Origin of the sequence: Shewanella algae (genome assembly GCF_009183365.2) — a bacterium.
GTDB classification, from domain to species: Bacteria; Pseudomonadota; Gammaproteobacteria; order Enterobacterales; family Shewanellaceae; genus Shewanella; species Shewanella algae.
In genome coordinates this window covers 1,374,448-1,431,720 of record NZ_CP068230.1, presented here as the reverse complement: position 1 = coordinate 1,431,720, position 57,273 = coordinate 1,374,448, and the positions used below count along the sequence as shown (strand labels likewise).

Below are 57,273 nucleotides of genomic sequence, written 5' to 3'. Positions count from 1 at the left end.
GCCGGCTGGATCCTGGAACTGGACCGGGGTGAAGGTATCCCATGGCAGGGCAACTACTCCTCCTGGCTGGAACAGAAAGATGCCCGTCTGAAGCAGGAAGCCGCCAGCGAAAGCGCCCGCCAGAAGACGATTGCCAAGGAATTGGAGTGGGTGCGTCAGGGTGCCAAGGGACGTCAGTCCAAGGGCAAGGCCCGTATGGCCCGCTTCGAAGAGCTGAACAGCTCAGATTATCAGCGCCGCAACGAGACCAATGAGCTGTTTATTCCGCCCGGTCCTCGTCTGGGTGACAAGGTGATTGAGGTGCGTAATCTCACCAAGAGCTATGGTGACCGCATTCTGATAGACAACTTAAGCTTCAGCGTTCCCAAGGGCGCCATCGTCGGTATTATCGGTGCCAACGGTGCCGGTAAGTCGACCCTGTTCAGAATGCTCAGTGGCGCCGAGCAACCGGACAGCGGTGAAATCGAGATAGGTGATACAGTACAAATCGCCTCTGTGGAACAGTTCCGTGACTCGATGAACGACAAGAACACGGTTTGGGAAGAGATCTCCGGCGGTCAGGACATAATGCGGATCAACAATCTGGAGATCCCGAGCCGCGCCTATGTCGGTCGCTTCAACTTCCGTGGTGGCGATCAGCAGAAGATCATCGGCTCACTTTCCGGCGGTGAACGTAACCGGGTGCATCTGGCCAAGCTGCTGCAGGCCGGCGGCAACGTGTTGCTGCTCGACGAACCGACCAACGATCTGGACGTGGAAACTCTGCGGGCACTGGAAGAAGCGCTGTTGGAATTCCCCGGCTGCGCCATGGTGATCTCGCACGACCGTTGGTTCCTCGACCGTATCTGTACTCACATCCTCGACTACCGAGACGAGGGTCAGGTTAATTTCTACGAAGGTAACTACACAGAATACTCGGCCTGGCTGAAAAACCAATTCGGTGCCGATGTGATTGAGCCGCACAGACTCAAGTACAAGCGGATGACCAAGTAATAGAAAAACCGTACAAAAAACGGAGGCAAACGCCTCCGTTTTTTATTTCCTTTAACCCAGGCCCGCTTCAGAATCGTCCAACTGCCTGCCACTGTCCGAGCGAAACGCCTGCTCTCTGGGCACACACTCAAACACTTCACGCACATAATGGCGTTTGCCGCGGTTACCTATCCGCTCCAGCTTCATTCCCGGCATCTGCCGCTGGTAGAGCTCGGCCTTGGCCGGATCCCAGGAGACCCGAATAATCTCCTGCGCCGCTCTTGTTGTTTCCACTAGGCACTTATAGTCCTGACGTTGCCCCTTGGGCTGTGCGGCAGCCAGGGGCAGACTCAAGAGTATGGCCAAAGACAACATCAGCTTGTGCATCATCCGCTCCTCAGTTGGCCTGATAGTAATAAATCTTGTTGGTAGACGGGCCGCCGCCGACACACTTGTGATCGCCGGATGGGCAGCCTGGATCCGGCTTCACCTTCTCCATCTTTTCGCCGGCATTGCCAATGCCTATCAAATACATATAGCTATCGGCCACAGTGCCATCACTCCTGATATTGGGCGGCACAACCAACTGCGGTGTATCCGGGACACTCTCTCCCATCTCCAGATAGGTTTTTGTGTAACTGCGGGTGCCCTTGTGCAGATCAAAGCCATAGAGGTAGCCCTGCCCGGCAACCAAACACTGGTTGGTGGAGGTCTGCGAGCCGGGTACATAGGAGGTAAAGAAAACTCGCCCTTTGATGATACTGGCATCGGAAAGGCTTTTTTCACCATTGCGGGTAAAGTCGTAATACCAACCGCGCTTGCGGCCAAAAGCAATATGTTCTTTCTCTGAAGCCGGTGCCTTGGCAGTCACATCGTAAAGATCCGCTAATGTCAGTGCCTGAGGCACTGCCTTGCCTTTGAAACTCTGACTAAGGGTATTTCTGTCCTGCAGAACAAAGAACATGTCCGAGCGACTGGTGTTCGATGGAGATGGCCTGAGTCCGGAGCCGACCACCACGGCATCGTAAGGGATCTGCTGCGCCGAAATCACCGTCTTTGACTGGCCGTTGACCGTGACACGGTTCTCGCTCAGATTGCCAAACATGGTTTGCGCCACCACAGGGGCGGCAAAGAAGCGCCTGTCGGTATTCTCTGTGCTGCCGCCAAGAGAAGCAAACTTGAAGGCACTCCATTGTTTGGTGTCGGCACCAGCCATATCCAGCCGCCAAACATTGGCCCCGGTATCTGTGGCATAGATACGGTCAGTAACGCCATCACCATTGCTGTCAAGAATCGCGACCGAATTGGGAATGCTATCCCTCAGCCCCGGCATTGGAGTATCACCGCCGGGGCCAAATCTGTGCAGTAACTTGCCGGTTTCGGCATCCAGAATGAACACCCCTCGGCCCTGGCTATCGGCGCCACCGACCTCCAGAGTATCCTTGGCCGGAGAGTACCCTGCCCCAAAGATGAGCACCGGCTTATCACCCTGACCTGGAATGGTGGTCACCACAGGCTTGGCCCAGCTTTGCCCCAACTCACTCATGCCGGCCGAGTCTGCGCTGATATGCCACATCAAGCTAGGCTTATCCGGATTGGTCACATTCATGGCGTAGTAACCACGGCCACCACGCCGCAGCCCCATAAATACCCAAGCCTTCTCCATCTTGTTGCCGCTGCGCTTGATATAAGCCACGGGTGAGCCATCAAAACCATAAACCGAATGCACGCCGGAAGGTACGTTGGCTCTGAGCGTTGCCAGATTGGGCAAAAATTCCCAAGGCATAAAGGCCCAGCTCTCATTGACCGAGTCCCCTTTGTCCTGAAACATATGCAGCATGCCGTGGTTACTGCCCACCAGAATACGGATATCCGGGTTCTTTGCGGACGAACCGAAATCTATGGCCAAAGGTTTGGAATGCAAGGGGTCGCCCAGAAGGTCATGGCGCTTATCGCTGCGGCTGTTGTTTTGGTTGTCATCGTCAATATCCTTGCCGATAACCCAGTCGAACAGATCCTGCAGTTGGCTTTTGTCTACTCCCATATGCTGCGCCAGCTTGGCCTCGCCACCGGCGTAACTGCTGGCCGCGGCCTTGGTCAGGGGCGACAAACCGCCTTTGGAAGCAAAATTGCCGTAGAAAGTGCGCTGCTTTTGGTTATAGAGGGCCTCGGCCACCCCACCTTTGGTGACATCGTCGCCATCACCACCGGCGTTGCAAGCCGCCTGAGAGCTCCAGAAGGAGCAGGCCGAGGTATTGATATTGCCATTGTCGGCAATGGCCGGATTGCCGTTTTTGTCTACCACATCCCCTGTGCCTGTCACCCTGAATTTCTTGATATTGCCACGCCAACGGGGGCCCTTGTTGGGCAGAAACATGGAGTAGTACACAGAGTCAAAGGTCTGCACCTTGTTAAAGTTGTTGCTGGCCACTGAGGGCGAGGTGAAACTGGCATTCTTCTCCAGAATTTGATTGACCACCAACTGGATTGCCGACTGCAGCTTGCTGGCATTTTGGGCATCAAAGTAACGGCCGCCGCCTTTTTCAGCAGTCTTTCTCAGCAAGGCTTCCGCCCTGGCCGCCCCCTCACTGAAACCTATGGTAAAAGTATTGACCGTCTGTTTGCCGGCCATATTGGGGTTGACATCATTGCTGGCCATCCAGCTGCTCAGGGCACTGAGATAACTGTTGCCATTACGGCTCACATAGGCATCCTTGCCCCCGGTCATCCCCTGCACCAAGCCGTCAGCGGCGCTATCCAGCGTCGGCTCACCATCTGTGATATAGATTACATAGGCTTGGTTCTGACATTTTTTAAACGGTGAATCATAGATGCCATTCTTGATAATGCTCGGATCCGCTTGCGGCGTATTTTCCGTAAGGTAGGTGCGGGTGACTATGGGGCGGCCCCAACGATCAGTGACAACCCGCCCCCAATAGTCCCTCTTGTAGAAAGTGTAATCGCTGTCATCGTCTCCAAAATACACCCCTTGACCACTAAAGTAACGATAGGCCTCGTAGAGGGTTTCACACAAGGGTGTATTCTGGGCGTAAGCGATTTCCTTGACACTCTCGATAAGTGCTATCTTACTGGCAGCACTCTGCTGTTTTATCCCGGAGATGATCCGCCCGCCGTCACGCACTCCTTCCCTGTCATGGTTGAGGTTGAATATGGCCAGTCCCAAATCCACCCCGGGAGTCGTCACAATCACGTTCTGAATCGCTTCCTGGGCGAGTTGCAGGCGAGTCTTGGTGACCTTTTTCTTGTCGCTGTGGTACCAGCGTAGATAATCTTCTGTGTAGAGGGTCACCACACGACCTGTGCCAAAACCTGTGCGCTCGGCCGCGTCCTTAGCCGCCTTCTTCTGCGCCTCGGTCGAGCCATTGCTGACCTGGGTGTAGCTGATCACTTGATTGCGGTTACCGGCACTATCCAGCGGCAAACCATCGGGTATCCCTTCGGCATTGCCATAACGCTCATCCTGAATATCCTCGAAACAATCTACCAGGGTAACATTGGCACCATTGTTTTCGGGCAACTCTTTCCAGGTGCCATTTTGTCCGGAGAAACTGTATTCACGGACAAAACCGGTATAAATCCCATACTTGTTCAGATATTCCCAGGACGTTTGGCAGCCGTTATTGCTGCGCAAAAAACGCCAGGTCTTATCCTGCTTGCCCGGAACCGGCATATTGTCTGAATCAGGAGCACCTTTGGTGAAGTAAATAAATTCTTTCTTGGGCTCAAGAGCGCCACCACCTGCGCCGGGAGAATAACTCTCATCCACATCGTATACATAATTACCCATACTGGCTGAGTTATCGAAAATGATCAGCATTTGCGGCCGGGCACCGCTGCGCGATGAGGACTCATAAACATAGAGTTCAGTGTCATCGGCCAATAATGGGCTGGCCAATATAAAACTGCCAATACAGGAGAGCAACAAGGCCAGGAATCGCCTGCTGATTTGCCGCCAACAAGGGCCGATACATCCGTGATTTGTCATGGTAGTTACGTCGTGTTTTACCGGTGTTTATTCCACTGTTCTGATAGAGATAAACAAAACACCGGACTGTAAAATAAGGCTTTTATCTCTTCGAGCCTCTATTTACCACGACAGGAACACCCAAACAACAAATTAATCAAATTATTTACATTAATATCAAAATGTGTCGATTTGGCCTCAGGTTAATCAAACAGATTTGACCTTAGCCAAATATCTGACTCGACTTCAACATTTAACCGAACACCCGCACAATATCAGCCAGTTCATTTTAGAAGATCCGGTATTCACTACTATTATGGTGTTTTTAAAATGACCTTTATTCAAAACAGGAGTGGCACACCTCTTGGCTGCGCCGAATCAAATGTAAAATATATGTATCAAAACCTCAATTATAATTAACATGGCATTTGCTGATATCCTAAAAACTCGGAATAAGGCACCGAAGAAGAAAGTTATCAATAGGAGAGACTTGGCCACGAAAGAAACCTCTTGTTCGGGCATTTACCTATTTGATGCAAACAGAGCGATGAAGCCAACCCTGGGTTTCTCAGTCCAGATTTTTGCCGGCCTGGTCGATTTTTCTTCCTGTGGCAGAGTAAAATTCCTCATTCCTTGATACGCACTCAAACACTTCGCGTATGTAATGGCGCTGCCCACGATTGCCAATCCGCTCCAGCACCATTCCCGGCATCTGTCGCTGATAGAGTTCCGCCTTGGACGGATCCCAGGAGACCCGGATGATCTCATGCGACGCTCTTGTTGTTTCCACCAGGCACTTATAATCCTGTCGCGTTTGCCCCTCGCTCGCCATCAGGGGGAAACATACGCTCAAAGACAAGCTAAGGATCACCTTGTTCACTGTACACCTCTGCGCTTCAATCGGCCTGGAAGTAATAGAGTTTGTGAGTCGCCGGGCCTTCACCGACACACTGTTCGTCCCCAGCAGGGCAGCCCTTGTCATCAACCAGCTTGTCCATGAGTGCTGCGGCATTCCCAATACCAATCAGATAGAGATAGCTGTCCCCGGCGGTTCCGTCGGCATTGGTGCCTGGCTGCACCACCAACTGCGGGGTGTCGGGGAGACTTTCCCCCGTCTCCAGATACGTCTGGGTATAGCTGCGCGCCCCCTTATGCAGATCAAAGCCGTAGAGATACCCCTTGCCCGAGACCAGACATTGCTCCGCCGAGGCTTTACTGCCCGGGACATAGGAAGTGAAAAACACCCGCCCTTTGATAATACTGGCATCGGACAGACTCTTTTCACCACTGCGGGTAAAGTCATAATACCAGCCGAGTTTGCGGCCAAAATCGATATGTTCCTGGTCGGAATTCGGCGCCTTGGCCGTCACATCGTAGAGTTCGGCCAGGGTCAGTGGTTGTGGGGGATCTATTTCATTGAAATTTTGGCTGGCAGTGTTTCTGTCCTGCAGCACAAAAAACATATCCGAACGACTGGTATCCAAAGGCGATGGCCTGAGTCCAGAGCCAACCACTACGGCATCATAGGGGATCTCCATGGATGAATTGACTGTCTTTGACTCGCCGTTGGTCGTGACCCGGTTCTCGGTCTGATTACTTAACATGGTTTGCGCCACTACAGGCGCGGCAAAGAAGCGCCTGTCCGTACTCTCAGTGCTGCCGCCAAGAGAAGCAAACTTGAAGGCGCTCCAATTATTGCGGTCGGCATCGGGCAGGTCCAGACGCCAGATATTAGCCCCTGTGTCTGTAGCATAGATGCGGTCGCTGACACCATCACTATTGTCATCAAGCACGGCCACCGTATTGGGGATACTGTCTCTGAGTTCAGGCATTTCGGTATCACCGCCGGGGCCGAACCTGTGCAGCAACTTACCGGTTTCAGCATCCAGGATAAATACCCCGCGCCCCTGGCTGTCGGCGCTGCCCACCCTCAGAGTATCCTTGGCCGGAGAGTACCCTGCCCCAAAGATGAGTACCGGCTTATCCCCATAACCAGGAATACTGGTCACCACAGGTTTGGCCCAGCTTTGCCCCAACTCGCTCATGCCGGCCGTATCGGCATTAACATGCCACATCAGCTTGGGATTATCCGGGTTGGTGACATCCAGAGCATAGTAACCACGGCCGCCGCGCCGCAGACCGATAAACACCCAGGCTTTCTCAAGCCTGTTACCCACACGTTTGGTAAAGGCCACGGGTGAACCATCGAAACCATAAACCGAATGCACGCCCGACGGTGCATTGGCTTTAAGTTCAGCCAGATTGGGCAGAAATTCCCAAGGCATAAAGGCCCAACTCTCACTGACCGAAGCCCCCTTGTCCTGAAACATATGCAGCATGCCATGATTGCTGCCCACCAGGATACGGATATCCGGGTCGGTTGCGGACGAACCAAAATCTATCGCCAGAGGCTTGGAATGCAGGGGGTCACCCAAAAGATCGCGACGCTTATCGCTGCGATTGCCGTTGCGGTTGTCGTCATCGACATCCTCGCCGCGTGCCCAATCAAACAGCCCCTGCAACTGGCTGTTGTCTACCCCCATATGCTGCGCCAGCTTGGCTTCACCTCCGGCATAACCGCTGGCGGCATCCAAGGTCAGCGGTGACAAGTCGCCCCCGGCGGCAAAATTGCCATACAAAGTGCGCTGCTTTTGGTTATCGAGGGCTTCGGCCACCCCACCCTTGGTCACATCATCGCCGTCGCCTCCTTGACTGCAAGCCCCGCTGGAACTCCAAAAAGAACAGCTCTTGGCACTGATATTGCCATTCTCGGCAATGGCCGGCTCACCTTTGCTGTCGACCACTTTGCCTTTATCCGTCACTTGGAACTTCTTGATATTGCCACGCCAGCGAGGCCCCTTGTTGGGCAAAAACATCGAGTAATACACTGAATCCAAGGTTTGTAGCTTGTTGAAATTATTGCTGGCCACCGAAGGCGAGGTGAAGCTGGCGTTCTTCTCCAGAATTTGATTAACCACAGATTGAATTGCCGACTGCAACTTGCTGGCATCCTGGGCATCGAAGTAGCGGCCGCCCCCCTTTTCGGCGGTTTTTCTCAGTAAGGCTTCGGCCTTGGCCGCTCCCTCGCTGAAGCCTATGGTAAAAGTGGTCACTGTCTGTTTGCCTGCCAGATTGGAGTTAAGGTCATTCCGACTCATCCAACTGCTCAGGGCACTGAGATAACTCCGGCTTCTTTGGGTGATATAGGCATCATCATCCCCCGTCATCTCTTGGATAAGATCATCGGCAGAGGCATCCTGAGTGGGTTCACCATCGGTAATATAGACAACATAAACCTGGCTCTGACATGGCTTGAACGGCGAAACATAGCTGCCGCCCTTGATAATACCTATATCCCTTTGCGGGGTATCTTTAACCAGATACTGATCGACAACCTTGCCATCGCTGTTTGTAAAAAAATAATCACTGTCTTTATCGGCGAAGTGCACTCCCTTGCCGCTAAAATAGCGAAAAGCCTCATAAAAGGTCTCACACAGTGGCGTGGCCTGGGCGTAGGAAATATCATTAATCCTGTTAATGAGCTCTATCTTGCTGGCAGCGGTCATGGACTTGATCCCCGAGATGATCCGTCCACCATCACGCTCCCCTTCCAGCTTGAAGTTCAAGTTGAAGATTGCCAGCCCCAAATCAACCCCAGGAGTGGTCACTATCACATTTTGAATCGCGTCCTTGGCGACCTGCAACCGGGTCTTGGTTACTTTCTTTTTGTCGCTGTGATACCAGCGCAGATAATCTTCCGTGTAGAAAGTAACCGGCCGACCCGTGCCGAAACCGGTTCGCTCTGCGGCTTCCTTGGCAGCTTTTTTCTGCTCAGCGCTGGAGCCGTCATTCACCTCTGTGTAACCAACCACTTCTTTGCGATTGCCGGCGCCATCGAGCGGCAAGCCATCTACAATTCCTGAGGCGTTACCATAGCGTTCATCCTGAATATCTTCGAAACAATCAATCAAAGTAAGATTGGCACCGGCATTCTCAGGTAATTCTTTCCAGGTACCATTCTGCCCCGAGAAGCTATATTCCCGAATAAACCCGGTATAAGTTCCATACTTATTTAAATACTCCCAGGAAGTTTGACAACCGTTATTCTCCCTCTTGAACCGCCTGCTTCCTTTCTGTTCATCCAACACAGGAATATTAACTGAATCTGGAGTGCCCTTGGTAAAATACAGGAACCCGCTTTCGGTATTTTGACTGCCGGAGCCCTCTACTCCCGAGTAACTTTCATCGACATCATAGACGTACTCTTCCATGCTGCGGGAATTATCAAAAATGATCAGGATTTGCGGCCTATCGCCGGTTCGCGAGGAGGATTCGTAAACATAAAGCTCAGTATCATCGGCTGGTACCGGCCGCGCCATCATAAAGAAAATAGCCAGCAGAATTAAATTACGAGCTTGCTTTCCGCCATAACAATAACGTGAAAATTTTATACCCCTGTAAATATTCATTGTGTTTCACCATATTTATACAGGCACCAATACAGTATTCCATGAATAAACAGAACACCAAACCAAATAACAACACCAATATAAACAACTCAGTTAGCACATATAAAAACAGGCGCACAAGCGCCAAAGGAAATAATTTAATATGACTTATGAATATGATGACCAAGTCTCATTAAAACCAAAGTAAAATGACTCCTGACAAATATCTGACTCGGCAAGAATTTACAACTGCACATCTTACAACTCATTTTATTAAAAACTGTTGCAGGCAAGGAACAGTTTGAGAGAACAGATTCAGACATTCGCCATCGGTCACATTTTCACACTGGAATTTGCGCTTTTTTACACTCATTTACCAGCTTTATGCTTGAGGCTCCCGTAAAATAGGCAACCTTCAGATCCTAGCGGATCTCTACCGGCATCAGATGGGACACAATGAAAAAACCTTATATCGGACTCCTGGTCCTTGGCCTTTGTGTGGCCGCCTATCTCCTCTTGACTCCGACGGCAGATAAAGCCGGCAACAAACCTGGCTCAGGCATGGGGATGGGCAAAGCCGCCGTTCCCGTAATTACCGCCACAGTCACAGAGCAATCCCTGGCGCAATCCCTGACTCTGATAGGCAAGCTGGAAGCAGAACGCTCGGTCACTATAGCGCCTCAAGTCGCCGGCAAGATAGACGCTATCGCAGTGCGCTCCAACCAGGAGGTGAAGGCGGGGGAACTCTTGCTGGTTTTGGAAGAGTCCAAGGCCAAAGCGGCGGTGATGGAAGCTGAATCTTATCTGGCCGATGAGCGGCGTAAGTTGGGCGAGTATGAAAAACTGATCGGCCGCAACGCCATTACCCAGACAGAAATTGATGCCCAACGCGCCAGCGTCAGTATCGCCGAAGCCAGGCTGGCCTCGGCCAGGGCCGAACTTTCCTACCATCATCTGCGGGCTCCCTTTTCCGGTACAGTGGGCCTGGTGGATTTCAGCAAGGGTAAGCTGGTGAGCCAGGGAACCGAACTCTTGAGTCTCGATGATCTGAGCTTATTGCGGCTCGATCTGCAGGTGCCCGAGTCTTATCTGTCGCAACTGAGTGTCGGCATGCAGGTACAAGGCAGCAGCAGTGCCTGGAACGGCCAACTGTTTCAGGGCAAGGTGGTTGCCATAGATCCCAGAGTCAACCCGGATACTCTCAATGTCAGAGTGAGGGTGGGATTCAACAATAAAAACAAACACTTGAGACCTGGCATGATGTTATCGGCCACCCTGACCTTCCCACCAATTCATCAGGCGGTAGTACCTGTACAGGCGTTAGAGTATTCCGGCACCAAGCGTTATGTCTATCGCATAGATGAAAACAGCATAGCCCACCGCACCGAAGTGCATTTGGGCGCCCGGGTCGACAATCTGGTGCTTATCACAGATGGCGTCAGCCTGGGGGATCGCATTGTGGTGCAGGGGCTGGTGAATATTCGTGATGGCGCCAGCGTCAAGCCCTTGACCGCCGAAGCAGTACAGCAGACCGGGGAGCTTCACTGATGTTGTTATCCGATGTCTCGGTCAAACGGCCGATCAGCGCCATAGTGCTGAGCCTGCTTTTGTGTGTCTTTGGTCTGGTGTCTTTCAGCAAGCTGTCGGTGCGGGAAATGCCGGATGTGGAGAGCCCGGTCGTCACTGTGATGACCACCTATGAAGGGGCCAGCGCCTCTATCATGGAGAGTCAGGTCACCAAAAACCTTGAGGATGAGCTGACAGGCATCAGCGGTATCGATGAAATCACCTCGGTGAGCCGCAACGGCATGTCGCGGATCACTGTGACCTTCAAATTGGGCTGGAACCTCACCGAAGGGGTGAGCGATGTCCGTGATGCCGTGGCCCGGGCGCAGCGCAGGCTGCCGGAAGAAGCCAACGACCCGATAGTCTCCAAAGACAACGGCTCGGGCGAGCCCTCCATCTATGTCAACTTGAGCTCCAGCGAGATGGATCGTACCCAGCTCACTGACTATTCCCGCCGGGTGCTGGAAGATAAGTTCAACCTGATCACAGGGGTCAGCTCGGTGGATATCTCAGGTGGCCTCTACAAGGTGATGTATGTGCGTCTCAAGCCTGAGCAGATGGCCGGCCGCAATGTCACTGTGCAGGATATCCTTGCAGCTCTCAAGGCGGAGAATATGGAATCCCCCGGCGGTGAGCTGCGTAACGACACCACAGTGATGACAGTGCGCACCGCCCGCCTCTATCTGAGCCCTGAGCAATTCGACTATCTGCAGGTCAGCAGCGCAAATGGCTCGCCGGTTTATCTCAAGGATGTGGCCGAGGTGTTTGTCGGCGCCGAGAATGAGAACTCCACCTTCAAGAGCAACGGCATAGTCAACCTCAGCCTGGGGATAGTGCCGCAATCGGATGCCAACCCGCTGGATGTCGCCAAAGATGTCTACAAGCAGGTGGACGCGCTGCAAAAGTTTCTGCCGGCCGGTACCCAGCTATATGTGGACTACGACTCGACCGTGTTTATCGATCAGGCCATAGACGAGGTGTATTACACCCTCTATATCACGGCGGCGCTGGTACTGCTGGTGCTGTATATTTTCATCGGCCAGCTGCGGGCAACGCTTATTCCTGCTGTGACTGTGCCGGTATCGCTGATCTCGGCCTTTATGGCCGCCTACTTCTTGGGCTTTTCCATCAACCTGCTGACCCTGATGGCACTGATCCTGGCCATAGGCCTGGTGGTGGATGACGCCATTGTGGTGGTAGAGAATATCTTTCACCACATAGAGCGCGGGGAAGACCCGCTGCTGGCCGCCTACAAGGGCACCCGCGAGGTGGGCTTTGCCGTTATTGCCACCACGGCGGTATTGGTGATGGTATTTCTGCCCATCTCCTTTATGGAAGGCATGGTCGGCTTGCTGTTCACCGAGTTTTCCGTGCTGCTGGCGGTGTCTGTACTGTTCTCATCCCTGGTGGCGCTGACACTGACACCTGTGCTCAGCAGCCAGTTGCTCAAGGCCAATGTCAAACCCAACACCTTCAACCGCGCCTTGAATCGATTCTTTGCCGCGCTCGAGCTTAAGTATCGCGCCATGGTGGCCATTGCCATACGTCACAAGGTTGCGGCGCCCCTGGTGATCCTCGCCTGTATCGGCGGCAGTGCCTTGCTGGTAAACCATATCCCTGCACAGCTGGCACCGCAGGAAGACCGCGGGGTGATCTTCGCCTTTATCAAGGGCGCCGAAGGCACCAGCTACAACCGCATGACAGCCAACATGGACATAGTACAGGATAGGCTGATGCCGCTGCTGGGCCAGGGCGTGCTCAAGTCCTTCAGTGTGCAGGCGCCGGCCTTTGGTGGCCGCGCCGGTGATCAGACAGGTTTTGTGATCATGCAGCTCGAGGATTGGGAGGACAGGAATATCAACGCCGATCAGGCGCTGGTGATGATAGCCCAGGTATTGAAAGATATTCCCGATGTGATGGTGCGGCCCATGTTACCCGGCTTCCGTGGCCGCTCCAGTGAGCCGGTGCAGTTTGTTATCGGCGGATCCGACTATAAAGAACTGTTCAAATGGGCACAGCTGCTGCAACAGGAGGCCAACAGCAGTGGCCTGATGCGCGGCGCCGATCTGGATTATGCCGAAACCACCCCTGAGCTTCTGGTCACGGTTGACAGACAAAGGGCGGCAGAGCTTGGTGTCAGTGTTGCCGATGTTTCGGAAACCCTGGAAGTGATGCTCGGCGGCCGCAAGCAAACCACCTATGTGGACAGGGGTGAAGAGTATGATGTCTACGTGCGCGGGGATGAAAAGCAGTTCAGCAGCATGAGCGACCTTAGCCAGATCTATATGCGTACCACCAAGGGTGAGCTGGTTACCCTCGACAGCCTGGCGCATATTGAAGAAGTGGCCTCGCCGCAGCGACTGAGCCATACCAATAAGCAAAAATCCATCACCATCAAGGCTAACCTCATGGATGGCGCCACTCTGGGGGAAGCGCTGGATTTCCTCGACGCCAAGGCGATTGAATCCCTGCCCGGTGATATCAGTATCAGCTACACTGGTGAGTCGAAAGACTTCAAGGAAAACCAGAGCAGCATGCTGCTGGTATTCGGTTTGGCTCTCTTGGTGGTTTATCTGGTGCTGGCGGCTCAGTTCGAAAGCTTTATCAACCCACTGGTGGTGATGTTGACCGTCCCCATGGGGGTATTCGGCGGCTTCCTTGGCCTGTGGCTGACACAACAAGGGCTCAACCTCTACAGCCAGATAGGGATGATCATGTTGATAGGCATGGTGACCAAGAACGGTATTCTGATAGTCGAATTTGCCAACCAACTGCGAGACAAGGGGCTGGCCTTTGAACAGGCGGTTATCGATGCCTCGGCGCGGCGTTTGCGACCTATCCTGATGACCTCCTTCACCGCGATTGTCGGCGCGATTCCGCTGATCTTCTCAACCGGTGCCGGCTCAGAGAGCCGTATTGCCGTGGGAACCGTGGTGTTCTTCGGTATGGCGTTTGCGACCTTTGTCACCCTGTTGGTGATCCCGGCCATGTATCGACTCTTGTCCTATAACACCAAGTCGCCCGGCCATGTCAAAGACAGGCTCAATGCCGCTATCACCCGGCAGCAGGCGCAGATAAACATAGGCTCAGGTTCAGATTGATTCTGCCGGGCTCAATAGAAAGCCTCAATAAAACACGGGATGCCAAGCGGCATCCCGTGTTTTATTGGGGAGTCAAAGAAAGGCTACTCCTTGAGCAGCATCTCAAAGCCGCCCCAGATCATTCTCTTGCCATCGAACGGCATATCGCCGAGAGTCTCGGGAACAGAAGGATCTGTCATGATAAACTGCATACCTTTATCGCGCGTGGCCTTGTCCGGCCAAACGATCCAGGAAACCACCACAGTCTCGTCGTCCTGGCGCTTTATCGCCATAGGCATGGAAGTAAGCTTACCTTCCGGGACATCATCCCCCCAGCATTCTACCAGCTCCAAAGCCCCCTGAGACTTGAACAGACCCGCCGCCCGGCGTGCATGCTCAAGATACTGCTGTTTCTTGGCGGTGGGAACCGGAGCGACCATCACATCGACATACCTCATTTTCGCCTCCTTTGCTATGTTATCCCTAAACTTGCATCTTCCCTTGCAAGTGTAGGAGGCGAAACGGCATTTTGCCGTCTGATTCAATGGTTATCTGTCAGCCTGTCAGTATTCACAGCAGCAGGCCTGGTTCAGCGCTTTACTTTATTTAGCCCAGGTTTGGCAAGGGCTGACAGCGCTCAAGCCAAGAGCATTTGAAGCTTCAGGCATCAGATACTTTGATGCTCTACTCTGGAGGCGCTCAACAGGTTGTCATGCACGGGACAACGATGGCAGACAGTATCGAGAAACTGCTGCTTTTGTTCTAGAGTCATGTCGGCGTCAATATCGGCATCCAGGGTAATACGGCGAAACCCGACAGGATCCTCGCTGACTTTCCCCAGTAAACCGTCAGAATTCATCTCGCCACGCACCTTGATGTTCATCCCCCTGAGATCGATTTTCTGCTCTCTGGCCACCATTCTGGCAATGGCAGAAATACAGCCCCCCAGAGAAAACAGGAAGGTCTCAAGCGGATTGGCTCCTTCGTTACCGGCCGTCGGTTGGTCAATGACCAAGGTATGCTCACGCACCTGCGCTGTCACTTTCCAGCCTTTACCCATTTTGGTTTCAAGTTCAATAATCTTTTCTGGCATGGTACACCCCTATCCATTAGAAAAATTTCATTGAGAATAATCTAATGATATATAGAATGCAAACCACCACAATAATAAACGCCAACTGGTTCACAATCGAAAACCCGGGCTTAGCGGCACTCGCTATGAGGGGATGCAATTTAAGCAAAAACACACACCCTTTGCGGAAGGTGTGGCCCGGGTATTTGCTGATTTCAGAGGCCTGTGATTCGACTCAGGGCACAGATGGGACTTGCTCGCATCTTCCCTAAGACTCAGGTACTATTTTTAACCTTTCCAAACCAGGCGACTCAATCAAAGGATGAGAATGAGATCTGGAATAATAGCTGTATTAACTTGTTTTATTTACATGTTTTCTTCAACACTGGCTTGGGCCGAAGCAGAGACAAAAGTCTTACTCGCCGCCGAAGACAGCTGGCCACCTTTTGCCGACAGAACCGGGCAAGGCTTATCCCACCAACTGATAACCGCCGCTTTCTCTATTGAGCATATTCAAGTGGAAAGCTTGGTAGTGCCCTATTCCAGAGCCTTGATGATGGCCCGTAAGGGACAGGTGCAAGGGGTGTTCAATGTGACCCGTGAGCGCAGTACCGAGCCGGATTTTCTGTTTGGTGAAGAGCCGCTGTTTGTTGCCAATGCCTCCTTCTACTACAACAGAAATCGGCCACTGAATGCCCAAAACAAATGGCAGCTACCCAAGGGCAGCGTCGTTGGGATAATCAAGGGTTACGAATACGGCGATGAATTTGCCAAACTGAGCCAACAGTTACAGTTGGTACCGGTAGCCAGCCAGGAGCAATTACTCAACCTCTTGCTGCTTAACCGCATAGATGCAGCCATTATGTTCGACAAGGTGGCCGAAGGCTTTATCAAACGTATGGGGGTTGAAGAGGAGATCCTACCGGCATTTTCCAATCACCAGAGCCGAATATTTCTGGCATTTTCGCTGCAAAATGCCTCTTCTCCAAAGCTGGCCAAGGCACTGGATGAAGGACTGAGACAGATGAAACAAAGTGGTCAATACCAGCAGATCATCAGTAGCAGCCGCCTCTGAGCTGACCTTTGCCGACGCGAGTGCTAAACTGCCTGGCGCGACTCAATTACAGGTATTTGCATGCAACTCAGCTTCAGCCCTTGGTTTCATTTTCAATTGCAGATCTACTATGAAGATACGGACTTTTCCGGCGTGGTGTATCACCCCAATTTTCTGAAGTACTTCGAGCGCGCCCGTGAACAGGTTATAGGGGCCAACGAACTGAAACGCCTGTGGCATTCGGATGGAATAGGTTTTGCTGTCTATCGCTCCGAGCTCACCTGTCAGGAAGGGGTCGAGTTTGCCGATATCCTGGATGTCCGTACCCGTTTTGCCTTCGAAAGCAAATACCGCACAGTGTGGGAACAGGAGATCTGGCGCGAAAACGCCGCCAGGGCGGCAGTCAGTGGCCGGGTTGAAATGGTGTGCATGAATAGTCAGCGCCAGCTTTGCCCTATGCCGGCGACACTACTCGAACAGTTGGGGACACAGTTAAAGGCATAGCAGCAACAAGATTGGACCTATAGCCAATAGTTCAGCTCACCGTCTTGGTTTGCATGCTGTGCTTGGCGTACCAGTATTCAAGCTCAGGCGCCGTCTTGGGTTTGGCGACAATATCACCCTGCAGCTGATCGGCCCCCAGGGAGATCAGCATCTGTTTCAGCGCCATAGATTCGACCCCCTCGACAGTGACCTCAAAACCCAGTGACTTGGCCATCTGGATGCTGGCACGCATAATATGCTTGGCATTGCTGTTGCTGAGCAACTCTTCATTGAACGCCTTATCGATTTTGACTTCATCTACCGGCAGATTTTTCAAATAGGCCAGCGACGAGTGCCCGGTACCAAAATCATCTATCGCCAGACGAATGTCCAGTTGCCGCAGCCGCTCCAGGATTTTTATCGCCTGCTCAAGATCGGCCATCAGGCTGCTCTCGGTGATCTCTATCGCCAGTACCTCACCCGGCAACTGATACTCCTGCAGTTGGCGTTCAATCTCCTGCAGCATGCAGCCGTTGTTGAGATCCTGCGCCGAAAGGTTAAGCGCTATCCGCACCTTGAAGCCACCGCTGCGCCACTTGCGCTGCTGCATCATCACCTGCTCCAGCGCCCACTGACTCACCAGGCCTATCATGCCGGAATACTCGGCCAGTGGAATAAACTCGGCCGGAGAAATGGTGCCGAATTTGGGATGTTCCCAACGGATGAGCGCTTCAACCTGGCGACAAAGGCCGCTGCTCACCTCTTCTTTGGCCTGATAAACCAGATACAACTGCCCTGTCTTCAACGCCTTGGGCAGGCTGTTGATGATCTCCAGCTCGCGCATTTGGATACTGTCTTCACCCGTCTGATAACCGGCAAGCAGATCACGGCTATTGCGGGCTTTTTTCAACGCCAGATCCAGGCGGCGCAACATCAGGCTGAGATCGGTATGATGGGCATGCAAATCCAGATAGCCCATCTGAATGCGGATACTTACAGGCGTACCTTCAATATCAAAAGGCACCTGTAACCTGCCCCGCAGCCGATGCAGATCTTCTTCTGTCTGTTGCTGCTCAAAGTACAGCAGAAACTCATCTTCATTCATCCGCGCCAGTAACCTGGGCGCCTGCTGCAATCCCAGCAGGCGGTCTGCCATCTGCTTGAGCAGCTGATCGCCAAAGGCAAAGCCAAACAGGTCATTGACGTAACGGAAACGGTAGATGTCCAGCAGCACCATGGTGCCCTGTTGCAGCGGCATCAAGGCGGTAACGCTGCGCTTGAGCCCTACCCTATTGGCAAGACCTGTGAGTTTATCTTTCCCCACAGGTGGCGGAAGGGCCTGCAGCAATTTCTCCAGGCTATTGACCAGCTCAAAGAAGGCGACCGGCACCCAAGGCAGTTCAAGTGGTGCGCGCGCTTTTATCTGATTGTCGAGTTGTTTGCCGAGCAGCTTGATAAAGCGCCGCTCTTTTTGACGTTGGCGGCGCCACAAAAGGAGAATAAACACTGTGATTAACGCGATAGAAAGCAACCATGGGCCTATCATCAAAGCGGTATTCTCCCGTGAACGACAAAGATGGGTTAATTCAATACTTACTCATAGCTTTGCTTGATTGAATGGTACTTGTCCAGAAACTCATCACTGCCTAGCAGTTCGGCACTGACGGGCAAGCCCCTGTCGACAAAGACTTCCAGACGCTGTTCAAGCTCGGCGCCGGCTCGCAACTCCCCGGCATAGAAGGCCGCCGAGCGAATGAAGTCCAGGTAAGTCACATGATCCGGCAGATAGGGCAAATCAGCCCAGCGCTCGACCACTTCCATCACATCCGGGGCAAAGTCCCAGCTCTTGAGTACCGCCCGCCCTATGGGCCCTTGCATCTTGCGCACCAAGGCTCTTAGTTGATCTATGCTGCCAAAGAGCTCAGGGTGAGCCTCGGCCTCGGTCAGTACCGGTAAGGCACCGATATTATGCACCAGCCCCGCCAGGGTTAAAGTATCATAATTCAGGCCGCTGCCCGGGTGGGTCTTGTTATAGATAAGCAACATGGCGCCGGCCGCGGCGGTTACATCTATGGAAGTGCGCCACACTTCATCCATGACTTCCCACACCATCTCGTTGGTGGAGATGAACAACTGCTCCATGGCGATGGAGGTGGCGATGGATTTGATCTGCGCCAAGCCTATACGGGTTACGGCACTGTTGATGTTTTCCGCAGGAATACCCCGGCTGTAGAAAGCACTGTTGGCTACCTTGATCAAACGCGCCGATATGGCGGCATCCTGACCTATGATATCGGCAACTTCCCTCAGGCTTGAGTCGGGACGACTGACCACCTCCTGCACCCGCATGGCCACTTCCGGCAAGGTTGGCAGCACCAGGGTATCGTTCTTGAGTTTCCGCAACAAACCAACCAAGAGTTGATGTTCGGTAGACATGCACTCTCCAATGTAAAAAAACTGTTCAGATACTGTGACTCAGTATATCAGCAACCCCGGCAGCCGTGAGCGTAAAAAAACGCCAAGTGATATCAAGTTGCCGTAGTTGGCTACTGAAATCGACTGCCGGTCACTGTTTAATCGCCACCTTGTCCCAAATGGTACCAGAAGTCGCACCTTCCTTTGATAAGGCAAGGTTTCTTGTTGTTATGCCCGTTGTGATTGACAGCCAATGTTTGGGATATTTGCATACCCCTACTTTAATTAAGTAAAATGCCGCCCCTGCTGCCAAGTCGTGCAACCGCCGGACTGCCGTTAATTGAGAGTAAATTATGTTTAAACCAGAGCTTCTGTCTCCCGCCGGGACCCTGAAAAATATGCGTTATGCCTTTGCCTATGGTGCAGATGCCGTATATGCGGGCCAACCCAGATACAGCTTAAGGGTACGTAACAACGACTTTAAGATGGAAAACCTGGCTACGGGGATTCAGGAAGCCCATGCTCTGGGCAAGAAACTCTATGTGGTCAGCAATATCGCTCCCCATAATGCCAAGCTCAAGACCTATATCAAGGACATGGAGCCTGTGGTCGCCATGCAGCCGGATGCCCTTATCATGTCAGATCCCGGTCTCATCATGATGGTTCGTGAAGCCTTTCCCGAGCAGGTAGTGCACCTGTCGGTACAGGCCAACGCCATCAACTGGGCCTCGGTTAAATTCTGGCAGTCTCAGGGGATCAAGCGCGTGATCCTCTCCCGCGAGCTATCGCTGGATGAAATCGAAGAGATCCGCCAGCGTTGTCCGGACATAGAGCTGGAGGTGTTTGTTCACGGCGCACTGTGCATGGCCTATTCCGGCCGTTGCCTGTTGTCCGGCTATATCAATAAACGCGATCCCAACCAAGGCACCTGCACCAACGCCTGCCGCTGGAAATATGATGCTCACGAGGCCAAGGAAAATGAAACCGGCGACATAGTCGCAGTCAATCCGGTGCAGATAGAGCAGCCGACTCTGGGCCAGGGCCCAAGCAGCGATCAGATTTTCCTGCTGCAGGAAGCCAACCGTCCCGGCGAATATATGCCGGCCTTCGAAGACGAGCACGGCACCTACATAATGAACTCCAAAGATCTGCGCGCCATTCAGCACGTAGAGCGCCTGAGCCGTATCGGCGTGGATTCATTGAAGATTGAAGGCCGCACCAAGTCATTCTACTACGTGGCCCGCACGGCGCAGCTTTACCGTCAGGCCATAGATGATGCCGCAGCCGGAAAGGACTTCGACCGTAGCCTGATGAACCGCCTGGAAGGCTTGGCCCACAGAGGCTACACCGAAGGCTTCCTGCGCCGTCATGTTCACGATGAGTACCAGAACTATGAATACGGCCACTCTATCAGTGACAACCAGCAGTTTGTCGGTGAGTTTACCGGTCAGCGTAACGCCGAAGGCCTGGCCGAAATCGAAGTGAAGAACAAGTTTTTGCTGGGCGACAGCCTGGAGATGATGACGCCACAAGGCAACATCAACCTGACATTGGAAAGCCTGCAAAACCGTAAGGGTGAAGCCATTGAGGCCGGTTTAGGTTCGGGCCATACCGTCTATATGCCGGTACCGGCCGATTTGGAACTGGACTCAGCCATCTTGCTGCGTAACTTGCCGGAGGGGACGGACACCCGCAATCCCCATGCCGAAACAAAAGCCGAAACCAAAGCCGCAACAAAATAAACCAGGCTTGATTGAAAACAGAGAAAGGCTGCCTTGGCAGCCTTTTTTGTATGCTTTTTGCACACATTCACATTACCGAATACCACTGTGTTCTATATCGAATAGTCTCCTGCTACGGGGCGAGGCTTATCAGGAGATCTCGGCAGCTGGTATACGGGCATTTTCACGGCGATTGGTCGCTGTGATAAACAGCAGGCCAATCACGGGAACCAGAATGGCAGCGAATGGGATCATATCGGCACCCACTTGGCTATCGAGCACCATGCCGCCGAGAAATCCGCCGAAGGCATTGGCCAAATTAAATGCCGAGATATTGGCGGTCGCCGCAAGCTCCTGACCATCGCCACCGTGATTCATGACCCTTAGCTGCATGGCGGGCACGTTGGCAAAAGAGGCGATACCGAAGATGAAAGCCGTCACGATAAACATCAGTTTGCTCTCAACCGTCAGGCCAACCAGCAGCAGAGAAACGATCATCGCCAAGGTCCAGAACACAGACGCCTTCTGCAGATCCTTGTCAGAGGAGCGCCCACCCAAGGTATTGCCCACAATCAAGCCAACACCCACCACAACCAGGATCCAGGTCACCGCGCTTTCACCAAAACCGGTAACATGCATGGCAATGGGAGCCAGATAGCCGTAGAGGGTCATGAATCCGGACCAGGCAAAGACGGTTATCGCCAGGCTGAGCAGCAGCATGGGATTTTTAAAAGCCGCCAGTTGCGCCCTGACATCTTTGGCCTGACTGCTACCTGTGGACTGGATCACTGTCAGGATGAAAAACAAGGCAACCAGACCCAATGCGGCAACGGTCAGGAAAGTGGTATGCCAACCAAATTGTAAACCAATCCAGGTTCCTCCTGGGACGCCAAGCACATTGGCCAGGGTCAGGCCGGCGAACATCTGCCCCACGGCTCGGCCAGCCATTTTTTCGGATACCAGATTGGTGGCCACCACGGCCCCTATGCCGTAAAAAGGACCTTGCACCAGGCCGCTGACAATGCGGCTTATCATCAAGACTTGATAGTCAGGGGCAAACGCCGACAACAAGTTGCCGGCAATGAACAACACCATCAAACCGGCCAGAACTTTCTTTTTGTTGAAACGTGCCAGGTAGATGGTGAGTATCGGCCCACCAAATACTATGGCCAGGGCATAAGCACTGATGAGATAGCCCGCCTGCCCTTCGGTAATTGACAATGAGGCGGCCACTTGGGGAAGTATACCGGCGATAACAAACTCGGCTGTGCCTATGGCAAATGCTGCAAGTGTCAAGATCCAGACCTGCAGCGGCATTTTTTGCTTGTTCATAATGAAATTTCCTGAGCTTTGAACGATGTCGGCTTGGCGCAGACACCGCACTATTGTTGTTGGGAATCGCTTTGGTAAAAGACGCTTAGTTGAGCAGCGCCCCGCCGTCGACATCGATAACCACGCCCGTCATATAGGGGTTTTGCAGCAATAACAGGTAGGCCATGGCGATATCAGCAGTCTGGCCAATCCTCCTTACCGGCAAGGCCGCTTCGGCGCGCTGATACATGGTGTTTCTGGCTTCGTCTGACATGCCATGGTGCGCTTGTGTATCAGTTAACCCGGGACTGACGGCATTGACACGAATCGGAGCCAACTCCTTGGAAAGCACTCGGGTTACGGCTTCTAAAGCGGCATTGATTGCCGTTTTCACATAAGTCGCGGCAACCACTTTGCGTGCCAACATTCCGGAAGTCAGAGTGATGGATCCACCGTGTTTGATGTAACGTGCAGCCTGTTTGGCAGCATTTATTGCGCCCCAAAACTTGGTATCGAAGGCGGCTTTGGCCTGAGCCAGCTCAACATCAACCACTCTGCCTGCCGGAGCGAAGGAACCTGCGGTAATGATCAGGTGATCGAAGGCACCTACTGATTCAAAGAAGTGATAAACAGATTGCTCATCGCTGATATCCAGCCCGGTTCTACGACTCGCAACATGAACCTGTGCTCCTTCGGCCTTCAATAGCCCTGCGAGTTCGGCGCCTATGCCGGATGTTCCGCCTATAACCACATAAATTTGGTTGTCTGTTTGCATTGTGTCTGTCTCCAATTACTAAGATGGAGCCAGTATATTTATTGGATAAATTTTGATAATTGGTTATCATTTGAATTGATTATTCAGCTCAACCAAATAATAAGCGGGACAAGTGGACAAATTTGCAGACATGACCTTGTTTGTCAGTATCGTCAAGAATCAGGGCCTGGCCGCCGCCGGTCGGGAATTGGGCCTGTCGCCGGCGACAGTCACCGCCAGATTGCAATCCCTTGAGGAGCGCTATGGTGTCAAGCTGCTGAATCGCAGCACTCGTCATATCTCCCTCACAGATTCCGGCGCCCTCTATCACCAGGCCAGCCTTGAAATAATCAACAGTGTCAAAGAGACGGAAAACCTGTTGCAAACCGGTACCAAAGAAGTACGGGGACCATTGAAAATCTCGGCGCCGCGGGACATAGGCAAACAATATGTGTCGCCGATACTGACGGCCTTTACTGAGCTTTACCCGGATGTCATCCCCTACCTCTATCTGAACGACAATCTCACCAACCTGGCAGAATCCGGATTGGATATAGTGATACGTTATGGTGAACTGGCCGACAGCAATCTGATTTCCCGCAAGCTGGCTTCCAGCAGAAGGGTTTTGTGCGCCTCGCCCGACTATCTGGCCAAAAAAGGCACACCCATTACGCCGCAGGATTTGGTCGGCCATGATTGCCTGGCCATGATCCGCAGTAATGAAGAGCTGAAAACCTGGCATTTTCAGGATGATGAAGGCTACAAGGCCATCACGGTTGTGCCCAAACGCTTCTCGGACGATGGTGAAGTGATCCGCCAGTGGGCGCTGCAAGGTGCCGGCATTGCCCTGAAATCAATTCTCGATGTACAGCAAGACATCAAGCAGCAACGTCTGGTTACTGTGCTGAATGGCTATATGAAAAACTTCAGCGCTTCCTCCTCGGCAACTGGGGCTGATTTGAATGTTATTTACTTGAGTCGACAATACCAACCCAAGCGCATTCGCCTGTTTGTGGATTTTTTGATTGAAAGATTTCGCACCCAAACCCAAGAAAGTTCGCTGTCGAATTGAGACTTCAGGCAGGCAAAGCCTAACACCAATCTTTGCTGTGCCGCCCGGCTCACACTAATAGTGTTGCTCACAGGCACAGGCCCTGTGATAAAATCTGTGCTATGACTTAGTTTGGGCTGCACCTGCTACTGTTTTGTGCGCCAAGCGTTGACCGAAAACCTGCAAGACAGGATAAGTAATTCCGAGGTAATACAAGGCAATGGCCTTAATCATTGATGACAGCTGCATTAACTGCGACATGTGTGAGCCCGAGTGTCCCAACCAAGCCATCACTATGGGTGAAGAGATCTATGAAATAGATCCGACGCGCTGCACCGAATGTGTTGGCCACTACGACAACCCAACCTGTGTTTCTGTCTGCCCTATAGACTGTATCGACAAGGATCCCGAACATCAGGAAACCCAAGACGAATTGCTGGTTAAATACGCTCAACTGACCGGCAAGCTATAAGGATAAAATGATGAAAACATTACTGCTTCTTGCTGCATTACTCAGTCTTGGCGCCTGTGCCGAGCTCAAGGAAACCGGCCGTACCATAGGCCATACCACCAGAGACGTGACCAAGGAGATAGGCCACACCACCCGGGATGTGACCCGTGAAATCGGCCACGCCTCCCGTGATGCCGCCAAATCGGTCAAGGAAGAATTGAAAGACTGAGCGCGCCAGCCAACCGGGCAAAGCTCAGCCTGGTTGGCAAGCGCATTCAAACATCAGAGTTATCAGGCGGCATTGGCCCGCATACCGTGAGGCACGGGCAAGCCGGCTTCATTCACATTGACGAAGACCATCTTGTCAATGCTGACAATAGGCGCCAAATTCAGTTTATTGCGCACTTCGCAGCGAATGGTGATGGAAGTATGCCCCAGGCTGATAAGCTCAAGGCCAAATTCAATCACATCCCCAAGCTTGGCCGGGGTCATAAAGTTGATTTCCGAGATAAGCTTGGTCACATGGCTGACACTCTTCATCTGGCATGCGGCGAAGATGGCCGCTTCCTCATCGATCCAGCTCATCAACTGTCCACCGAACAAGGCTCCCGCCGGGTTGAGATGTTCGTGTTTAACCAAACGCCGACTGTAGTATTTCATGTTTGCGTCCTCGCATTCGCCTGTGATTGGAATTCTCACTTGAACTAAAGCAAATTGGACGCCAAACATTCAATCAATATAATTCAATAAGTTACACCACACTTGTGTTCATAAATGCCATTGCGATGCACCAGGATCACTCCTGCTGCACCGTAATGGACCGTGCTCAAACCTGGCTGAGCACCCGCTTGAAGGCCTGCAGAGTCTTATCGATATCGGCAGCGCTGATATCTTTGTGAGTCACCAGGCGTAGTTGCCGAGCGCCGCTGATACGCACTCCTTCCTGCAACAAGCCTTTGACCAGAGCTTCAATATCCACTTCATCGGCCAAAGTGGCAAACACCATATTGGTTTGTACCTGGCTCATATCCAGTGCCAGCTCATCCAACTGACTCAAACCTTCGGCCAAAGCCTTGGCATTGGCGTGATCTTCCGCCAAACGCGCCACCTGCTCAGTCAAGGCCAACTCAGCTGCAGCTGCCAGGATCCCGGCCTGGCGCATCCCGCCACCCAGCATCTTCCGCCAGCGACGCGCCTTATGAATAAGCCGTTCATCCCCAAGTAATAAAGAGCCAACCGGCGCCGCCAACCCCTTGGAGAGACAGATGGATACCGAGTCGAAATATTGGGTTATATCGGCTATCTCCAGTCCTTGCGCCACGGCGGCATTGGCCACCCGGGCACCATCGAGATGGATTTTCAAACCGTGATTGAAGGCCAGCTGCTGCGCCCTGGCCAGATATTCCTGCGGCAATATCTTTCCACCTATGGTGTTTTCCAGGCTTAATAGACGAGTGCGGGCAAAGTGAAAATCATCGGGTTTGATGGCAGCACGAATATCTTCGAGCGCTATGCTACCGTCGGCCTGATTATTCAGTGGTTGAGGCTGAATACTGCCTAACACGGCCGCGCCACCGCCTTCAAACTTGTAATTGTGGGCTTGTTGGCCACACAGGTATTCATCGCCCCGCTCGCAGTGGGACATGAGTGCCAACAGGTTGGCCTGAGTGCCCGAGCTGGTAAACAAGGCACTGTCAAAGCCGAACATCTCGGCGGCCATGGCTTCCAGGCGGTTAACCGTCGGGTCATCTCCGTAGACGTCATCGCCTACCTGCGCGGCCGCCATGGCCTGGCGCATCGCGGCAGTAGGTTGGGTCACGGTATCGCTTCTGAAATCTATCATCTCTCCCCCATATCACATCCAGTTGCCCCGCATTAAGATACATGGGGCCAAAACACTCTAGCGCCGCTCGGCTTGACTGTACAGCACCAGGAGAGCAAAGCTAAATAACTGGACTTTTTACCAAATTGACACCCCCAAACAGCCCAAACAAAACGAGAGAAAGACAAGTGTACACATTAATCAGTAATCCTCATACCAGATAAAAAATAAAACCATTTAAAATCATAAAAATACACAAACAATGAACAACAAACAATAATCAACCATAAATAAAACTAATCCAAAAATTTAAATAAAATCACTGTTAAACTGCGGTATTTTCCGGCAGAATTCTGATCCTTTGTTATTTTGATGCGAATATTATGCAAGAAGCTCAGTTTATCGCCATACTTTGGCTGATTGGTGTACTGGCCGAAGCAATGACCGGCGCATTGGCGGCGGGTAAAAAACAGATGGATCTCTTTGGCGTGGTAATTGTGGGGTGCGCTACCGCCATAGGCGGCGGCACGCTCAGAGACATGCTATTGGGTAACTACCCGCTGATCTGGGTAGAAAACTGGCATTATCTGGTGGCTATCGGCTTTGCTTCACTGTTGACTGTGATAATTGCCCCTGTAATGCGTTACCTGTCAAAGCTGTTTCTGGCAATCGATGCCCTTGGCCTGGCTGTGTTTTCCATTGTCGGAGCCCAAAAGACCCTGCTGCTGGGTTTCAGTCCCGTAGTGGCTGTGGTAATGGGGGTGGTTACCGGGGTTTTCGGCGGTATTATTCGCGACATTCTCTGTAATCAGATGCCGCTGATCTTTCGCAAGGAGCTGTACGCAATGATCTCCATCATCACTGCCGGGCTCTATGTATTTTTGTCACAGTGGCAACTGGCCGAATGGATCAATCTCAGCCTGTGTCTCACTCTGGGTTTCAGTTTGCGGATGCTGGCCATCAAGTATCATTGGGCCATGCCAACCTTCGACTACCAAACCGGTTCAGATCCACATCTGGACTAAGTGAGCAGAGTCGCCCTCTAAAACTGAAAACGCCGGCACACAAGCCGGCGTTTTTACATTCAGCCCTTGCTGATTTCGCTCAAGGCCTTAAGCGCCGCATCGTAATCAGGATGGTGAGACACATCTGCCACCAGCTCACGGTACTTGAGCTGGCCATTGGCATCTATAATAAATATCGCTCTGGCCAGCAAGCCTCGGTTAGGGATCAACAAACCATATTTATTACCAAAATCACGCCAGACTGAGTCTGACAATACCTTGATTTTATCGACATTCTCCACCTTGCAGAAACGTTTCTGGGCAAAGGGTAAGTCCTCACTGACAGTCAACATGACCACAGAATCATCAAACTTGCTGAACTCCTTATTGAATCTCTTGGTCTGCAGGGCACAGACGCCGGTATCCAGACTGGGAACTGCGCTGATAAGTACTGTCTTACCCTTGAAGTCACTTAAAGTCACTGGGGCAAACTTGTCATCCACCACCTTAAACCCTGGTGCAAGCTGGTTAAGCTCGGGCAACTTACCCATCAAGGTGACACTCTGGCCACCCATTTTGACTTCGGCTGCCACTTTCCCTTCAGTCGCCATAGCCGAGGCGCTCGCCAAGGCCAATACACACACGGCGCTCCACTTTGTCAGTTTCAACATAGTTTTCTCCCTCAATCCCGGTTCAAATTCATCCTGGCTAATATAATCCATTGTCAGAATACAGGTAAAAAAAGACCGGCATCTGCCGGTCTTTGTCCAAAGCTGAACTTACTTGGAAGGCAGCTCTTTGACATGCAGATCCATCTGAGGATATGGAATGCCAATGCCATTTTCGTCCAGAGACTGTTTAATCTGCTCCATCAGTTCGAAGTAGACCCCCCAGTAATCAGCTGACTTCACCCAAGGGCGAACCACATAGTTAACCGAAGAGTCAGCCAGTGTGTGCAGACCCACAGTATAGCCAGGCTCTTTCAGCACTTTCTCGTGGTTATCGAGAATGCTTGTCAGTATTTGCTTGGTATGACGAATATCGGCATCGTAAGAAACCCCAATCACCAGATCGATACGGCGCTTGTCCATAGCAGAGTAGTTGGTGATGCTACCATTCATGATAGTGGAGTTGGGCACTATGATGACCTTATTGTCCGGCGTTTTCAGACGGGTAGAGAAGATGGTAATTTCATCTACAGTACCGGCAACACCTGCGGCTTCAACATAGTCACCCACACGACAAGGGCGGAACAGTACCATCAAGACACCGGCGGCAAAGTTGGACAGTGAGCCCTGCAGCGCTAAGCCCACAGCCAAACCGGCGGCACCGAGAACTGCAACCAGAGAAGCAGTCTGAATGCCTAGCTGCCCCAAGGTAGCAATAACGGTAAATACAAACACCACGGCCCAAGCCATGTTGGCGACGAAGGAAACCACTGTCTGATCTATCTTGCGCTTGCCCAACATTTTAGCCGTGACTTTCTTGGCCACATTGGACAGATACTTACCGACAAAGAAAATGACAATGGCAAGCAGTATCTTGATGCCATAGGCCGCGATTAACTCGGGCGCTTGTTTGAACAGCCCTTCGAGATTTTCCATTGAAATACTCCCTTAAAAACCTTATTTAACTTACTTTTTTAAATCGACCACAAACTCAACCCTACGGTTAAGGCTGCGACCCGAGACACTGGTATTATCGGCGGCAGGCTGCTTACTGCCATATCCGCGGGTACTGAATTGCGCCCCCGGAAAACCATAATCTTCAATCAGTACCATTTGGGCACTTTCGGCCCTGGCTTCAGACAAAGGTTGATTTATGGCATCTGAACCGCTGATGTCGGCATGTCCTTCAATGCACAAGTTTACCTTATATTGATGAAGAAAAGCTTTCATTCTGGCAAGTTGCGGCCACTGAGCCAGGGGGATCTGCGCCGAACCCAAGTCAAAATACAGCCTTACTGGATTGGCTGTACCGCATTTTGGGGGATAGACACCACCTGACGTTGTCGGTAAACAGATATCCGTCATGGAGACGGCCTTGTCCAAGACACAACCATTGGCGCTCACAGCTACCTGTGCCGGGGTATCGGGACAGGCATCTTTAGCGTCAGGGACACCATCACTGTCAGAATCTTCCCAGGCAAGTACAGCGCTGCTCAGCAACAGCAGAGGAACAAACCCCGCCAAGCCCAAATAACGGTTCACTCAGGCCTCCCTAACTATCAATCCTTCATCTGTATAGATGAGTTCCAGGCAGAACACAATCCGCCGCCGGTTCACTTGGCTTTAGTGCGCCAAGTCACAGGTCACTTGCTAACGCATTGTATAATCGTCTGTAATTTTAGCCAAGATAAACCAGTATCTGCGGTAAAGAGTCACTACGACAGCAGAAACCTCCTACAGATAGTTGTCTTTTTATTAAACACCTTGCTGATATGGGCCGACATACTTGAGCCGCAAACTGTCATAGAACCAGTTAAACAAGGGGTTGTAGCAAAAGAAGAACACCAGAATACCGGCCTCGATAAAGAAAGCGTTGAGCAAGCTGGTTTCCAGCGCCCAAGCAATAGCGGGAACCGTCACCAGAATGAGTCCGCCTTCAAACCCCAGGGTATGCAATAACCTGAGCCCAATACCACGGGCATCACGGTTATTGCCATAAAGCCGGTCAAACCCCAGGTTGTACAAGTAGTTCCACACAATGGCACACAAACTTAAGAAAACACTCACGCCTGCCATGGTGCCCACTGCGCTGCCTGTGGCCCAGGAGGCAACCGGGATTAATAGAATAAGGGCTATGGCTTCGAATAGCAGTGCCTGAAAAATACGTTCTTGAGTAGTCATGCTTATTTCCATTCTGATTAACAGGCCGCGGATTATCATCTATCATCAAGATACCTAAAAGTTAGATACCATCACCAATAGTGATATGTTAACCACAGAACAATTGGAAGCTTTTGTCGCCAGTGTCGAGACGGGCTCCTTTTCAGCCGCCGCCAGACAACTGGGTAAAGTGCAATCCGGTATTAGCCAGCAGATAATGAATCTGGAGCTGGATACCGGGCTGCAACTCTTTGACCGCAGCGGTCGTTATCCCCAACTGACCGCGGCTGGGCATCACCTGTTGCCCTACGCCAAAGCCGTGTTGGCTCAGCACCGCAGATTGGCTCAACAGGTATCCGGTTTAGGCAGTGACACATCAATGGAAGTGATTCTGGCGGTTGATGAAGGGATCCCCTACAACCGCCTCGGCGATCTGCTCAGACAATTGGAACTAGAGTTTCCGCAAATTTGCCTGAGTTTGCTGTGCGCCTCGAGCAAAGATGTGATTGCTCTGGTCAAGGAAGGCAAAGCCACTGTGGGCCTGCTGTTCAGTGAACCGGTTTACCCCGAAACCCTGGACTTTGAAACCATAGGCACTGTGACTTTTGAGTTACTGGTCAGCCCCAAACACCCCTTGGCCGAGATACGTGCCATGCATACGGATATTCTCAAACTGCACAGACAACTGGTCATAGGCAGCAAATACTCGAGTAATTTCTGGTTCGATCAGGTGCACTCGCCGGATGTTTGGTTTGCCGACAACTATTACGTCCTGTTGGAGCTGGCCAAACAAGGGTTTGGTTGGGCACTGCTGCCAAGGCCTTTGGCTCAGGAAGCAATGAGTAAGGGGGAACTACAGGCCGTAAAGCTGGATTTTGAAGTAGGTGGCTGGCAAGCCAATGTGGATGTACTCCAGTCATCGGCCAGTCAGGTGTCCAGAGTCAATGTCAGAATGCGGCAACTACTGCGTGAACTGCTTAAAAAACAATAAAGCGGCTTTATGCCGCTTTATTCCAATGTTGAATTCCCACATTGTGCCCGTGTGGATCAGAGGTTATTTTTCCACCTTGGGCGGGAAGTTGCTCATTACACTGGCTACCGCCTCGTTAACCTTGGCAATTCGCTTTTGCGGAGTATCGCTATCACGAATGGTGTCAGCCACTGAGCCACGCCAGATGAGCTTGCCGGACTTGGCGTCGACCAGATCCACAATCAAGGTACCGACTTCATATTCGCGTACTGTGGTTTGGGTCTGCATATTGCCGCCCCAGCCCCAACCCGGCCCCCAATATGGGTTGTAACCATAGTTGGTGTTGAAAGTGTCGACATTGATTTTCTTGTCTACCTTGGTCAGATAGTTAACCAGGATATCGGCGTTTTCCTTGGTAGCAATCTGCAGGCCCTTTTGTGCCAACTGCCGATCCAAGGCATCACGTACTCGCTGATCCATCAAACCATCCAGATGATAGCTGGTGTCTTCGGATTGCTTTTCCACCCAGGCATAACTCTTGTACTGGCTAAAGTTCACACCCGGGTCATAATCCCAGCCAGTATTCAGTGTACTACAAGCACTTAGCATCAGTGCCATTGCGGCTGTTATCAGATACTTCATCGAAATTTCCTCGTTTACCCAGGCCAGGAAACGGCCATAAAAACCCATGAAATCAGCTTACATTTCAATCTTCTGCTCTACAACCGAATTTAACAAAATTTAGTTTACCGATTCAGCTTGACTTCAGTATAGTACCAAATGATAATGATTATCATGTAGATTAGATAGTGAATGACTCATGCTTTGGTATCTCGCATTCTTTATTATTGCCAGTGGCGTTTTGCTGACTCGAAATTCTCTGCTGCAACAGGCGCAGGAACTGGCCGGAATAGGCAGCATCAATCAAGCCAGGCGTTTGCTTATCCTGCCGCTGCTCATTCTCGGTTGGCTCGGTGCCAGATTGGTCGAGCAACAGATTTCACCTTTTGATCTGGCCGCTTTCGGCTTCGTCCTGACGACACTGACACTACTGGTGCCCAAGCTAAGAATACTGATGCTGCCCTGCGCCTTTTTATCTGTGGTGGCAGTGCTTGGCGGAATACTGCTTTCCTGACATCTTCTTGTGATTGCCGGCGTCCAAGCCGGTGGCTGATATTGTTCCCTGCACAATTTCAGTTTTTTACCAGCCACCTCAATGGTGGCTTTTTTTTGATTTCAGCGGCTTGGAGCAAGCCATTGGGCGCTTAGGCTAAATCTGCTAGACTGCGCCCATAAGCCATAGATCAGCATCAACAATGAAAACAGATCCCAATGTCAGTTTGGTATACAGTACCGACAAAGGCCGTATTAGCCAGCCCAAGGAACAAGCCACCATCCCGACATCCGATGGTATCGTCCGGATCCACAAGGACAGCAAGGGCCGCAAAGGCAAAGGTGTTTCAGTAATCAAGGGGCTGGGACTGGACGCCAAGGCGCTGAAAGATCTGGCGCAAAAACTCAAGAAGCAGTGCGGTTGCGGCGGCACAGTAAAAGCGTTCGACATCGAGATCCAGACCGACAATCGTGAGCAACTCCAGGGCCTGTTGGAGAAGCTGGGCTACAAGGTGAAGCTGGCCGGCGGCTGACAGGCAACAAGTACCAGGAGCAGTATGATGGACAGTTTGCAAAATCATTTTCTTATCGCCATGCCTTCGCTCGATGATACTTTCTTCGAGCGTTCGCTCATCTATGTGTGCGAGCACGACAGCAAGGGCGCCATGGGACTCATGGTCAATCGTCCCATAGGCATTGAGGTTGATGAGTTACTGCTGCAGATGGAGCTGGCAGAAGAGGTATCTCTCAAGCCTTCAATAGACAACAGCGTACTGGTAGGCGGTCCGGTGAACCCGGAGCGGGGCTTTGTACTGCACAGCAGTCAACCCTATTGGGCCAACAGCACTGCCATCAATGACGAGATAATGTTGACCAGCTCACGGGATATTCTCACCTCTCTTGGCACCTCAAAGGCGCCGGAGCATTTTCTGGTGGCGCTGGGATACGCGGGTTGGAGCCGCCACCAGCTGGAGCAGGAACTGGCGGAAAACAGCTGGCTGACCATTCCCGCCACACCCGAGATACTGTTCAATACTCCCCATGAGCATCGTTGGCTCAAGGCCACCCAATCACTGGGATTCGATATCTGGCAAATGTCCAGCCAGATGGGACACGCTTGATTACAGAGGCAAAATGACTGCAAAAACCGTACTGGGCTTCGATTTCGGCACCAAGAGCATAGGCATAGCCATAGGTCAGCAGTTGACCGGCAGTGCCAGCCCACTGACATCCATCAAGGCAGTGGATGGTATTCCCGATTGGCAGCAGATAGCGGCTTTAATCGAAGAATGGCAACCGGATCTCGTGGTGGTGGGACTGCCACTCAATATGGATGGCACAGAGCAGGAGATGACCCAAAGAGCCCGTAAGTTTGCCAACCGTATTGCCGGGCGTTTCGGTGTCAAGGTGGCCACCCAGGATGAACGCCTGACCACGGCCGATGCCAAGGCCAGATTATTTGAACTCGGTGGCTTCAAGGCGCTGACCAAGGGCCAGATCGATGCCGTCTCTGCTGTGCTGATCATCGAAAGCTATTTCGAGAACCAGTACTGAAACCTCTGCGGCTTAAAGACCCCCGGGGAGTTCAAGCCGCAGCTGGTCCAATCTTATTTCGGCTTCCTCAGGAATGAGTCTCATCTGGAACGGCCCCAGATCCTGCCCCCAAGCTATCAGGGCCTTTTGCCGGCCAACTGTCTGAGCCCCTGCAGCAAAACCTCCATATCCTCACCATCGGTATAGATATGCGGCGAAAAGCGAAAGCCAAATCTTGGGCGCAAGTCTGTCTTGATCCCCAATCTGTTGAACACTTGCTGCGCCGCCTGCCTATCGGCGAAATCGACTACCACAGTGCCACTGCGCTCGCCGCTGATATTGGGCGTCACCACCTTGAGTTCATGACTCAGGGCACAATCCAGGATCCCCTGCCCCAGGCGCTGATTGTGTTGATAAATTTGACTATCGCCGAAAGCGCGCAGCTGCTGCAGTGACGCCGCTGCCAGCATGTAAGGCAATACGGAAGGCGTGCCCCCCCAAAACCTTTTTGCTCCCTTGGCATAGCGGAAGTCATGGATATCGAACTCAAACGGCGCCTCATGGGAGAACCATCCCAGATCCACAGGCTCCAGCGTCTGGGCCAACCTATCGCTGAGCCATAAAAAGGCCGCCCCCGGGCCAGCGCAACACCATTTAACGCAGGAACCCAAGACAGCATCAGCCTGCCACTGCCCCAAATCTATCGGTATAACTCCGAGAGACTGGGCAATGTCCACCACAGTCATTACTCCTAAGCTTCGGGCCAGAGCGCAAATTTCACTCACAGACTGTAACTGACCGGTTTCAGAAATGGCATGGGTGATAAAGGCCAGCGCCACATCCTCTCCCAAGGCCTGTTGCCACTGACTCAAAGACACCAGCCCGGCTTGCGGCTCAAGCAGCTGCAGGCGGTAGCCCTTCTTCTCGGCCTGTTGCAGTACAAACCCCATGGAGGGGAAATCCAGTTCGGTGGCCAAGATCCGCTGACCGGGCTTGGCATTCGGCAGGGCGCCGACCAGCTTGGATAAAGCCGAAGAGAGATTCAGCTGCGGGCAAAAGCCACTGGCGGGAACTCGGGTCAAAGCCGCAAGTTGCTGCAAAAACAGCTCAACCCCCTCGAGCCACACAGGCCAGGCGTCACCGCCTTGATGTTTCCAGGCGCCGAGAAACTCGCTGACCGCAACTTCGCATCCCTTTGGCATGGCGCCCACAGAGTGGGACAAAAAATAGTGCCCTTCGGGCAGATGAAAACGCGATTTCAACGACATTCCAGGCTCCTCAGTCGGCAATCGAGTCGCGTTTGACACCTTAAACACCGCCCCAGATATCTGTCATCTGACCGCGAATTTGCCATAGTTTAGGGAAAAACTGCATCTTCATACCTGAGTTGAGGATTTCAGTGCTGCGCCCCTTCAGTGACATGCTGTCTATGCCTATGCTTCTGTGGATGAGTTTGATGTGATGGTAACGGAAGTGCTGAAACAGCTGGTCGTACTCTATCATGGCCTCGGCCACCATATAGCTTTCATCGTGACGGTATTCACTGTTGTATATCTGCTCGACCGTCAGCCCCTTTTGCTCAAGGTAGACTCGCTCAAAGGTGAGCCACAGCGGCTTATAAAGCTGCAACAGGGTTTTGAATCCCGGTGATTCCTGACCGCTGCCGTTGCCCAGTTGCAGCCGAATGGCCTGATAATCCTTGATAGACATAGTGTCGAGAATACTCAGTTGCTCGATAAGAAACCCCATCGCCTTATGTACCCTGGAAAACAGGGTCAACACCTTGAAGGTCTCCCCTGCGGCCATACGCTCATCAATCTCCAGCAGGGTGTAACAGATGAGCTTCATCCACAACTCCTCCGACTGATGCACTATTTGAAACTGCAACTCATCGGCGTTACACAGTTGCTCATAGGGCTTCTGGCAGCTGAGCAATTTGGGAGTATTGAGGTACTTTTCATAATCCAGTCGACCCTCTCCGGCCATGCTGGCATATATCTGCTCGCGATCCATGATGCCTTATCCTTATTCTTGTATTGTTAACCATAAATTAACATTCAACTTGCCAAGCTAAGGCATAGCGTGGCAGGCAACAAGGGCAGCGAAGCGATCCGCAAACAGCGGCAGTGTCAAATATTGTTGGCAGGGCTGCCGGACTGCAGCCCTGGATAGGGGGACGAGCGCTTACAGATAGGGACGAACCAACTCCGCCATCATCTCTATATGGCGCGGTCTGTCGTTGAGCGCCGCTATATAGCGGAATGACTTACCACCGGCCTGTTCGAAAAACTCACGGTTCTGCCCGGCAATCTCCTCCAGAGTTTCCAGGCAGTCGGCGCTGAATGCAGGACAGGCAACGGCTACATCTGTGATCCCCTGCTTTGGCAGAGCCATCATGGTTTCATCCGTGTAAGGGCCCAGCCATTTGGCCTTGCCGAAACGGGACTGGAAGCTACTGATCACATCATCCTCTGCCAGCCCAAGACGCTCGACCAACAATCTTGAGGTCTTGATACAGAAGCAGTAGTAAGGGTCGCCCAGCTTGAGATTCCGCTCCGGCATACCATGGTACGACAGCACCAATTTCTGCGGTTTGCCGTGTTGGGCAAAGTCTACTTCGATGGACTCGGCCAGCGCCTCGATAAACAGCGGATTATCGTGGTAGGTATGGATAAAGTGCAGCGACGGCAGGTAACGCCATTGAGTCAACTCTTTGGCTATGGCATCAAATGCAGAGCCCGTGGTAGGGCCGGCATATTGAGGATAGAGCGGCAGCACAACCAGTTTATCGACCCCTTGATTGTGCAGGCGTTTGAGCACATCGCCCACCGCCGGGTTGCCGTAACGCATCGCCAAGGCAACTTCGGCTTCAACGCCTTCGGCCTTGAGTTTTTCTGCCAAGGCCTGGGTCTGGCGCTCACTGATATCCATCAGTGGCGAGCCCTTATCAGTCCACACCTCACGGTAAAGGGCCGCCGATTTGGCCGGCCTGACCCTGAGAATAATGCCATGGAGAATAAGCTTCCACAGCGCCTTGGGGATCTCCACCACCCTGGGATCGGAGAGAAATTCGGCCAGATAACGCCGCACCGCCGCGGGTGTCGGTGCGTCCGGCGTCCCCAGATTCAACAGCAATATCCCGGTTTTACCACGCCCGGCGTGGCCCTTGTCTTTATCAAGACCGATAAACTTAGCCAAAATCACCTCAGATAGAAAACGAATAAGTCAGATATTAAAGCACAGATTCAATCGCTTTGATCAATTCATCACTATCGGGTTTGACTCTGGAGTTAAAGCTCTGCACCTGTTTACCGTCGCCACTGACCAGGTACTTGTAGAAGTTCCACTTGGGCGCGCCGGCCTGCTGCCCCAGATAGGCAAATACCGGGTTCACATCACTGCCACGAACCGCAGAGGTAGCCACCATGGTAAAGGTCACGCCATAGTTGATGTAGCACACCTTGGCGGTATCTTTCTCTTCGTTTTCTTCCTGGAAGAAGTCATCGGATGGGAAACCTATCACCACCAGCCCGCGCTCGCGGTAGTCCTTATGCAGGGCTTCAAGCGCTTTGAATTGAGGCGTAAAACCACAATTGCTGGCGGTATTGACCAGAAGCACAGGTTTACCTTGGGTGAGTTCACATAGGTCGACAGACTCCTGGGAATGGAGCTTTCTCAACTTGATATTGAGGTAATCGGGGCACTGACCGGCAACAGCCGCCGTGGGCGCTAAAGCCAATGCTGTAAAAGCCAGCCTCTTCAATGCAGGCCCGGTTAAATTCAATCTTGCCAAGGGCTTGAACACCTTCACCATAACACCTCCATTTGTTTTTATTCTTACCAGCTTCAGCCGTTAAAAGTAGAAGCCAACATTGATATTCAGCCTTGAATGCCAGCTGCTGTCGCCTTCGGCAATACCTATGCCGGGGCCGTTGACAAACCACATGTTTTTACCGGCGATCCAGTCCACGTAGGAGTAAAACTTACCGGCGCTGATGGCGCATCCTGTGACATTCTGCACCGAATCATCCAACCCGGTACCCGAGGCAAATACCTGGCTGTAGTCGTTATAACAGTTGAGCTGAGTGATAGGGCCCCAATCAACATCTATGGTGCGCGAAAGGTTAAATGTGAGCACATCGGCCTCGGCCGCTATCTCAAACGGGTAGGCAAAGGCCGACAGTGCCAAACGCTCGCCTGGCATGTCATAGTCATAATGCAGATACTGCACCTGAGTCTGCCAGGCGTGCCAATCCATTTGCCAATGGGCTGCTACCGCCAAGCCATCTGTGTCTTCACCGGCAACGGCGCCGGCCATTGGCTTGTAGTCCAAACGGCTATATTGCACAGAAGCGCCCAGTTTATGGGCAAACTCGCCATACTTCAGGCTGCGCTCGACTCTGGCGTTAAACTGCCCTGCCTCTTCATAGGGGGCGTTTTCTGTGGTGGCGACATCGAAGGAATAGCGCTTGAAGCGGCTACCGTCGCCATATTCATCATTGGCAAACCAGGCGAGATCGTAGCGCCAGCCGTCCTTGTTGTACTGCCAGTGAATACCAGCATCATAGTCGTCTTCAAAGCCGAGATAATAAGTCGCGCCGAACCAGAAGGAATGAGCCGCATAGGGCAGCAAACCGAAAGGCACCTGGGTGACCCCGAGGCGAATGTCCGAGTTTTCTGAAAAGCGATAGCCAAAGAAGGCATGCTGGATCACATCCTGATCCTGATACCAGCGGTACTGAGCCGACGCGAACAGTTCTCCGTTATCGTATTTGACATCGGCGCGAAACAGCTCGAACTCCAACTTGGCATCGTCATCATAGTCTTTCCAGCCATAGTTGACTCGTACCGCCCCGCCGATATCCAGCTCGTCGGAAACCGGCACGGCCGCGGCCGGCAGAGTGAAACAACCGGCCAGAGCCAGACCCAAAGCTGAAAATAAAGTGGTTTGCTGCAATTGCATTCCCCTTCCATCCTTTTCACAAAACAGGCGCAACACAATAACAAAAAGATAGCTCTTTTTCGAACAATCCACTCAATACAAACAAAAAAGGCGTCATTCCGACGCCTTTTGCAGTGCTTTCCCACTAATCCATATCCAGGGTAACTCCCTCCATGAAACCTGAGTTGCCGGTGTCATTGCTGTGGAGTTTAATCATGAGTCGCAGGTCGTTTGGCGAGTCGGCATGATGCAGTGCATCGGCGTAGCTGATCTCCCCTTCACAGTAGAGCTTGAACAACGCCTGGTCGAAGGTTTGCATCCCCTGCTCGTTGGACTTGGCCATGGTATCCTTGAGCACGTGCAGTTCGTTCTTTTGAATAAGACTGGCCACCCTGGGGGTGTTGATCAGCACTTCGATGGCGGCGCGCCGGCCGCTGCCGTCCACCTTGGGCACCAACTGCTGGGCCACAATACCGCGCAAGTTAAGCGACAGGTCAAATAGCAGTTGTTGGTGCTTACTCTCTGGCACCAGGTGCATGATGCGATCCAGCGCCTGGTTGGCGTTGTTGGCGTGCAGGGTTGCCATACACAAGTGGCCGGTTTCGGCGAACGACAGGGCAAACTCCATGGTTTCCTGGGTACGGATCTCACCGATAAGGATAACGTCCGGCGCCTGGCGCAATGAGCTCTTGAGCGCCGCATCAAACGACTCGGTATCTATACCCACTTCCCGCTGGGTGATAATGCTCTTGCCGTGTTGGTGAACAAATTCCACCGGATCTTCGATGGTGAGTATGTGTCCCCTAGCATTAGCATTACGGTAACCGATAAGTGCCGCCAGCGAGGTGGACTTACCCGTACCGGTTCCCCCGACCATGATCACCAATCCGCGCTTGCTCATTACCAAGTCTTTGAGAATGGGCGGCAGGTACAGCTGCTCCACAGTAGGGATCTTGGTTTCGATACGCCGCATCACGCAGCCCGCCGACTCCCGTTGCCAGAAGGCACTGACCCGGAAACGCCCCAGCTCTTTGGCGCCCACGGCAAAGTTACATTCGCGGGTCTCGTGAAACTCCTTTTTCTGCTCCGGCGTCATCAAAGACTCAACAAACTCCAGCGACTGCGCCGGGGTAAAGGCGTTTTCCGCCAAGGGCCTGAGTTCACCGTCCACCTTGGCACTGGGAGGAAAGGCAGCGGTAATAAAGAGATCCGAGGCCTTGCGCTCCACCATAGCCTTGAGAAAAGGTCTGACGTCCATGGGGACTCCTTAGAAATTCGCTTGTTTGTTGGAGCTCTTGGCCATGGCATCTTCCCGACTGATCAAGCCGCGATTCACCAGGTTCTGCAGGCTCTGCTCCAAGGTTTGCATGCCATGGGCCATACCGGTTTGAATAGCAGAATACATCTGTGCCACCTTGTCCTCACGGATAAGGTTTCGGATAGCCGGGGTTCCCATCATGATCTCATGGGCCGCCACCCGGCCGCCGCCAACTTTCTTGATCAGAGTCTGGGAGATAACCGCCTGCAACGACTCAGACAACATGGTACGCACCATGTCTTTCTCGCCTGCGGGAAATACGTCAACCACACGGTCAATGGTCTTGGCCGCCGAGGTGGTGTGCAAGGTACCGAACACCAGGTGGCCGGTTTCTGCCGCGGTCATCGCCAGGCGTATGGTTTCCAAATCCCGCATCTCACCGACCAGGATGACATCCGGATCTTCACGCAGGGCGCTTCTGAGGGCGGCGTTAAAGCTGTGGGTATGGCGGTGCACTTCCCGCTGGTTGATAAGGCATTGCTTGTTTTGGTGCACGAATTCAATAGGGTCTTCAATGGTGAGAATATGATCGTGGCGGTTCTCATTGACGTAATCTATCATCGCCGCCAGGGTAGTACTCTTACCCGAACCTGTGGGGCCGGTTACCAACACCAGGCCGCGAGGATATGAAGCGATTTTCTTGAAGATTTCCGGCGCGCCCAGTTGTTCCAAAGTCAAAATGTCGCTGGGAATTGTACGAAAAACCGCGGCGGCGCCGCGGGACTGATTGAAGGCATTGACACGAAAACGCGCCAGATTGGGAACTTCAAAGGAAAAGTCGATTTCCAGAAACTCTTCATAATCCTTACGCTGCTTGTCATTCATTATGTCGTAGACAAGTCTGTGAACCCCTTGGTGATCAAGCGCAGGGACATTAATCTTTCTGACCTCGCCGTCGACGCGTATCATGGGAGGCACACCGGCCGACAGGTGCAGATCCGAAGCGTTATGCTTTACACTAAAGGCCAATAATTCAGTGATTTCCATAGTTTGGGATATCCGTTCAACCAAAAAGTTTACATCATGACAACAATAGCAGACAGACTGGCGCTAGCCCAGCGCAGGATAGCTCAAGCGGCGCAAATTTCGTCCCGAAATGCAAGCGAGATCAAGCTGCTGGCTGTCAGCAAGACCAAGCCGATCGCCGACATTGAACAAGCTTATGCCGCCGGGCAACGTTGCTTTGGCGAAAACTATGTCCAGGAGGGGCAACAGAAAGCCATGGAATTGACGCAGCGTTGCCCCGATATAGAATGGCACTTTATCGGCCCGCTGCAATCCAATAAATCAAGAATTGTCGCCGAGCACTTCCATTGGATGCACACCCTGGAGCGGGAAAAGATCGCCCGCCGCCTGTCGGAGCAGCGCCCAGAAGGCATGCCACCACTGGAAATCTGTATCCAAATCAATGTTTCGGGTGAGAGTTCCAAAGCAGGAATAGCAACACAGAGCGAAATGTTTGAACTGGCAAGCCTGGTGGACTCATTGCCCAACCTCAGACTCAGGGGACTGATGACAATTCCCAGTGCCGGTGAAGGCCCAAGGCTTGAGGCGGAGCTGTCGCACATGCAGCAACTATTTGCCGAACTGAAGCTCAAGTTTCCACAGGTGGATACCCTGTCCATGGGTATGAGTCAGGATCTTGAGCTCGCCATCGCCAAAGGCTCTACCATGGTCAGAGTCGGCAGCGCTATTTTCGGCGAGCGGAACTACGGCTGATAAACCAGCCAATAAGATCTGAGATTGGCCGCTGAGACCTTGTTTTTGATAGTATTGGCCCAAATACTAATATCTCCCGCACGGTCAAACCCGATGCGGGATACACTCCAATCACAAGTGACAGGGGACAGCATGGCTCAAAAGAAAATCTGTTTTATCGGCGCCGGCAATATGAGCCGCAGTATCATCAGCGGGCTGGTGGGCAGCGGTTATCCGGCTGAATTGATCCAGGCCAGTAACCCAAGCACAGGTAAACTCGATGCCCTCAAGCGCGATTTCGGCATCCTCACCACCACAGACAACCAAGCCGCCTGTGACTGGGCCGATATCATAATGCTGTCGGTCAAACCGCAACTGATGCAGCAGGTGTGTGAGCAACTGGCAACACTGCCGCTGGCCGACAAGCTGTTTATTACCATAGCGGCAGGGATCCCGGCCGCCAGATACAATGACTATTTCGGCCAGCAGATTAAGCTTATCCGCACCATGCCCAACACCCCAACCCAACTTGGCTATGGCATGACAGGCCTTTATGCCGCAAGTGGGGTTGAGCAGGCGGATAAAGATCTTTGTCAGCAGATTATGGCCAGTGGCGGCGAGACCCTGTGGGTAGACAAAGAAGCGGATCTCAATTTGGTGATCGCCTTGGCAGGCAGCTCTCCGGCCTATTTTTTCCTGTTTATGGAAGGCATGATGGATGCGGCCAAAGAGCTGGGGCTGGATGAATCCAAGGCCAGGTTACTGGTGCAGCAGGCGGCTCTGGGGGCCTCACAGATGGTGATTCAAAATCCTCAGCTGAGCGCCGGCCAACTGCGGCAGAATGTCACCTCCAAGGGCGGTACCACCCATGAGGCGGTGGAAACCTTCCAGCGAAGTGATCTCAAGGGACTGATCAAGCAAGCAATGAACAACTGTATTGCCAGGGCTGAAGCCATGGCCAAAGAATTCTAAACGACCCAAGGGCGAAACTTTTCATGAATGACGCATTGATTTACCTGATTACAGTCGTATTCGACCTCTATTTTATGGTAGTCATACTAAGGATCTGGCTGCAGTTGGTGCGGGCAGATTTTTATAACCCCTTCAGCCAGTTTATCGTCAAGGCCACCCATCCTATTGTGGCGCCCATGCGGCGGATACTGCCCTCCATAGGCAGTCTGGATACCGCCTCTGTGGTGCTGGCACTGCTGGTGGTGGTGGTCAAAATACTCTTGCTGACCCTGATGGCGGGCCAGGAGTTCAACCTGGTTGCCACCTTGATGTTTGCCCTGGTGTCCTTGTTTAAAAAGGCTGGGGTATTGCTGTTCTGGATCCTGATCATCCGCGCCATCCTCAGTTGGGTTAGCCAGGGGCGCAATCCGATTGAATATGTGATGATGCAGTTGACCGAGCCATTGCTGGCGCCCATTCGCCGCTTTCTGCCCCCCATGGGCGGGCTGGACTTGTCGCTGCTGGTGCTGATGGTATTGATGAATTTCGTCAACATACTGTTGGCCAAGACGATTCCTTTCTGGGCCATCGCCTGATGAAAGCTGTTAGCTGGGAGCAGCAGGATCTGCTGCTCAATCTCTATATCCAGCCCAAGGCCAGCCGGGATCAACTGGTTGGCCTGCATGGTGAAGAGTTCAAGGTGGCCATTACCGCGCCACCTGTGGACGGCAAGGCCAACGCCCACCTGACCAAGTATCTGTCCAAAGCCTTCAAGGTGCCCAAGGGGCAGATAGCCATAGTCAAGGGAGAGCTGGGCCGCCACAAGCAGGTGCGTATTGAGTCGCCCAAGATACTGCCCGCAGAAATCGAGGCCTTGCTCTGATGCCATGGCAGCAGACAAGGGACTATAATCAATTCAACACACTTAACCTCAGGTAAAGCATTATGTTGCGCAAATTTTTGACCCTGCTTTTGTGTCTCGGCTCTCTGGCCGGTGTCGCCCAGGCCGAACAGAAGCAGACCGTCGGCCAGTTCGATATCCACTATATGGCGCTGGGCAGCACCTTTTTGACGCCATCCATCGCCAAGAACTATGGCATAGAACGCAGCCGTTACACGGGTATCATCAATATCGCCGTACTGGATACCAGCGAAGAGGGCAATCCGGCAGTACCGGTCGAGATATCCGGCCTGGCCAACAATCTTATCGATGCCAGAATACAGTTGAAATTCCGCGAAATTCGCGAGGGTGATGCCATCTACTATATTGCCGAGGTGCCCTATCGCGACGATCAGGAGATCAACTTTCAAATCCTGATAAAACACGGTAACGAGCTCAACACCACTCTGGCCTTCAAACAGAAATTCTACGTCGATTGAGCTGTACATTCCGTCAATAGAGCGCCGCCGAATAAGCGGCGTTTTTTTATGGCCGCCCCGAGTGGCTATTGACCGCGGGCTTAAAGAAGCGACTTCGGCCATTCAGGCTCACACCAGATTGGCCTAGACCAATGTCGATTGCTACCGATAAACCTTCCACGGCTCTACTTGTTTTCGCACCTTTTCATTGTTGCTGAGTGAGTAAACTCTTTTGCAAAATGGTACTATTGTCGGCATTGCGAAATAAGGAAAATCCAAGATGAAACAGATAGTGCTTGCCAGTGGCAACAAGGGAAAACTCAAAGAATTCGCCGAGATGTTCAACGCCTTCAATATTGAGGTGTTGCCACAAAACCAATTCGATGTGCCTGAAGTGGCGGAAACCGGCACCACTTTTGTTGAAAATGCCATTATCAAGGCGCGCCATGCCGCCGAAATCACCGGCCTGCCCGCTATTGCCGATGACTCAGGCCTCGAAGTTGATGCTCTGGACGGCGCTCCCGGCATCTACTCCGCCCGTTACAGTGGCGCCAACGCCACGGCCGAAGGCAACTACAACAAGCTGCTTGGCGCCATAGAGGCAACGCCAGCCCCCCGTACTGCCCGTTTCCAGTGCGTACTTGTGTATATGCGTCATGCCAAGGATCCGACTCCCATCATCTGCCAGGCCGCCTGGGAAGGGGAAATAGGTTTTGAACCCAAGGGCGACAATGGCCATGGTTATGATCCCGTATTCATTCCCTGTGGTTACCAGCAAACTGCCGCCGAGCTCAGCAGTGATGAAAAGAACCATCTCAGCCACAGAGGCAAGGCGCTGAAATTGCTGCTTGAAGCCTTCAAACAACAGGGGATCCTCGGCTGATGCTGACGCTGCCACCGCTGAGTCTCTATATTCATATTCCCTGGTGTGTGCAGAAATGCCCTTACTGTGATTTCAACTCTCACGGAAAACAGGGTGAGCTGCCACAGCAGGAGTATGTCGATGCCCTGCTTGGCGATCTCGACGCCGACCTGCACTATGTTCAAGGCCGGCAACTGCACAGCATCTTTATCGGTGGTGGCACCCCCTCCCTGTTCGATGCTGCCCAGATAGGCAGGCTGCTGCATTGCGTGAACCGGCGCATTCCCTTTGCCGATGACATAGAGATCACCATGGAGGCCAACCCAGGCACCCTGGAACATGATGACTTCAGCGCTTACCGCGCCGCAGGTGTCACTCGCCTCTCCATCGGTGTGCAGAGCTTTGCCAAAGACAAGCTCAACCTGCTGGGGCGAATTCACGGCAAGGATGAAGCAGTCAACGCCGCCAAAGGCGTTGCTGCAGCCGGATACCAGAGCTTTAACCTGGATCTGATGCACGGTCTGCCGAACCAGAGCTTTGAAGAGGCCATGGCCGATATCGACACGGCGGCGGCGCTCAATCCTCCGCACCTGTCCTGGTATCAGCTCACCATAGAGCCCAATACCCTGTTTCATTCACGCCCGCCGCAACTGCCGGACGATGAAGCGCTTTGGCACATCTATGAACAGGGCCAGCAAAGACTTGCGGCCCTTGGCTACCAGCAGTATGAAATATCCGCCTACGCCAAACCCGGTTTTCAGTGCCGCCATAACCTCAACTATTGGGAGTTCGGTGATTATCTGGGGATTGGGTGCGGCGCCCACGGTAAGCTGACGCTACCGGAGCAGGACCGCATAGTACGCACGGTAAAGATAAAACATCCAAAGGGATACTTGGCCACAGAGGATTATCTGTTTGAGGAGAGCTATGTACTGCCAGAAGACAGGGCGCTGGAGTACCTGATGAACAGGCTGCGACTGATGAGCCCCATCCCCTGGAGCGAATTTGAAGCGCGCACCGGCGTTGCGGCCAACACCCTGGATAAAGGCATGCAGCAGGCCGCCGAGCGCGGGCTGGTGGAGATCACTCCCGGTTACTGGAAGCTCACCAACAAGGGGCATATGTTCGTCAACGATCTGCTGTCGCAGTTTTGTTAACTCCATCTCTTATTAGCCTCCTCTTGCTGCTGCCAAAGCAAAAGCAAAAGCAGCAAGAGGAAATATTTTCTAACATTTACGCCAAAGGAAGGTGTATATAAGCCCTCGTGGCACTCTGGCTTCCACAGCAATTGGCGTTCAAGGCATCTGACTGAAGGCATGCCGGGGCCTGCCAAAGTCGGATAACGCCGAAAGCCTGTTGCTGTGGAAGCCCCAAAGGGCGTGTCTTACAGACCTGTCTGCTGTGTTGTGACTCTTGCAAAGGGCTTGCCATTCGCTGCGAATCACGCCTTGCATCCAAGCCTGTAAGCCAACGCAGAGCACACATGGGGCTTGTACACACCTTCCTTACGTTACCGTATTTCATTAGGATTAACTTCTTTAGACACAAATGAGCCATAGCAGTCGCGGTTTCTGTGCGTCTTTCCTGACTCGGGCCATCGTCATCCGGCCTGCCATTGCCAAGCAAAAAGGAAGTTGTCCATGCCTATAACCATAAGAAAAAGTCTGTTGACGCTGGCCCTTGGCGCCGTTTTAAGCAGCAGTTATCCCCTTCTCGCCCAAGCCTCCGTCTCCGGGCAGAGTAACCAAGCATCAAACCTGGCTCCTGAGGTCATCAAGGCCGAATCCGCCAAAGCCAACGCCCTGTTTGAAGCCATCTTCAACGAAGATGTCGCCGCCAGCCCGGTGCGGCAGACCTTTCTAGGTATCAAGACAGATTACGGCAAATGGGACTCACTGGGAGATGCGGCCGATGATGCCGCGCTTGCTCGCGCCAAGCAGCAGCTTGAGCGTCTGTCACTACTGGATCCGACAAAGTTGGACTCACAGAGCAAGTTGAGCCTGGAGCTGTTGACCGCCAAGCTGCAACGTCAGATCCGCGATGATAAGTTCCGCCACTACAACTACCCGGTCAACCAGATGTACGGCATTCACTCGCTGGTGCCTTCATTGTTGATAAACCAACACTCGATAGCCGACGAAGCCGATGCCCGCGCCTATATCAGCCGTTTAGCCGGGGTTCCTGAGCTGTTCGAGCAACTGATCACCGCCCTCAAGGTTCGCGCCGAGGAAGGCATAATCGCCCCCAAGTTCGTATTCCCCCACGTACTTTCAGACAGTCGCAATATTATTCATGGCGCGCCGTTTGATAGTGAGCCGGACAGCGCCATCTGGGCCGACTTCAAGGGCAAGTTGGCAAAACTCAAGCTGGATGAAGACACCCGAGACAAACTGCTGGATCAAGCCACCATCGCCCTCAAAGAACAATTGAGGCCAGCTTACCAAAAGCTGATTGCCTATCTCGAAACCCTGGAAAAACGGGCCGACAGTAGAGATGGAGTCTGGAAATTCCCGAGCGGCAGCGCCTTCTATAACAATGCCCTGGCCAATACCACCACCACAGAGATGAGCGCCGATACCATTCATCAATTAGGACTGGACGAGGTCGCCAGGATCCACGGCGAAATGCGCGCCATCATGGACAAAGTTGGCTTCAAGGGCGATCTCAAAGCCTTCTTCGAGTTTATGCGCCAGGATGAAGGTTTCTACTTCCCGGACAATGACGCTGGCCGCCGGGCCTATCTGAGAGAGGCCACCGCCCTTATCGATAACATGAACTCGCGCCTGGATGAAGTATTCAAGGTAAAGCCCAAAGCGCCTTTGATAGTCAAGCAAGTGGAAGCCTTCAGGGAGAAGTCTGCTGGCAAGGCTTTCTACAACCAGCCCTCGGCCGATGGCAGTCGTCCGGGAACTTACTATGCCAACCTCTATGACATAATGGCTATGCCCAAATACCAGATGGAGGCACTGGCCTACCATGAAGGGATCCCCGGGCATCACATGCAGATAGCCATAGCCCAGGAACTGGAAGGACTTCCCAGCTTCCGTCGCTTCGGCTCTTACACGGCTTATATCGAGGGCTGGGGACTTTACAGTGAGTACTTCCCCAAGGAGATGGGGCTTTACAGCGATCCCTACTCAGACTTTGGCAGATTGGCGATGGAGCTATGGCGCTCCTGCCGTTTGGTGGTGGATACCGGGATCCATGCCAAGAAATGGACTCGAGAGCAAGCCATAGCCTATTACATGGACAACACTCCCAATGCCGAATCTGACGCAGTAAAAATGGTTGAGCGGCACATAGTTATGCCCTCGCAGGCAACCGCTTACAAGGTGGGGATGAACAAGATACTTGCGCTTAGAGCCTACGCCAAGGAGGCGCTGGGTGAGCGTTTCGACATTCGCGCCTTCCACACCCTGGTATTGCAAAACGGCCCCTTGCCGCTGGATGTACTTGAGCAGGAAGTAAAAGACTGGGTGGCCGCGCAAAGCCAGGCTTGAAACTGAATCAACTGCCGCTCCCGTGAGCGGCTTTTTTATACGCTTGATTCCGTTCTGAAAACAGGCATAAAAATACCCCGGCCACCTGGGCCGGGGTAAACCAAAATCAGGATGATGGTTTTAAGGCCGACATTGTTTTAGTTCGAAAACCTGGGTCGGCATTGATAAGGGCTTAACACTCTGTGTTGAACCAAGCAGTCTACAGCAGGAGGGGTCAGTCCCACGGCACACCCATATGTTGGTTCCACCCGAATCAACTGCAACCATTGTATTTATTTCAGAACAGACTGCAACAAGATTATTAAAAACCTTTAGGATTCACTAAACAATAAAGCGATAAAAAAACCAACAAAACCTCAATATCTACATGATATAAAAACAAAAAACACCCAAGCGGAACTTGAGTGTTTTTCATTGTTCTATTATAAGAACGATATTTCTTTATTTTTCCTGACGCAGGGCAAACAGATCTGCGTATTTTTTGTCCCAATAGGGTGGTGTACCTATGTGATCCTTAATGAACTCGATAAAGGCACTCACCTTGGGAGCCAAGTGTTTACGTCTTGGATAAACCGCCTGCAGCGGCAGATGATGGGTCAGTTGCCAATCGGGAAGTAGAGGAACCAGAGTGCCTTTTTCTATTTCATCTTCCAGCAGATAACTGGCGAGATAAACCACCCCAAGCCCACTGACAGCGGCAGACTTGAGCGCCGGCGCATTGTCGACTCTGAAATTACCCGAAACCCCTATCTCACAGTAGTCATCGCCCTTCTTGAATTGCCAGACGCTGTGCTCATGCCATTCACCGTGGTAAACCAAACAGTTGTGCTCCACCAGCTGCTCCGGCCGGGCCGGCATACCGTGGGCCGCAACATACCCGGGGGATGCCACCAGCAGGAACTGACACTTCATCAGCGGGCGGGCCACCATACCCAGAGGCAGTTGCTCTGACATGGTCAGCAGCAGATCCAGGCCTTCACTGACCACATCAACCTTATGGTCCAACAGGCTCACCTGCAGCTCGAGATCCGGGTGACGGGTCATAAACTCGGGCAGTGCCGGAATAATATGCATGGTGCCGAACGACTGGGAGATCCCTACCTTGAGCACGCCTCGGGTGGCATCATTGAGGTTGTGCACACTGGCCACCGCCTGATCCGCATCCCTGAGCAGTTCTTCCCCCTGCACATACAGCAGATTACCGGCTTCGGTGAGGCTTAAGCTACGGGTCGTTCGCTGGATCAACTGGATCCCGAGTTTATGTTCAAGATCGGCAACCTGGGTACTGACCTTGGATTTGGATATTCCAAGCCTGCGCGCCGCGGCACTGAAGCTGCCGGCACGGGCGACATGAGTGAAAATAGCGATAGGTTCTAACAGTTCTAACATGAAAGTCGCCTTAAGCCGTTTACAACACTGGTAAAAGCTTTCCTGGAAAAGCGACGGGCCTCACCGTCAAGACCCCATAATGGGGTGTGGGCTGCCGGGTTTTGGAAAGCGCACTGGGTAGAGTCACTGAGTCCTGACTTGGGTGTCAGTTTGATTATTTTTGCGAAGTATACCAATTCTTTGTTATTGACTCTAACCCAAGGACAGCCTTGAGCCAAAAAAACCGCCGCAGTGATGACATAATCGACAGACAACCAATAAAAAACCCCTGTATCAAGGGAGGGGAAGATACAGGGGGAATCACCAGCTTAAATCTTATTGCTGCAGTTCAACCTTGCCGGACAGTACCTGGAATTCGCCCAGCTCAGGGATCTGCTTGCGTAACTTGTCTTCCAGCACCACCAAACGTTGGAAGTTGTCGCAAAGCGCATCGGCTCTCTGCTCCATCTCCTGGGCGCGGGACTCCATTTGCACTTCAATATCCTTGCCCATCTTTTCCATCTTCTGACTGAAGGCATTGATCTTCTCATCAAAGGTTTCGCCCTCACCTGACATCATGGCGCTGCCCATGGCCATCATCAAACTGCCTAGCGACTGCTGTACCAGTTGCTCTATTTCTTTGGAAAACTCATCACCAAAGGCATTTTCCAGCGACTCTTCAGTGGCCCCGAGGAAGTACTGGTCACCATTGCGATGAGCCACTTCATAGACTCGTTGTTGCAGACTACCCATGGTTTCATCCAACTTGGCACCGGCGGCATCACCCAAGAGTGGTGTCAGGGCCATGCTCACGGCCTCGCTCGCCATGATGACGGCATCTTCCACCAAAGAGATGACTTCGGGTAACTGCTGAGCCATGGCATCCGAGTAATCGTTGACAAGCTTGCTCTGCTCGGCATTCAAGGCCACTTCTTCACCTTCCACATAGAGGCGGCCCGGCTCAATTCGATAGTGTTCTTTCCCTTGATTACTGACACTCAGCTTCTTGGGTTCCAGTGAGATGTCGTAGTTGAGTGACATCTCGCATTGCTCATCTCTTGGCTCAAAGTTGATCGCCATAGCAGGCGCCGCCGCAAACAGTGCACACACCAAAGATATTCCACCAATCGCTTGTTTCATTCTGTCTTCCCTCTCGTTTTAATCTGCCGAGTAAACTTGGTTACCGCTTATGGCTCAGAATAAAGCAGACTTTGTGCCAAAGTTATAATCAACTGATACTAAAAGAATTAATATCAAGTAAGGCAGCAGAATATGAAAATCCACCATCTAGGAGTGGCAAATTTTACCAACTTGTAGCCGTTATGATGAATAAGACACAAGAAACCAAAGAAAGGTTTAACAGGGAATACTCTGGATGGCCAAGACTGTTCCTTTTCTTCACTGCATTCGGGATTAAAAGCCATAATAGCCGCTGTGCCAGCAGCCTAAAGTCGTGGTGTTCCACACCACACCGGGCAAGAGGCTTTGCTTGTCCAAAGCCCCTTGCATCCCCAAGGACCCCCCGACGTAGCCGAAATCCCCGCTGGCTTATGAAACAAATTGGCTACACTCAGGACTCGCCAAACGCATCCATGCATAAGGGCCAGCTCGCCTTCCTTGGCTCGCGCTCATGAACTTGTCGCTTCGCAACATTCGCCTTGCTCGACCTTCGAGCCTCGACATCCCTGTCTCGGCTACGCCAATTTGCAACAACGCCAGCGGCGGCTCCGAAGGGGAGTCGGTGCAATTCTGTAAGAGCTAACTTGTTTGAAGCGACCTATATGCCCGCAGACATACACCTCATTTTCAGGCACAGGCGGAACTGTGACCTTCCGAGCCAGGGATGGCGAGGCAGAGCTTACAGGGACGTACTTGCAGCGAGTCACAGGATCGCCTGTGCATAAGCCTGCGGCAGGCAATGAGAAACATCCGTCGCCGGAGGCCCTGCCAATACTAATTAGTAACTTTTAGCTAAAAGCTATGATAGCCGCTGTGCCAGCAGCCTAAAGTCGTGGAGCTTCGCCCCACACCCGACCAAGAAGGGATCAACAGCAATCCCCTCTTGGATCTCCCTTGCCGCCCCACACGGTGTCGAAAGCCCCTCGGCCTAATGGCGCAAATAACTACCGCTTCAGACGCTCATCCCTGATTCGACTGGCGCTGCTTCGGCATCCATGCCTCAGCCACGTTATTTGCGCCAACGGCTTTCGGCGACACCGAGGGGAATTTGGTGCAATTCCTCATCCCAAAGTGTCGTATTCAGCTGCAGATATACGCCTAATTCCAGGTACAGGCGGGACTGTGACCGTCGAAAACAGGGACTTTTTCGTCGAGCGCCCAAGGATGGGTTAACAGCGTGTCATAGGATCGCCTGTGCATAAGCCTGCGGCAGGCAATGAGAAACATCCGTCGCCGGAGGCCTTGCCAATACTAATTAGTAACTTTTAGCTGGCAGCCATGATAGCCGCTGTACCAGCGGCCTAAAGTCGTGGAGCTTCACCCCACACCCGAGGAAAGGGGGCTGTATCGACTCGCCCCCTTTCCAACCCCCCTGCGACCCGCGACGCAGCGGAAAACCCCTTGTGCTTATGATGCCAATTCGCTATCGCGCCAGACGCTCATCCCTGATTCGACTGGCGCTGCTTCGGCATCCATGCCTCGCTACGCGATTATCATCAACGCCCTGCGGCCGCTTCGAGCGGGAGTTGGTGCAATTCTGCAATCATAGCGTTGCTTGAAATTGCTTATATACCCACTAACATACGCCTATTTCCCTGGCACAGGCGGAACTGTGACCGTCGAAAACAGGGCCGAATTTTGTTCCAGACAAATTCGGCATTTCCTACGTCCCTGTAGGTCAGATGTTTTCGTCGAGGCTACAAGGACGTATTAACGCCGAGTCACAGGATCGCCTGTGCATAAGCCTGCGGCAGGCAATGAGAAACATCCGTCGCCGGAAACTCGGCAAGCGCCTAATGTGCAACTTTAGGCTAAAAGCTATGGTATGGCGTAAAAAACAAAGGCAGCGGAATGCTGCCTTTGGGATCAGAAGATTGAGCGGCCAACGGCCAGCCTGAGTTGCTCCAGCGCTGCCGTTCCGGCGAGTGAGTTGCCGCTGCGGTCAAGCTCCGGCGACCAGACACAGATGGACATGTCACCGGGGATCACAGCGATTATGCCACCACCGACTCCACTCTTGCCCGGCATGCCGACCCGGTAGGCAAACTCACCGGCGCCGTCATAAAGCCCGGATGTAGCCAGGAGCGCATTGAGTCTGCGGCTCTGCAGCGGTGATATCAGCTCTTTGCCATCCAATGCCTTACCGCCTTGGACCAGATACATCATGGCCCGGGAAAGATCGGCGCAGCTCATTTTCAAGGCGCAGTAATGGAAATAGCTTCGCAGCACAGTATCCACATCATTGTTGAAGTTACCGAAGGACTTCATCAGATAGGCAATCGCTGCATTGCGGGCGCTGTGCTGATACTCGGAATCGGCCACCACCTTGTCGTAGCAGATATGCGGATTACCCGCCAAACGGCGAACCACTTCCAGCATTCTGTGCTTGGGCGCTCCGAGGCGGCTCTGCAGCAAGTCGGCTATGACCAGCGCACCGGCATTGATAAAGGGATTACGGGGAATGCCGCGCTCCAACTCCACCTGCACCAGAGAATTAAATGAGTGACCCGACGGCTCTTTGCCTACCCGGCTCCAGATTTCGCTTTCTTCATAGAGTGTCAGCGCCAGTGTCAGGCTGAACACTTTGGAAATACTTTGAATGGAAAAAGGCTCTAAATAATCCCCTGCCCCCACTGTGGTGCCGTCGGCCATGGTGACGGCAATCCCCAGCTTGTTGGCATTGACCCGGGCAAGGGCCGGAATATAATCCGCCACCTTACCCTGGCCAATCAGAGGGCGAACCCTGTCGAGCACCTGCTCAAGCAAGGCCTCGTCCGGGATTAACTCCACCAAATGTCGTACAGCTCAGTAACTTCCAACTCGCTGATTGGCTGAGCTTCCCAGAATGCCTTGACTGCACTTCTGTCATCTTCGGTGCACTTGCCAATTCTTTGGGTGGCAATAATGCCTTCCCATTCTCTGTGGCCGCCACCGTGGAAGCCCAAGCCTCTAGGTTCTATGACTTCATCAATAAAACGGTCGACCAGGGGATCTATCTGTTCCTCCGACACAGAGTCGGCAAAACGCCAACTTACGTCAAATCCCAACTCCTGGAATTCATCAACACGCAATTTCTTGCGCAAACGACGACTGCGAATAGCCATACTGCTTCTCCCTCAGGTGTAATTACTCTGTACGTTCGAACATCAGATCCCAAACACCGTGACCCAGGCGCTGGCCGCGGGCCTCGAACTTGGTCAACGGACGGTAATCCGGCCGTGGCACTACAGTGCCATCGCTGGAAAGGTTGCGATAGCCGGGGGCGGCATTCATCACTTCCAGCATATGCTCGCTGTAGTTTTCCCAATCGGTAGCCATGTGGAACACACCACCGATTTTCAGTTTACGGCGCACCAACTCGGCAAAGGCCGGCTGCACTATGCGGCGCTTGTGGTGGCGTTTCTTATGCCATGGGTCGGGGAAAAACAGCTGCAGCCGCGCCAGAGAATTATCGGCAATGGCATGCTCCAGCACTTCCATGGCATCGTGATGGAATACTCTCAGGTTGGTGACTCCGGCTTCGCCGGCATCGGCAAGACAGGCGCCCACACCAGGCTTGTGCACTTCGATACCGATAAAGTTAAGCTCGGGGGCTTCCTTGGCCATGGTCACCAGTGAGGCACCCATACCAAAACCTATCTCCAGCACTGTGTCTGCCTCACGGGCAAAAACGGCGTTCAAATCCAGCGGCTCGGGGGAATAATCCAGCCCCATGCTGCCCCAATGCGCTTCTATGGCCTGGGCCTGGCCCTTGGTGAGGCGACCCTCACGCAGCACAAAGCTTCTTACTTTGCGCAGATACTTGCCTTCTTCGTTAAACTCGGCCGTTGTGACTTCGCTCATTTTTGCCCCTAGAGAGGTTTGAAAAAAGAAGGGCATTATCCAAAGTTCACCATACAGTGCAAGCCCTGATGCTGAAAAAGTATACCAACAATCCACAAGAACGAAATAAGTCAATCATTTGGGGGGATCAATCTCCTTGTTTCGCCCCTTGGCTGCGGCTACACTGCGCCGATGAACAAGACAGCCTCTTTCGCAGAACGTATCGTAAAATGGTACGACTTGAATGGTCGCAAGACTCTGCCATGGCAACAGCAAAAGACCCCATATAAAGTATGGATTTCTGAGATTATGTTGCAGCAGACCCAGGTCGCGACTGTTATCCCCTACTTCCAAAAATTCATTGCCCGTTTCCCCGATGTCGTCAGCCTGGCCAATGCCGACACGGACGAAGTGCTGCATCTGTGGACAGGTCTGGGCTATTACGCCCGCGCCCGTAACCTGCACAAGGCCGCCATCAAGGTGCGTGATGAGTTCCAAGGCGAGTTTCCAACCGACTTTGACTCGGTGCTGGCACTGCCGGGCATTGGTCGCTCAACTGCAGGTGCGGTACTGTCGCTGTCTTTGGGGCAACATCACCCCATATTGGATGGCAACGTCAAACGGGTACTCGCCCGCCACGGCGCCATAGAAGGTTGGCCCGGGCAAAAGGATGTGGAAAACCAACTCTGGCAGCTGACCGAAGCGCTCACGCCCAAGGCCGAGATCCAAAAATACAACCAGGCGATGATGGATATAGGTGCCACCATTTGCACCCGCTCCCGCCCCGCCTGTGACCAGTGCCCGGTCGCCCGCGATTGCAAGGCGCAGCTAATGGGGCGCCAGGGCGAATTCCCCGGTAAGAAGCCGAAGAAGGCGATTCCGGCCAAAGAAGCCTGGCTACTGGTGCTGGAACACAATGGCGAGATCTTGCTGCAGCAAAGGCCACCCGCTGGGATCTGGGGCGGCCTCTGGTGTTTCCCCGAGTTCAGCAACAGACAAAACCTGCTGCAAGCCGCCAAAGAGTTGGGGCTTGCAGAGCACAGCATCACAGAGCTACCCGGTTTTCGTCACACCTTCAGCCACTTTCACCTGGACGCCCAGCCTATGCTGCTGCGGCTAAAGAGCAAAGTAGTCACAGACATGCTGCTGGACCAAGGTCACAGCGCCCAGAGTAAAGACAGGGTAATGGAACCCAAACCCTGTCTCTGGTATAACTTAAACCAACCTTCCCGGGTGGGACTGGCCGCTGCAACAGAGCGGGTATTGGCCAGCCTGGAACCGAGTCTGACCAAGGAGTAAACATGGCACGCACAGTTAACTGCGTCTATCTCAAGAAAGAAGCCGATGGCCTGGATTTCCAACTGTATCCCGGCGAACTCGGCAAGCGCATTTTCGACAGCATCAGCAAAGAGGCCTGGGGCCTGTGGCAGAAAAAACAGACCATGCTGATCAACGAAAAGAAACTGAACATGATGAATGTCGATGATCGCAAACTGCTGGAAGAGCAGATGGTCGCCTTCCTGTTCGAAGGTCAGGAAGTACAGATTGAAGGCTACGTGCCACCGGCAGAAGATGAATAAGCCGCTATAGCTGTAGCGAGCGAAATGAGAAAAGGCCCTTATGGGCCTTTATCTTTACTGTTAACCAGTTTTAAGAATCAATTCTCGTTGTTCACTAATCCAGCCAACCAAAATGCAGAGTTAGGTTTTATTGACCACTAATATTTCTCAGAGCTAAAAGAACAGACTCAAGACGAGCCGATAAGTTACTCCTGCCAACAAAATTATCAACGTACTTACGCTAAGTACTTACACTAATAGTCTTACCAGCATAGCCGCACAATATGCAGCCAATAGAATGGTACTTTGCTACGTTATAGTCTTTTCCCCCAACAGACCTTATATATCGTCCGTAAAGTCCCATTGCTGTACCAGTGTGTTCAACAAGCTATCTGAGACTTCCTCAAGTCAATCCAACACACTGTAATCAGAAAAACTTATCCAAATGAGTACCCAATCAAACTATCATCCCCCAAAAAACTATCAAACATTTATTAACAAACATATAATTTCAGACACAAATGCCACATGCTATAGCAGATCGTCAAGAGAGTTATCCTATGTCCCAAGCAGAGTCCTCTTCCAGAAAGCTGAGTTTTTTCATCATTGGCCTCGTCTTTTTCATTTGGCTCTATAGCTTGTGGGCTGATCGTGTAACCCCAATGACAGGGATGGCCAGAATCCACTCTTATCTGGTTAGAGTCGCTCCCGAAGTTTCAGGCAATATTACCGAGGTCAAGGTCAGAAATAACCAAGTGGTGGAATCCGGCCAGACTTTATTTGAAATTGATTCCAGAGATTATCAAATCAACTTGCGCACGGCTCAAGCCAACCTGGCTATTGCAGGGCAAAATATCGGCGCCAGTACTGCAGCCGTTGAAGTCGCGCAAGCCAAAGTGATTGAGTCATTGGCGGCGCGCGATAATACCAGAGAGCAAGCGGCCCGAATCACTGAATTGGCAGCAAAAGGCGTATTGAGTAAAGCTGAGCTGGATAATGCGATTGAAGCCAGGGATCGAGCCCAAGCCGCCTTAAATGCAGCAGAAGCCTCTCTGGTACAAGCAAAACAAAACCTTGGTCCT

The 57,273-nt window shown here is 52.5% G+C and carries 55 protein-coding genes (2 of these 55 cut by a window edge); 26 read left to right on the top strand and 29 right to left on the bottom strand.

Features of this window, described 5'->3' with window-relative positions; genetic code table 11:
• Positions 1–993, top strand: partial view of an energy-dependent translational throttle protein EttA gene (gene ettA / locus E1N14_RS06435; RefSeq protein WP_025887609.1) — the 3' portion only. 675 nt of this gene lie to the left of the window's left edge; the window shows 993 of its 1,668 coding nt (coding positions 676–1,668); its start codon lies off the left edge, out of view; its stop codon occupies positions 991–993.
• Between the two features lie 51 nt (positions 994–1,044).
• Here ettA and E1N14_RS06430 read toward each other — a convergent pair whose 3' ends face one another.
• The 4 genes from E1N14_RS06430 to E1N14_RS06415 all read right to left on the bottom strand — a co-directional run bounded on the left by E1N14_RS06430 (position 1,045) and on the right by E1N14_RS06415 (position 9,426).
• A complete protein-coding gene (locus E1N14_RS06430) occupies positions 1,045–1,362 on the bottom strand; it encodes a TapY2 family type IVa secretion system protein (RefSeq protein ID WP_152134878.1) in 318 nt (105 codons plus the stop codon).
• A gap of 7 nt (positions 1,363–1,369) precedes the next feature.
• Positions 1,370–4,978, bottom strand: coding sequence for a pilus assembly protein (locus E1N14_RS06425; RefSeq protein WP_082813089.1), 3,609 nt, complete (start codon positions 4,976–4,978; stop codon positions 1,370–1,372).
• A gap of 547 nt (positions 4,979–5,525) precedes the next feature.
• Complete coding sequence (locus E1N14_RS22150) at positions 5,526–5,939, bottom strand: TapY2 family type IVa secretion system protein (RefSeq protein WP_255265328.1); 414 nt, start codon at positions 5,937–5,939, stop codon at positions 5,526–5,528.
• Positions 5,854–9,426 carry a pilus assembly protein gene (locus E1N14_RS06415; protein ID WP_082813090.1) on the bottom strand — a complete coding sequence of 1,191 codons (3,573 nt, stop codon included), beginning with the start codon at positions 9,424–9,426 and terminating at the stop codon, positions 5,854–5,856. The genes E1N14_RS22150 and E1N14_RS06415 overlap by 86 nt, the downstream gene beginning before the upstream one ends.
• A gap of 435 nt (positions 9,427–9,861) precedes the next feature.
• Here E1N14_RS06415 and E1N14_RS06410 point away from each other — a divergent pair, with 435 nt between their 5' ends.
• Together E1N14_RS06410 and E1N14_RS06405 are read left to right on the top strand one after the other, a co-directional pair.
• The gene (locus tag E1N14_RS06410; RefSeq protein ID WP_025009438.1) at positions 9,862–10,953 is read left to right on the top strand and encodes an efflux RND transporter periplasmic adaptor subunit; all 1,092 of its coding nucleotides are present in this window, start codon (positions 9,862–9,864) and stop codon (positions 10,951–10,953) included.
• Complete coding sequence (locus E1N14_RS06405) at positions 10,953–14,072, top strand: multidrug efflux RND transporter permease subunit (protein ID WP_062793312.1); 3,120 nt, start codon at positions 10,953–10,955, stop codon at positions 14,070–14,072. The genes E1N14_RS06410 and E1N14_RS06405 overlap by 1 nt, the downstream gene beginning before the upstream one ends.
• Positions 14,073–14,155: 83 nt before the next feature.
• On the opposite strand, the gene E1N14_RS06400 is transcribed toward E1N14_RS06405, so the two are convergent.
• Complete coding sequence (locus tag E1N14_RS06400) at positions 14,156–14,509, bottom strand: DUF1428 domain-containing protein (protein ID WP_062793313.1); 354 nt, start codon at positions 14,507–14,509, stop codon at positions 14,156–14,158.
• A 209-nt stretch (positions 14,510–14,718) separates the two neighbouring features.
• Entirely contained in the window at positions 14,719–15,144 is a 426-nt protein-coding gene (locus E1N14_RS06395) for an OsmC family protein (RefSeq protein WP_025009439.1), read from the bottom strand.
• A 301-nt stretch (positions 15,145–15,445) separates the two neighbouring features.
• Here E1N14_RS06395 and E1N14_RS06390 point away from each other — a divergent pair, with 301 nt between their 5' ends.
• Together E1N14_RS06390 and E1N14_RS06385 are read left to right on the top strand one after the other, a co-directional pair.
• A complete protein-coding gene (locus E1N14_RS06390) occupies positions 15,446–16,198 on the top strand; it encodes a substrate-binding periplasmic protein (protein WP_037436415.1) in 753 nt (250 codons plus the stop codon).
• A gap of 60 nt (positions 16,199–16,258) precedes the next feature.
• The gene (locus E1N14_RS06385) at positions 16,259–16,681 is read left to right on the top strand and encodes a thioesterase family protein (RefSeq protein ID WP_025009441.1); all 423 of its coding nucleotides are present in this window, start codon (positions 16,259–16,261) and stop codon (positions 16,679–16,681) included.
• A gap of 31 nt (positions 16,682–16,712) precedes the next feature.
• Here the strand turns inward: E1N14_RS06385 and E1N14_RS06380 are convergent, their stop codons facing one another.
• Both E1N14_RS06380 and E1N14_RS06375 read right to left on the bottom strand, forming a co-directional pair.
• Positions 16,713–18,206 carry a putative bifunctional diguanylate cyclase/phosphodiesterase gene (locus E1N14_RS06380; protein ID WP_025009442.1) on the bottom strand — a complete coding sequence of 498 codons (1,494 nt, stop codon included), beginning with the start codon at positions 18,204–18,206 and terminating at the stop codon, positions 16,713–16,715.
• Positions 18,207–18,253: 47 nt separating this feature from the next.
• Positions 18,254–19,096, bottom strand: a complete 843-nt coding sequence (locus E1N14_RS06375) for an HDOD domain-containing protein (RefSeq protein WP_025887591.1) — start codon at positions 19,094–19,096, stop codon at positions 18,254–18,256.
• 332 nt (positions 19,097–19,428) lie between these two features.
• On the opposite strand from E1N14_RS06375, the gene trhP reads away from it, so the two are divergent.
• Positions 19,429–20,817 (top strand): prephenate-dependent tRNA uridine(34) hydroxylase TrhP, encoded by a 1,389-nt coding sequence (gene trhP, locus E1N14_RS06370; protein ID WP_025009443.1) that lies wholly within the window; start codon positions 19,429–19,431, stop codon positions 20,815–20,817.
• A gap of 129 nt (positions 20,818–20,946) precedes the next feature.
• On the opposite strand, the gene E1N14_RS06365 is transcribed toward trhP, so the two are convergent.
• Both E1N14_RS06365 and E1N14_RS06360 read right to left on the bottom strand, forming a co-directional pair.
• The gene (locus E1N14_RS06365; protein ID WP_025009444.1) at positions 20,947–22,128 is read right to left on the bottom strand and encodes an MFS transporter; all 1,182 of its coding nucleotides are present in this window, start codon (positions 22,126–22,128) and stop codon (positions 20,947–20,949) included.
• 85 nt (positions 22,129–22,213) lie between these two features.
• Positions 22,214–22,882 (bottom strand): SDR family oxidoreductase, encoded by a 669-nt coding sequence (locus E1N14_RS06360; protein ID WP_025009445.1) that lies wholly within the window; start codon positions 22,880–22,882, stop codon positions 22,214–22,216.
• Between the two features lie 112 nt (positions 22,883–22,994).
• On the opposite strand from E1N14_RS06360, the gene E1N14_RS06355 reads away from it, so the two are divergent.
• From E1N14_RS06355 to E1N14_RS06345, 3 genes are all read left to right on the top strand, one after another.
• On the top strand, positions 22,995–23,933 hold the full coding sequence (locus E1N14_RS06355) for a LysR family transcriptional regulator (protein ID WP_025887586.1): 939 nt from the start codon (positions 22,995–22,997) through the stop codon (positions 23,931–23,933).
• Positions 23,934–24,132: 199 nt separating this feature from the next.
• Complete coding sequence (locus E1N14_RS06350; protein WP_025009446.1) at positions 24,133–24,384, top strand: YfhL family 4Fe-4S dicluster ferredoxin; 252 nt, start codon at positions 24,133–24,135, stop codon at positions 24,382–24,384.
• Between the two features lie 7 nt (positions 24,385–24,391).
• Complete coding sequence (locus E1N14_RS06345) at positions 24,392–24,592, top strand: hypothetical protein (protein ID WP_025009447.1); 201 nt, start codon at positions 24,392–24,394, stop codon at positions 24,590–24,592.
• Between the two features lie 62 nt (positions 24,593–24,654).
• On the opposite strand, the gene E1N14_RS06340 is transcribed toward E1N14_RS06345, so the two are convergent.
• Positions 24,655–25,023, bottom strand: coding sequence for an acyl-CoA thioesterase (locus E1N14_RS06340; protein WP_025009448.1), 369 nt, complete (start codon positions 25,021–25,023; stop codon positions 24,655–24,657).
• A gap of 166 nt (positions 25,024–25,189) precedes the next feature.
• Complete coding sequence (gene ltaE / locus E1N14_RS06335) at positions 25,190–26,206, bottom strand: low-specificity L-threonine aldolase (RefSeq protein ID WP_062793314.1); 1,017 nt, start codon at positions 26,204–26,206, stop codon at positions 25,190–25,192.
• A gap of 362 nt (positions 26,207–26,568) precedes the next feature.
• Here ltaE and E1N14_RS06330 point away from each other — a divergent pair, with 362 nt between their 5' ends.
• Positions 26,569–27,210, top strand: a complete 642-nt coding sequence (locus E1N14_RS06330; RefSeq protein ID WP_025009449.1) for a trimeric intracellular cation channel family protein — start codon at positions 26,569–26,571, stop codon at positions 27,208–27,210.
• Positions 27,211–27,269: 59 nt separating this feature from the next.
• Here E1N14_RS06330 and tpx read toward each other — a convergent pair whose 3' ends face one another.
• From tpx to E1N14_RS06310, 4 genes are all read right to left on the bottom strand, one after another.
• Entirely contained in the window at positions 27,270–27,860 is a 591-nt protein-coding gene (gene tpx, locus E1N14_RS06325; RefSeq protein ID WP_025009450.1) for a thiol peroxidase, read from the bottom strand.
• A gap of 108 nt (positions 27,861–27,968) precedes the next feature.
• Positions 27,969–28,793: a mechanosensitive ion channel family protein gene (locus E1N14_RS06320; RefSeq protein ID WP_025009451.1), complete on the bottom strand. Its 825-nt coding sequence runs from the start codon at positions 28,791–28,793 to the stop codon at positions 27,969–27,971.
• A gap of 30 nt (positions 28,794–28,823) precedes the next feature.
• Complete coding sequence (locus E1N14_RS06315) at positions 28,824–29,399, bottom strand: OmpA family protein (RefSeq protein WP_025009452.1); 576 nt, start codon at positions 29,397–29,399, stop codon at positions 28,824–28,826.
• Between the two features lie 213 nt (positions 29,400–29,612).
• The gene (locus E1N14_RS06310; protein ID WP_025009453.1) at positions 29,613–30,038 is read right to left on the bottom strand and encodes a PACE efflux transporter; all 426 of its coding nucleotides are present in this window, start codon (positions 30,036–30,038) and stop codon (positions 29,613–29,615) included.
• An 85-nt stretch (positions 30,039–30,123) separates the two neighbouring features.
• Between E1N14_RS06310 and E1N14_RS06305 the strand changes: the two genes are divergently transcribed.
• Positions 30,124–31,008 carry a LysR family transcriptional regulator gene (locus E1N14_RS06305; RefSeq protein WP_025009454.1) on the top strand — a complete coding sequence of 295 codons (885 nt, stop codon included), beginning with the start codon at positions 30,124–30,126 and terminating at the stop codon, positions 31,006–31,008.
• Positions 31,009–31,071: 63 nt separating this feature from the next.
• Here E1N14_RS06305 and E1N14_RS06300 read toward each other — a convergent pair whose 3' ends face one another.
• Complete coding sequence (locus E1N14_RS06300; protein WP_025009455.1) at positions 31,072–31,629, bottom strand: DUF4136 domain-containing protein; 558 nt, start codon at positions 31,627–31,629, stop codon at positions 31,072–31,074.
• A gap of 178 nt (positions 31,630–31,807) precedes the next feature.
• Between E1N14_RS06300 and E1N14_RS06295 the strand changes: the two genes are divergently transcribed.
• The 4 genes from E1N14_RS06295 (at position 31,808) to ruvX (ending at position 33,654) form a co-directional block, all read left to right on the top strand.
• Positions 31,808–32,122: a hypothetical protein gene (locus E1N14_RS06295; RefSeq protein ID WP_025009456.1), complete on the top strand. Its 315-nt coding sequence runs from the start codon at positions 31,808–31,810 to the stop codon at positions 32,120–32,122.
• A 181-nt stretch (positions 32,123–32,303) separates the two neighbouring features.
• Positions 32,304–32,633, top strand: coding sequence for a stress response translation initiation inhibitor YciH (gene yciH / locus E1N14_RS06290; RefSeq protein WP_025009457.1), 330 nt, complete (start codon positions 32,304–32,306; stop codon positions 32,631–32,633).
• 27 nt (positions 32,634–32,660) lie between these two features.
• Entirely contained in the window at positions 32,661–33,221 is a 561-nt protein-coding gene (locus E1N14_RS06285; protein ID WP_062793315.1) for a YqgE/AlgH family protein, read from the top strand.
• A gap of 13 nt (positions 33,222–33,234) precedes the next feature.
• Entirely contained in the window at positions 33,235–33,654 is a 420-nt protein-coding gene (gene ruvX / locus E1N14_RS06280; RefSeq protein ID WP_025009458.1) for a Holliday junction resolvase RuvX, read from the top strand.
• A 116-nt stretch (positions 33,655–33,770) separates the two neighbouring features.
• On the opposite strand, the gene E1N14_RS06275 is transcribed toward ruvX, so the two are convergent.
• The 7 genes from E1N14_RS06275 to E1N14_RS06245 all read right to left on the bottom strand — a co-directional run bounded on the left by E1N14_RS06275 (position 33,771) and on the right by E1N14_RS06245 (position 40,880).
• Positions 33,771–34,901, bottom strand: a complete 1,131-nt coding sequence (locus E1N14_RS06275; protein ID WP_062793316.1) for an aminotransferase class V-fold PLP-dependent enzyme — start codon at positions 34,899–34,901, stop codon at positions 33,771–33,773.
• A gap of 40 nt (positions 34,902–34,941) precedes the next feature.
• Entirely contained in the window at positions 34,942–35,646 is a 705-nt protein-coding gene (locus E1N14_RS06270; protein WP_037436417.1) for a tryptophan 2,3-dioxygenase family protein, read from the bottom strand.
• Between the two features lie 171 nt (positions 35,647–35,817).
• On the bottom strand, positions 35,818–36,831 hold the full coding sequence (hemH, locus tag E1N14_RS06265) for a ferrochelatase (protein WP_025009459.1): 1,014 nt from the start codon (positions 36,829–36,831) through the stop codon (positions 35,818–35,820).
• A 34-nt stretch (positions 36,832–36,865) separates the two neighbouring features.
• The gene (locus E1N14_RS06260; RefSeq protein ID WP_081737044.1) at positions 36,866–37,447 is read right to left on the bottom strand and encodes a glutathione peroxidase; all 582 of its coding nucleotides are present in this window, start codon (positions 37,445–37,447) and stop codon (positions 36,866–36,868) included.
• Between the two features lie 39 nt (positions 37,448–37,486).
• Positions 37,487–38,596 carry a hypothetical protein gene (locus tag E1N14_RS06255; protein ID WP_062793317.1) on the bottom strand — a complete coding sequence of 370 codons (1,110 nt, stop codon included), beginning with the start codon at positions 38,594–38,596 and terminating at the stop codon, positions 37,487–37,489.
• Positions 38,597–38,720: 124 nt separating this feature from the next.
• The gene (locus tag E1N14_RS06250; protein WP_062793318.1) at positions 38,721–39,833 is read right to left on the bottom strand and encodes a PilT/PilU family type 4a pilus ATPase; all 1,113 of its coding nucleotides are present in this window, start codon (positions 39,831–39,833) and stop codon (positions 38,721–38,723) included.
• 9 nt (positions 39,834–39,842) lie between these two features.
• Positions 39,843–40,880: a type IV pilus twitching motility protein PilT gene (locus tag E1N14_RS06245; RefSeq protein ID WP_025009461.1), complete on the bottom strand. Its 1,038-nt coding sequence runs from the start codon at positions 40,878–40,880 to the stop codon at positions 39,843–39,845.
• A 36-nt stretch (positions 40,881–40,916) separates the two neighbouring features.
• Between E1N14_RS06245 and E1N14_RS06240 the strand changes: the two genes are divergently transcribed.
• The 8 genes from E1N14_RS06240 (at position 40,917) to E1N14_RS06205 (ending at position 48,263) form a co-directional block, all read left to right on the top strand.
• Positions 40,917–41,612 (top strand): YggS family pyridoxal phosphate-dependent enzyme, encoded by a 696-nt coding sequence (locus E1N14_RS06240; RefSeq protein ID WP_025009462.1) that lies wholly within the window; start codon positions 40,917–40,919, stop codon positions 41,610–41,612.
• A 132-nt stretch (positions 41,613–41,744) separates the two neighbouring features.
• Complete coding sequence (gene proC, locus E1N14_RS06235; RefSeq protein ID WP_062793319.1) at positions 41,745–42,563, top strand: pyrroline-5-carboxylate reductase; 819 nt, start codon at positions 41,745–41,747, stop codon at positions 42,561–42,563.
• Positions 42,564–42,586: 23 nt separating this feature from the next.
• A complete protein-coding gene (locus tag E1N14_RS06230; protein ID WP_025009464.1) occupies positions 42,587–43,138 on the top strand; it encodes a YggT family protein in 552 nt (183 codons plus the stop codon).
• On the top strand, positions 43,138–43,425 hold the full coding sequence (gene yggU, locus E1N14_RS06225) for a DUF167 family protein YggU (RefSeq protein WP_037436422.1): 288 nt from the start codon (positions 43,138–43,140) through the stop codon (positions 43,423–43,425). The genes E1N14_RS06230 and yggU overlap by 1 nt, the downstream gene beginning before the upstream one ends.
• 62 nt (positions 43,426–43,487) lie before the next feature.
• The gene (locus E1N14_RS06220) at positions 43,488–43,922 is read left to right on the top strand and encodes a DUF4426 domain-containing protein (RefSeq protein WP_025009466.1); all 435 of its coding nucleotides are present in this window, start codon (positions 43,488–43,490) and stop codon (positions 43,920–43,922) included.
• Between the two features lie 259 nt (positions 43,923–44,181).
• The gene (rdgB, locus tag E1N14_RS06215; RefSeq protein WP_025009467.1) at positions 44,182–44,784 is read left to right on the top strand and encodes an RdgB/HAM1 family non-canonical purine NTP pyrophosphatase; all 603 of its coding nucleotides are present in this window, start codon (positions 44,182–44,184) and stop codon (positions 44,782–44,784) included.
• Positions 44,784–45,920, top strand: a complete 1,137-nt coding sequence (hemW, locus tag E1N14_RS06210) for a radical SAM family heme chaperone HemW (protein WP_028779021.1) — start codon at positions 44,784–44,786, stop codon at positions 45,918–45,920. Before rdgB ends, hemW begins: the two co-directional genes overlap by 1 nt.
• A gap of 483 nt (positions 45,921–46,403) precedes the next feature.
• Positions 46,404–48,263, top strand: a complete 1,860-nt coding sequence (locus E1N14_RS06205) for a DUF885 domain-containing protein (protein WP_025009468.1) — start codon at positions 46,404–46,406, stop codon at positions 48,261–48,263.
• A 441-nt stretch (positions 48,264–48,704) separates the two neighbouring features.
• Here the strand turns inward: E1N14_RS06205 and E1N14_RS06200 are convergent, their stop codons facing one another.
• From E1N14_RS06200 to trmB, 5 genes are all read right to left on the bottom strand, one after another.
• Positions 48,705–49,652: a LysR family transcriptional regulator gene (locus tag E1N14_RS06200; RefSeq protein ID WP_025009469.1), complete on the bottom strand. Its 948-nt coding sequence runs from the start codon at positions 49,650–49,652 to the stop codon at positions 48,705–48,707.
• A gap of 315 nt (positions 49,653–49,967) precedes the next feature.
• Positions 49,968–50,771, bottom strand: coding sequence for a YggN family protein (locus E1N14_RS06195; RefSeq protein WP_025009470.1), 804 nt, complete (start codon positions 50,769–50,771; stop codon positions 49,968–49,970).
• Positions 50,772–52,676: 1,905 nt separating this feature from the next.
• Entirely contained in the window at positions 52,677–53,591 is a 915-nt protein-coding gene (gene glsB / locus E1N14_RS06190) for a glutaminase B (RefSeq protein ID WP_025009471.1), read from the bottom strand.
• A complete protein-coding gene (locus E1N14_RS06185; RefSeq protein WP_025009472.1) occupies positions 53,591–53,914 on the bottom strand; it encodes a YggL family protein in 324 nt (107 codons plus the stop codon). Before E1N14_RS06185 ends, glsB begins: the two co-directional genes overlap by 1 nt.
• 22 nt (positions 53,915–53,936) lie before the next feature.
• Entirely contained in the window at positions 53,937–54,653 is a 717-nt protein-coding gene (gene trmB / locus E1N14_RS06180; RefSeq protein ID WP_025009473.1) for a tRNA (guanosine(46)-N7)-methyltransferase TrmB, read from the bottom strand.
• A gap of 171 nt (positions 54,654–54,824) precedes the next feature.
• On the opposite strand from trmB, the gene mutY reads away from it, so the two are divergent.
• The 3 genes from mutY to E1N14_RS06165 form a co-directional block, all read left to right on the top strand.
• The gene (gene mutY / locus E1N14_RS06175; RefSeq protein ID WP_025009474.1) at positions 54,825–55,931 is read left to right on the top strand and encodes an A/G-specific adenine glycosylase; all 1,107 of its coding nucleotides are present in this window, start codon (positions 54,825–54,827) and stop codon (positions 55,929–55,931) included.
• 2 nt (positions 55,932–55,933) lie between these two features.
• Positions 55,934–56,212 (top strand): oxidative damage protection protein, encoded by a 279-nt coding sequence (locus tag E1N14_RS06170; protein ID WP_025009475.1) that lies wholly within the window; start codon positions 55,934–55,936, stop codon positions 56,210–56,212.
• Positions 56,213–56,751: 539 nt separating this feature from the next.
• Positions 56,752–57,273 carry the beginning of an HlyD family secretion protein gene (locus E1N14_RS06165; protein WP_025009476.1) on the top strand. It continues 543 nt past the right edge of the window, so the window shows 522 of its 1,065 coding nt (coding positions 1–522); it begins with the start codon at positions 56,752–56,754; the stop codon falls past the right edge of the window.

What these genes read in the sequence shown, in the direction of transcription:
- E1N14_RS06430 (WP_152134878.1), bottom strand. Translation starts at nt 1,362, where the DNA reads ATGATGCACAAGCTGATGTTGTCTTTGGCCATACTCTTGAGTCTGCCC.
- E1N14_RS06425 (WP_082813089.1), bottom strand. Translation starts at nt 4,978, where the DNA reads ATGACAAATCACGGATGTATCGGCCCTTGTTGGCGGCAAATCAGCAGG.
- E1N14_RS22150 (WP_255265328.1), bottom strand. Translation starts at nt 5,939, where the DNA reads ATGACAAGGGCTGCCCTGCTGGGGACGAACAGTGTGTCGGTGAAGGCC.
- E1N14_RS06415 (WP_082813090.1), bottom strand. Translation starts at nt 9,426, where the DNA reads ATGAATATTTACAGGGGTATAAAATTTTCACGTTATTGTTATGGCGGA.
- E1N14_RS06410 (WP_025009438.1), top strand. Translation starts at nt 9,862, where the DNA reads ATGAAAAAACCTTATATCGGACTCCTGGTCCTTGGCCTTTGTGTGGCC.
- E1N14_RS06405 (WP_062793312.1), top strand. Translation starts at nt 10,953, where the DNA reads ATGTTGTTATCCGATGTCTCGGTCAAACGGCCGATCAGCGCCATAGTG.
- E1N14_RS06400 (WP_062793313.1), bottom strand. Translation starts at nt 14,509, where the DNA reads ATGAGGTATGTCGATGTGATGGTCGCTCCGGTTCCCACCGCCAAGAAA.
- E1N14_RS06395 (WP_025009439.1), bottom strand. Translation starts at nt 15,144, where the DNA reads ATGCCAGAAAAGATTATTGAACTTGAAACCAAAATGGGTAAAGGCTGG.
- E1N14_RS06390 (WP_037436415.1), top strand. Translation starts at nt 15,446, where the DNA reads ATGAGAATGAGATCTGGAATAATAGCTGTATTAACTTGTTTTATTTAC.
- E1N14_RS06385 (WP_025009441.1), top strand. Translation starts at nt 16,259, where the DNA reads ATGCAACTCAGCTTCAGCCCTTGGTTTCATTTTCAATTGCAGATCTAC.
- E1N14_RS06380 (WP_025009442.1), bottom strand. Translation starts at nt 18,206, where the DNA reads ATGATAGGCCCATGGTTGCTTTCTATCGCGTTAATCACAGTGTTTATT.
- E1N14_RS06375 (WP_025887591.1), bottom strand. Translation starts at nt 19,096, where the DNA reads ATGTCTACCGAACATCAACTCTTGGTTGGTTTGTTGCGGAAACTCAAG.
- trhP (WP_025009443.1), top strand. Translation starts at nt 19,429, where the DNA reads ATGTTTAAACCAGAGCTTCTGTCTCCCGCCGGGACCCTGAAAAATATG.
- E1N14_RS06365 (WP_025009444.1), bottom strand. Translation starts at nt 22,128, where the DNA reads ATGAACAAGCAAAAAATGCCGCTGCAGGTCTGGATCTTGACACTTGCA.
- E1N14_RS06360 (WP_025009445.1), bottom strand. Translation starts at nt 22,882, where the DNA reads ATGCAAACAGACAACCAAATTTATGTGGTTATAGGCGGAACATCCGGC.
- E1N14_RS06350 (WP_025009446.1), top strand. Translation starts at nt 24,133, where the DNA reads ATGGCCTTAATCATTGATGACAGCTGCATTAACTGCGACATGTGTGAG.
- E1N14_RS06345 (WP_025009447.1), top strand. Translation starts at nt 24,392, where the DNA reads ATGATGAAAACATTACTGCTTCTTGCTGCATTACTCAGTCTTGGCGCC.
- E1N14_RS06340 (WP_025009448.1), bottom strand. Translation starts at nt 25,023, where the DNA reads ATGAAATACTACAGTCGGCGTTTGGTTAAACACGAACATCTCAACCCG.
- ltaE (WP_062793314.1), bottom strand. Translation starts at nt 26,206, where the DNA reads ATGATAGATTTCAGAAGCGATACCGTGACCCAACCTACTGCCGCGATG.
- E1N14_RS06330 (WP_025009449.1), top strand. Translation starts at nt 26,569, where the DNA reads ATGCAAGAAGCTCAGTTTATCGCCATACTTTGGCTGATTGGTGTACTG.
- tpx (WP_025009450.1), bottom strand. Translation starts at nt 27,860, where the DNA reads ATGTTGAAACTGACAAAGTGGAGCGCCGTGTGTGTATTGGCCTTGGCG.
- E1N14_RS06320 (WP_025009451.1), bottom strand. Translation starts at nt 28,793, where the DNA reads ATGGAAAATCTCGAAGGGCTGTTCAAACAAGCGCCCGAGTTAATCGCG.
- E1N14_RS06310 (WP_025009453.1), bottom strand. Translation starts at nt 30,038, where the DNA reads ATGACTACTCAAGAACGTATTTTTCAGGCACTGCTATTCGAAGCCATA.
- E1N14_RS06305 (WP_025009454.1), top strand. Translation starts at nt 30,124, where the DNA reads ATGTTAACCACAGAACAATTGGAAGCTTTTGTCGCCAGTGTCGAGACG.
- E1N14_RS06300 (WP_025009455.1), bottom strand. Translation starts at nt 31,629, where the DNA reads ATGAAGTATCTGATAACAGCCGCAATGGCACTGATGCTAAGTGCTTGT.
- E1N14_RS06295 (WP_025009456.1), top strand. Translation starts at nt 31,808, where the DNA reads ATGCTTTGGTATCTCGCATTCTTTATTATTGCCAGTGGCGTTTTGCTG.
- yciH (WP_025009457.1), top strand. Translation starts at nt 32,304, where the DNA reads ATGAAAACAGATCCCAATGTCAGTTTGGTATACAGTACCGACAAAGGC.
- E1N14_RS06285 (WP_062793315.1), top strand. Translation starts at nt 32,661, where the DNA reads ATGGACAGTTTGCAAAATCATTTTCTTATCGCCATGCCTTCGCTCGAT.
- ruvX (WP_025009458.1), top strand. Translation starts at nt 33,235, where the DNA reads ATGACTGCAAAAACCGTACTGGGCTTCGATTTCGGCACCAAGAGCATA.
- E1N14_RS06275 (WP_062793316.1), bottom strand. Translation starts at nt 34,901, where the DNA reads ATGTCGTTGAAATCGCGTTTTCATCTGCCCGAAGGGCACTATTTTTTG.
- E1N14_RS06270 (WP_037436417.1), bottom strand. Translation starts at nt 35,646, where the DNA reads ATGGATCGCGAGCAGATATATGCCAGCATGGCCGGAGAGGGTCGACTG.
- E1N14_RS06260 (WP_081737044.1), bottom strand. Translation starts at nt 37,447, where the DNA reads ATGGTGAAGGTGTTCAAGCCCTTGGCAAGATTGAATTTAACCGGGCCT.
- E1N14_RS06255 (WP_062793317.1), bottom strand. Translation starts at nt 38,596, where the DNA reads ATGCAATTGCAGCAAACCACTTTATTTTCAGCTTTGGGTCTGGCTCTG.
- E1N14_RS06250 (WP_062793318.1), bottom strand. Translation starts at nt 39,833, where the DNA reads ATGGACGTCAGACCTTTTCTCAAGGCTATGGTGGAGCGCAAGGCCTCG.
- E1N14_RS06245 (WP_025009461.1), bottom strand. Translation starts at nt 40,880, where the DNA reads ATGGAAATCACTGAATTATTGGCCTTTAGTGTAAAGCATAACGCTTCG.
- E1N14_RS06240 (WP_025009462.1), top strand. Translation starts at nt 40,917, where the DNA reads ATGACAACAATAGCAGACAGACTGGCGCTAGCCCAGCGCAGGATAGCT.
- proC (WP_062793319.1), top strand. Translation starts at nt 41,745, where the DNA reads ATGGCTCAAAAGAAAATCTGTTTTATCGGCGCCGGCAATATGAGCCGC.
- E1N14_RS06230 (WP_025009464.1), top strand. Translation starts at nt 42,587, where the DNA reads ATGAATGACGCATTGATTTACCTGATTACAGTCGTATTCGACCTCTAT.
- yggU (WP_037436422.1), top strand. Translation starts at nt 43,138, where the DNA reads ATGAAAGCTGTTAGCTGGGAGCAGCAGGATCTGCTGCTCAATCTCTAT.
- E1N14_RS06220 (WP_025009466.1), top strand. Translation starts at nt 43,488, where the DNA reads ATGTTGCGCAAATTTTTGACCCTGCTTTTGTGTCTCGGCTCTCTGGCC.
- rdgB (WP_025009467.1), top strand. Translation starts at nt 44,182, where the DNA reads ATGAAACAGATAGTGCTTGCCAGTGGCAACAAGGGAAAACTCAAAGAA.
- hemW (WP_028779021.1), top strand. Translation starts at nt 44,784, where the DNA reads ATGCTGACGCTGCCACCGCTGAGTCTCTATATTCATATTCCCTGGTGT.
- E1N14_RS06205 (WP_025009468.1), top strand. Translation starts at nt 46,404, where the DNA reads ATGCCTATAACCATAAGAAAAAGTCTGTTGACGCTGGCCCTTGGCGCC.
- E1N14_RS06200 (WP_025009469.1), bottom strand. Translation starts at nt 49,652, where the DNA reads ATGTTAGAACTGTTAGAACCTATCGCTATTTTCACTCATGTCGCCCGT.
- E1N14_RS06195 (WP_025009470.1), bottom strand. Translation starts at nt 50,771, where the DNA reads ATGAAACAAGCGATTGGTGGAATATCTTTGGTGTGTGCACTGTTTGCG.
- E1N14_RS06185 (WP_025009472.1), bottom strand. Translation starts at nt 53,914, where the DNA reads ATGGCTATTCGCAGTCGTCGTTTGCGCAAGAAATTGCGTGTTGATGAA.
- trmB (WP_025009473.1), bottom strand. Translation starts at nt 54,653, where the DNA reads ATGAGCGAAGTCACAACGGCCGAGTTTAACGAAGAAGGCAAGTATCTG.
- mutY (WP_025009474.1), top strand. Translation starts at nt 54,825, where the DNA reads ATGAACAAGACAGCCTCTTTCGCAGAACGTATCGTAAAATGGTACGAC.
- E1N14_RS06170 (WP_025009475.1), top strand. Translation starts at nt 55,934, where the DNA reads ATGGCACGCACAGTTAACTGCGTCTATCTCAAGAAAGAAGCCGATGGC.